Annotated in this window: 48 protein-coding genes (2 of these 48 cut by a window edge); 26 read left to right on the forward strand and 22 right to left on the reverse strand. The window is 65.3% G+C overall.

Translation table 11 applies throughout. The annotated features are described in order from the left end of the window. From LZC94_41720 to budA, 6 genes are all read right to left on the reverse strand, one after another. Nucleotides 1-1,188, reverse strand: the 5' portion of a protein-coding gene (locus LZC94_41720; GenBank protein WXB14332.1) for an HlyD family efflux transporter periplasmic adaptor subunit. It extends 165 nt beyond the left edge of the window; the window shows 1,188 of its 1,353 coding nt (coding positions 1-1,188); its start codon is at nucleotides 1,186-1,188; its stop codon lies beyond the left edge, outside the window. Next, nucleotides 1,185-2,705 carry a TolC family protein gene (locus tag LZC94_41725; protein ID WXB14333.1) on the reverse strand — a complete coding sequence of 507 codons (1,521 nt, stop codon included), beginning with the start codon at nucleotides 2,703-2,705 and terminating at the stop codon, nucleotides 1,185-1,187. The genes LZC94_41720 and LZC94_41725 overlap by 4 nt, the downstream gene beginning before the upstream one ends. Beyond that, entirely contained in the window at nucleotides 2,698-4,476 is a 1,779-nt protein-coding gene (locus tag LZC94_41730) for an ABC transporter permease (protein WXB14334.1), read from the reverse strand. The genes LZC94_41725 and LZC94_41730 overlap by 8 nt, the downstream gene beginning before the upstream one ends. Next, entirely contained in the window at nucleotides 4,476-5,216 is a 741-nt protein-coding gene (locus LZC94_41735) for an ABC transporter permease (protein ID WXB14335.1), read from the reverse strand. Before LZC94_41735 ends, LZC94_41730 begins: the two co-directional genes overlap by 1 nt. 2 nt (nucleotides 5,217-5,218) lie before the next feature. Further along, nucleotides 5,219-7,714 carry an ABC transporter permease gene (locus LZC94_41740; protein ID WXB14336.1) on the reverse strand — a complete coding sequence of 832 codons (2,496 nt, stop codon included), beginning with the start codon at nucleotides 7,712-7,714 and terminating at the stop codon, nucleotides 5,219-5,221. A 196-nt stretch (nucleotides 7,715-7,910) separates the two neighbouring features. Continuing rightward, the gene (budA, locus tag LZC94_41745) at nucleotides 7,911-8,684 is read right to left on the reverse strand and encodes an acetolactate decarboxylase (protein ID WXB14337.1); all 774 of its coding nucleotides are present in this window, start codon (nucleotides 8,682-8,684) and stop codon (nucleotides 7,911-7,913) included. 78 nt (nucleotides 8,685-8,762) lie between these two features. Here budA and LZC94_41750 point away from each other — a divergent pair, with 78 nt between their 5' ends. From LZC94_41750 to LZC94_41800, 11 genes are all read left to right on the forward strand, one after another. After that, nucleotides 8,763-9,632: a LysR substrate-binding domain-containing protein gene (locus tag LZC94_41750; protein WXB14338.1), complete on the forward strand. Its 870-nt coding sequence runs from the start codon at nucleotides 8,763-8,765 to the stop codon at nucleotides 9,630-9,632. A gap of 65 nt (nucleotides 9,633-9,697) precedes the next feature. Then, nucleotides 9,698-11,497, forward strand: a complete 1,800-nt coding sequence (locus tag LZC94_41755; protein ID WXB14339.1) for a fumarate reductase/succinate dehydrogenase flavoprotein subunit — start codon at nucleotides 9,698-9,700, stop codon at nucleotides 11,495-11,497. After that, nucleotides 11,494-11,778 (forward strand): ferredoxin family protein, encoded by a 285-nt coding sequence (locus tag LZC94_41760; GenBank protein ID WXB14340.1) that lies wholly within the window; start codon nucleotides 11,494-11,496, stop codon nucleotides 11,776-11,778. Before LZC94_41755 ends, LZC94_41760 begins: the two co-directional genes overlap by 4 nt. Nucleotides 11,779-11,798: 20 nt before the next feature. Next, nucleotides 11,799-12,764 (forward strand): HEAT repeat domain-containing protein, encoded by a 966-nt coding sequence (locus LZC94_41765; protein ID WXB14341.1) that lies wholly within the window; start codon nucleotides 11,799-11,801, stop codon nucleotides 12,762-12,764. Between the two features lie 21 nt (nucleotides 12,765-12,785). Then, on the forward strand, nucleotides 12,786-14,324 hold the full coding sequence (locus LZC94_41770; GenBank protein ID WXB14342.1) for an ABC transporter substrate-binding protein: 1,539 nt from the start codon (nucleotides 12,786-12,788) through the stop codon (nucleotides 14,322-14,324). Further along, on the forward strand, nucleotides 14,321-15,112 hold the full coding sequence (locus LZC94_41775; protein ID WXB14343.1) for an ABC transporter permease: 792 nt from the start codon (nucleotides 14,321-14,323) through the stop codon (nucleotides 15,110-15,112). Before LZC94_41770 ends, LZC94_41775 begins: the two co-directional genes overlap by 4 nt. After that, the gene (locus LZC94_41780; protein WXB14344.1) at nucleotides 15,109-15,939 is read left to right on the forward strand and encodes an ABC transporter ATP-binding protein; all 831 of its coding nucleotides are present in this window, start codon (nucleotides 15,109-15,111) and stop codon (nucleotides 15,937-15,939) included. The genes LZC94_41775 and LZC94_41780 overlap by 4 nt, the downstream gene beginning before the upstream one ends. Nucleotides 15,940-16,526: 587 nt before the next feature. After that, nucleotides 16,527-18,977, forward strand: a complete 2,451-nt coding sequence (locus LZC94_41785) for a M4 family metallopeptidase (GenBank protein ID WXB14345.1) — start codon at nucleotides 16,527-16,529, stop codon at nucleotides 18,975-18,977. Between the two features lie 693 nt (nucleotides 18,978-19,670). After that, nucleotides 19,671-21,401 carry a M4 family metallopeptidase gene (locus LZC94_41790; GenBank protein WXB14346.1) on the forward strand — a complete coding sequence of 577 codons (1,731 nt, stop codon included), beginning with the start codon at nucleotides 19,671-19,673 and terminating at the stop codon, nucleotides 21,399-21,401. A gap of 147 nt (nucleotides 21,402-21,548) precedes the next feature. Beyond that, nucleotides 21,549-23,048: an Ig-like domain-containing protein gene (locus LZC94_41795; GenBank protein WXB14347.1), complete on the forward strand. Its 1,500-nt coding sequence runs from the start codon at nucleotides 21,549-21,551 to the stop codon at nucleotides 23,046-23,048. Nucleotides 23,049-23,050: 2 nt separating this feature from the next. Then, nucleotides 23,051-23,908 (forward strand): GNAT family N-acetyltransferase, encoded by an 858-nt coding sequence (locus tag LZC94_41800; GenBank protein WXB14348.1) that lies wholly within the window; start codon nucleotides 23,051-23,053, stop codon nucleotides 23,906-23,908. On the opposite strand, the gene LZC94_41805 is transcribed toward LZC94_41800, so the two are convergent. The 3 genes from LZC94_41805 to LZC94_41815 form a co-directional block, all read right to left on the reverse strand. Then, entirely contained in the window at nucleotides 23,895-24,854 is a 960-nt protein-coding gene (locus LZC94_41805; GenBank protein ID WXB14349.1) for a hypothetical protein, read from the reverse strand. The genes LZC94_41800 and LZC94_41805 overlap by 14 nt on opposite strands. Before the next feature lie 517 nt (nucleotides 24,855-25,371). After that, nucleotides 25,372-25,551: a TIGR04563 family protein gene (locus LZC94_41810; GenBank protein ID WXB14350.1), complete on the reverse strand. Its 180-nt coding sequence runs from the start codon at nucleotides 25,549-25,551 to the stop codon at nucleotides 25,372-25,374. A gap of 46 nt (nucleotides 25,552-25,597) precedes the next feature. After that, on the reverse strand, nucleotides 25,598-27,430 hold the full coding sequence (locus tag LZC94_41815; GenBank protein ID WXB14351.1) for a PAS domain-containing protein: 1,833 nt from the start codon (nucleotides 27,428-27,430) through the stop codon (nucleotides 25,598-25,600). A 204-nt stretch (nucleotides 27,431-27,634) separates the two neighbouring features. Between LZC94_41815 and LZC94_41820 the strand changes: the two genes are divergently transcribed. Further along, complete coding sequence (locus LZC94_41820) at nucleotides 27,635-28,264, forward strand: sigma-70 family RNA polymerase sigma factor (GenBank protein WXB14352.1); 630 nt, start codon at nucleotides 27,635-27,637, stop codon at nucleotides 28,262-28,264. Next, nucleotides 28,261-28,590: a hypothetical protein gene (locus tag LZC94_41825; GenBank protein ID WXB14353.1), complete on the forward strand. Its 330-nt coding sequence runs from the start codon at nucleotides 28,261-28,263 to the stop codon at nucleotides 28,588-28,590. The genes LZC94_41820 and LZC94_41825 overlap by 4 nt, the downstream gene beginning before the upstream one ends. Before the next feature lie 97 nt (nucleotides 28,591-28,687). Here LZC94_41825 and LZC94_41830 read toward each other — a convergent pair whose 3' ends face one another. From LZC94_41830 to LZC94_41850, 5 genes are all read right to left on the reverse strand, one after another. Then, nucleotides 28,688-29,461 carry a Stp1/IreP family PP2C-type Ser/Thr phosphatase gene (locus LZC94_41830; protein WXB14354.1) on the reverse strand — a complete coding sequence of 258 codons (774 nt, stop codon included), beginning with the start codon at nucleotides 29,459-29,461 and terminating at the stop codon, nucleotides 28,688-28,690. Nucleotides 29,462-29,659: 198 nt separating this feature from the next. Next, complete coding sequence (locus tag LZC94_41835) at nucleotides 29,660-30,292, reverse strand: hypothetical protein (GenBank protein WXB14355.1); 633 nt, start codon at nucleotides 30,290-30,292, stop codon at nucleotides 29,660-29,662. Between the two features lie 245 nt (nucleotides 30,293-30,537). Then, complete coding sequence (locus tag LZC94_41840; GenBank protein WXB14356.1) at nucleotides 30,538-31,098, reverse strand: hypothetical protein; 561 nt, start codon at nucleotides 31,096-31,098, stop codon at nucleotides 30,538-30,540. Between the two features lie 47 nt (nucleotides 31,099-31,145). Then, nucleotides 31,146-31,949 carry a PDZ domain-containing protein gene (locus tag LZC94_41845; GenBank protein ID WXB14357.1) on the reverse strand — a complete coding sequence of 268 codons (804 nt, stop codon included), beginning with the start codon at nucleotides 31,947-31,949 and terminating at the stop codon, nucleotides 31,146-31,148. 462 nt (nucleotides 31,950-32,411) lie between these two features. Then, on the reverse strand, nucleotides 32,412-33,284 hold the full coding sequence (locus LZC94_41850; GenBank protein WXB14358.1) for a DUF975 family protein: 873 nt from the start codon (nucleotides 33,282-33,284) through the stop codon (nucleotides 32,412-32,414). 92 nt (nucleotides 33,285-33,376) lie between these two features. Between LZC94_41850 and gluQRS the strand changes: the two genes are divergently transcribed. Then, on the forward strand, nucleotides 33,377-34,288 hold the full coding sequence (gene gluQRS / locus LZC94_41855) for a tRNA glutamyl-Q(34) synthetase GluQRS (protein WXB14359.1): 912 nt from the start codon (nucleotides 33,377-33,379) through the stop codon (nucleotides 34,286-34,288). Between the two features lie 17 nt (nucleotides 34,289-34,305). Here the strand turns inward: gluQRS and LZC94_41860 are convergent, their stop codons facing one another. Genes LZC94_41860 through gpmI form a run of 4 tightly spaced genes read right to left on the reverse strand, consistent with a single transcriptional unit; the run spans nucleotide 34,306 to nucleotide 39,544 of the window. Continuing rightward, nucleotides 34,306-35,481 carry a serine/threonine protein kinase gene (locus LZC94_41860; GenBank protein WXB14360.1) on the reverse strand — a complete coding sequence of 392 codons (1,176 nt, stop codon included), beginning with the start codon at nucleotides 35,479-35,481 and terminating at the stop codon, nucleotides 34,306-34,308. A gap of 15 nt (nucleotides 35,482-35,496) precedes the next feature. Next, nucleotides 35,497-36,540 carry a LysM peptidoglycan-binding domain-containing protein gene (locus LZC94_41865; GenBank protein ID WXB14361.1) on the reverse strand — a complete coding sequence of 348 codons (1,044 nt, stop codon included), beginning with the start codon at nucleotides 36,538-36,540 and terminating at the stop codon, nucleotides 35,497-35,499. After that, on the reverse strand, nucleotides 36,537-37,994 hold the full coding sequence (locus LZC94_41870; GenBank protein WXB14362.1) for a serine/threonine protein kinase: 1,458 nt from the start codon (nucleotides 37,992-37,994) through the stop codon (nucleotides 36,537-36,539). The genes LZC94_41865 and LZC94_41870 overlap by 4 nt, the downstream gene beginning before the upstream one ends. Beyond that, entirely contained in the window at nucleotides 37,991-39,544 is a 1,554-nt protein-coding gene (gene gpmI / locus LZC94_41875) for a 2,3-bisphosphoglycerate-independent phosphoglycerate mutase (protein ID WXB14363.1), read from the reverse strand. The genes LZC94_41870 and gpmI overlap by 4 nt, the downstream gene beginning before the upstream one ends. Before the next feature lie 148 nt (nucleotides 39,545-39,692). Between gpmI and LZC94_41880 the strand changes: the two genes are divergently transcribed. The 3 genes from LZC94_41880 to LZC94_41890 all read left to right on the forward strand — a co-directional run bounded on the left by LZC94_41880 (nucleotide 39,693) and on the right by LZC94_41890 (nucleotide 43,356). Continuing rightward, nucleotides 39,693-40,394, forward strand: a complete 702-nt coding sequence (locus LZC94_41880) for a ribonuclease HI (GenBank protein ID WXB14364.1) — start codon at nucleotides 39,693-39,695, stop codon at nucleotides 40,392-40,394. A 49-nt stretch (nucleotides 40,395-40,443) separates the two neighbouring features. Beyond that, nucleotides 40,444-41,247 carry an SDR family oxidoreductase gene (locus LZC94_41885; GenBank protein ID WXB14365.1) on the forward strand — a complete coding sequence of 268 codons (804 nt, stop codon included), beginning with the start codon at nucleotides 40,444-40,446 and terminating at the stop codon, nucleotides 41,245-41,247. Between the two features lie 81 nt (nucleotides 41,248-41,328). Continuing rightward, entirely contained in the window at nucleotides 41,329-43,356 is a 2,028-nt protein-coding gene (locus LZC94_41890; protein ID WXB14366.1) for a tetratricopeptide repeat protein, read from the forward strand. Nucleotides 43,357-43,464: 108 nt separating this feature from the next. On the opposite strand, the gene LZC94_41895 is transcribed toward LZC94_41890, so the two are convergent. Further along, nucleotides 43,465-44,232, reverse strand: a complete 768-nt coding sequence (locus tag LZC94_41895; protein ID WXB14367.1) for a glutathione S-transferase — start codon at nucleotides 44,230-44,232, stop codon at nucleotides 43,465-43,467. Between the two features lie 566 nt (nucleotides 44,233-44,798). Between LZC94_41895 and LZC94_41900 the strand changes: the two genes are divergently transcribed. The 8 genes from LZC94_41900 (at nucleotide 44,799) to LZC94_41935 (ending at nucleotide 54,389) form a co-directional block, all read left to right on the forward strand. Next, nucleotides 44,799-45,821, forward strand: coding sequence for a hypothetical protein (locus LZC94_41900; protein WXB14368.1), 1,023 nt, complete (start codon nucleotides 44,799-44,801; stop codon nucleotides 45,819-45,821). Nucleotides 45,822-46,012: 191 nt separating this feature from the next. Next, the gene (locus LZC94_41905; GenBank protein WXB14369.1) at nucleotides 46,013-46,825 is read left to right on the forward strand and encodes a class I SAM-dependent methyltransferase; all 813 of its coding nucleotides are present in this window, start codon (nucleotides 46,013-46,015) and stop codon (nucleotides 46,823-46,825) included. Nucleotides 46,826-47,092: 267 nt separating this feature from the next. Beyond that, nucleotides 47,093-48,115 (forward strand): glycosyltransferase family 2 protein, encoded by a 1,023-nt coding sequence (locus LZC94_41910; GenBank protein WXB14370.1) that lies wholly within the window; start codon nucleotides 47,093-47,095, stop codon nucleotides 48,113-48,115. Then, nucleotides 48,112-49,224, forward strand: a complete 1,113-nt coding sequence (locus LZC94_41915) for a UDP-N-acetylglucosamine 2-epimerase (GenBank protein ID WXB14371.1) — start codon at nucleotides 48,112-48,114, stop codon at nucleotides 49,222-49,224. The genes LZC94_41910 and LZC94_41915 overlap by 4 nt, the downstream gene beginning before the upstream one ends. Before the next feature lie 249 nt (nucleotides 49,225-49,473). Continuing rightward, complete coding sequence (locus LZC94_41920) at nucleotides 49,474-50,532, forward strand: glycosyltransferase (GenBank protein ID WXB14372.1); 1,059 nt, start codon at nucleotides 49,474-49,476, stop codon at nucleotides 50,530-50,532. Beyond that, on the forward strand, nucleotides 50,529-52,355 hold the full coding sequence (locus LZC94_41925) for a hypothetical protein (GenBank protein ID WXB14373.1): 1,827 nt from the start codon (nucleotides 50,529-50,531) through the stop codon (nucleotides 52,353-52,355). The genes LZC94_41920 and LZC94_41925 overlap by 4 nt, the downstream gene beginning before the upstream one ends. A 112-nt stretch (nucleotides 52,356-52,467) precedes the next feature. Next, a complete protein-coding gene (locus LZC94_41930) occupies nucleotides 52,468-53,661 on the forward strand; it encodes a hypothetical protein (GenBank protein WXB14374.1) in 1,194 nt (397 codons plus the stop codon). A gap of 11 nt (nucleotides 53,662-53,672) precedes the next feature. Beyond that, a complete protein-coding gene (locus LZC94_41935) occupies nucleotides 53,673-54,389 on the forward strand; it encodes a methyltransferase domain-containing protein (GenBank protein WXB14375.1) in 717 nt (238 codons plus the stop codon). A 145-nt stretch (nucleotides 54,390-54,534) separates the two neighbouring features. Here the strand turns inward: LZC94_41935 and LZC94_41940 are convergent, their stop codons facing one another. From LZC94_41940 to LZC94_41950, 3 genes are all read right to left on the reverse strand, one after another. Then, nucleotides 54,535-55,254 carry a hypothetical protein gene (locus tag LZC94_41940; protein WXB14376.1) on the reverse strand — a complete coding sequence of 240 codons (720 nt, stop codon included), beginning with the start codon at nucleotides 55,252-55,254 and terminating at the stop codon, nucleotides 54,535-54,537. A gap of 315 nt (nucleotides 55,255-55,569) precedes the next feature. Further along, nucleotides 55,570-56,415, reverse strand: coding sequence for a hypothetical protein (locus tag LZC94_41945; GenBank protein ID WXB14377.1), 846 nt, complete (start codon nucleotides 56,413-56,415; stop codon nucleotides 55,570-55,572). A gap of 99 nt (nucleotides 56,416-56,514) precedes the next feature. Next, complete coding sequence (locus LZC94_41950; GenBank protein WXB14378.1) at nucleotides 56,515-57,483, reverse strand: hypothetical protein; 969 nt, start codon at nucleotides 57,481-57,483, stop codon at nucleotides 56,515-56,517. Nucleotides 57,484-57,646: 163 nt separating this feature from the next. Here LZC94_41950 and rfbA point away from each other — a divergent pair, with 163 nt between their 5' ends. Further along, nucleotides 57,647-57,671, forward strand: partial view of a glucose-1-phosphate thymidylyltransferase RfbA gene (rfbA, locus tag LZC94_41955; GenBank protein ID WXB14379.1) — the 5' portion only. It continues 890 nt past the right edge of the window; only the first 25 of its 915 coding nucleotides appear in the window; the start codon lies at nucleotides 57,647-57,649; the stop codon falls past the right edge of the window.

The raw sequence follows: 57,671 nt of genomic DNA on the forward strand, positions 1-57,671 counted from the left end.
GATGCTGCCTTGCGGCGTGGCCATCGGCGGGCGGTCGATGTAGAGGACGTCGGTCAGCCGCTCGATGACGATGCGCCCGTCGACGCTCAAGTCCGGGCGCGCGCCCGGCGGGAGCGCCCCATCGAAGGTGACGTCGACCTTGACGGTGCCGTTCTGAACGGCGCCATCCATGCGCGTGACCTTGCCGTCGACGATCCCGTTGTGCGTATCGACGGAGACCGTTTGCCCCATCTGCACGTCCTTGGCCTGCGTTTCGGCCACGCGCAGCTCCGCTTTCAGCTTCTCCGGCTGCGCGACCTTGCCGAGCACCACGCCTTGGGTCACCCACTGCCCGACCTGCACCGGTACGTCGGCCAGCACGCCGGCGACGCCCGCGCGCACCGAGAGCTCCTCGAGCTGGCGCCTGCGGAACGCGGCGATCGAGCCGAGTCGTTCGACCTGCGCCTTTTGCACCGTGAGCTGCGCGCTGGCTTCTTTTTCGATGGCACCCAGGCGCTTGACCTCGAGCTCGACCCGTCCATCGAGCGACTCGGCGCGGCCTTGCGATTGCGCCATTTCGAGCTTCGAGAGAAAGCCCCGCCGCGCGAGCTCACCGTCGGCCTCGGCCCGGCGCGTGCTCTCGACGGCGTCGGCGCGAAGGCCCACCATTTGGGCCTCCTGGGCGAGGTGCTGGTTGCGCAAGCGCGCCTCCAGGTTCACGAGCTCCGCCTCGGCCGCCGTCTTCTGCCGGTCGGCCTCCAGGGACTGCAAGACCAGATCCGGATTGTCGAGCACGACCACCACCGTCTCGGGCCCCACGGTGGCCCCGGAGCGGGCGCGCACCTCGAGCACGCGCGCAGGCGTGGTGGCGGTGAGCCAGCGGACTTGCTCGGGGACCAGGCTGCCGACGCCTTGCACCTCGCGCACCATGGCGCCCTGTTTCACCGTATCGATCCACACGGTGGCGCGGTCGACGGTGGGGAGCGCGCGGTGCATCCGGGAGAGGCCGAAGGTGGTGGCGAGGACCGCGGCGATCGCACCCGCGGCGAGGTAGAAGCGCTTTCGCGAGCGCGGCTTTTTCCGGGGCACGTCGGTTCCGGTGGCGGGCGGGCCGCCCGGCGGAAGGTGCGACGTGTGGGGCGCGCCCGCGGGTGATGCCGGCGTTCCAGGTGAAGGCGGCGTTCGTAGGGGTGTGACGGAGGGGTTCATGGAGTGCTCCGAGACGCGGTGCGCAGGGCGATGCCATGGCGGGGCAAGATGTCGGCGGTGAGCGCGTCGACGGTCGCCATGGCCTTGGCGTTGTCGATCGCGGCGCGCAGGAGGCGAAGGCGCACGTCGGTGACCGCTTGCTGCCGCCTCAGCACGTCGAAGTTGGTTGAGCGGTTCGCTTGAAAGCGCGCTTTTTCGCCCGCCAAGTCGAGATCGGCCGCCGAGGCGGCGCGCGCCAGCACCTCGGTCCGGCGGTGGGTCGCGTCGAGCGCCGCGAGCGCGTTGGTGACGTCGTTCGCGACCCGCGTGCGCGCTTCCTCGGCCAACAGGTGCGCCTTGTGGGCGCGCTCCATGGCCGCGTCGCGCGCGCCGCGCTGCCCGCGGCGCTCCACGGGCTCTTGAAAGACGATGCCCGCTTGCACCGTGTAGCCGCCGAAATTCCCGAGGTTCGACAGCGCCTTGGACGGGTCGTTGCCGACCCCGAGCGCACCGCCCGACGCGTAGACGTCGAGCATCGGCAAGAGCGCGCTCTCGGCCACGTCGATGTCGATGGTCGCCGCCCGCGCCTGCGCCTCGAGGGCGAGGACTTCGGCGTTCTGCGCGAGGGCGCGCGCGAGCACGTCGCCTCGCAGCGAGGCGAGCACGGTGGGTTCGTCGGAGGGGTAAACGAGCGGGCGCTCCGTGGGGTATCCAAGGAGCCTCGCGAGCTCGGCGCTGCGCTGGGCCAGCACACGCTCGGCGTCGATCGCCTCCTCTTCGCGGAGGGCCACGCTCACCTCGACCTCGGCCGAGCCCGAGGGCGACTGCTTGCCCACGTCGATCTGCGCCATCACCGCGCGAAGCTGCTCGCGGGTGGCGTCGCGCGCCTCCCGCCGCAAGGCCAAGGCGCCCGTCGCGTAGCGGAGCTCCCAGTACGCATGCGCCACATCGCGAAGGAGCGCCGACGCGCCCGCGACGAGCTTTCGCGTCGTGATCCCGCGATCCGCGTTCGCCTGCCGCGCCTTGGCGCGCGCCACGTCGTAGCCGCGCCCGCGCAAGAGCGGCTGCGTGAGCCCGAGCTGCACGCTGGGCGTGTACACGTCCGCCGGCACGATGCGCATGGGATCCGCGTCCGACGAGACACCCCGGCGCACGTACGGCGCATCGAGCTTCAACGCGACGCTCCCCCCCGTCGAGAACGGCCGCGTGAGCGACGCCGCCACCCCCACGCGATCATAAGGCGAGAGCACCGACGCCCCCGTCACGTTATCCGTACGCGAACGGCTCCACGTCGCCGAGGCATCGACCACGAAATCGTCGAGCCCGCGCGCCTCGAGCACCCGCGCGTCCGCCACCGATACATCCACGAAGCTCGCCGCCAACGCCGGGTTCTGCGCCACCGCAACCCGCATCGCCCCCACCAACGTCAACCCATCCCCCGTCACGGGCCGGCCCCCTTCGGCTCCCTGCGCACGCGCCCGTGCCGTCACCGACAGCCCCAGAACCCCCGCCAGCACCACAACGCCCCACTTATTCATGTCGCATCGCCGCCATCGGATGAACGCGCGTCGCACGCCGCGCGGGGATGTAGCTCGCCAGGGCGGCGACGCCGCCCGTAACCACGATGACGAGCGCGTACGTCGCCGGATCGAGCCCGCTCACCTCGAAGAGCAGACGATTGAACCAATGTCCGAGCGCCACCGTCACACCTCCCGCCGCCACCAGCCCGACCGCGATGCCCATCACCGCCAGCCGCATCCCCTCCAGCACGAGCATCCGTTGAAGCCGCCCGGCATCCGCCCCCAAGGCCATCCGAATCGAGAGCTCTTTGGTCCGCTGCTCGACCGAATACGACATCACGCCGTAGATGCCGATGGCCGCCATCAAGAGCGCCACCCCAGCAAAAAACGAAAGGAGCGTCGTCAGAAAGCGCGGCTTGGCGATCGCGTCGTAAACCACACGATCCATCGTCTCCAAGTGCGCGATCGGCAGCCCTCCGTCGCGCGAGGCGACGTACGCCCGCACCGACGCGAGCAGCGAACGCGGATCCCCCTCCGCCCGGAGCACCAGGTAGAGCGCGCGCGGCACGAAGGTCTCGCCGGCCACCTGACGATGCCACCCTGGCGTCTGGCGGATGGGCAGATACAGCTCGGTACCGGCCTTGTTGTCCAAGCCGGCCTGCTTCACGTCGGCCACGATGCCGATGATGGTCTGCTCGGCGGGAGACTCCCCCATCGGGGCCTGCCTCGTCGCGCGGATACGCTTTCCAATCGGATCTTCGTCGGGCCAATACTCGCGCGCCATCGCCTCGTTGATGATCGCGACCTTGGGCGACGTCTCCGTGTCGGTGGCGTCGAAGAGGCGCCCGCGAACGAGGGCGACGCGCATGGTGGAGAAATACTCGTCGCCCGTGAGCTGCCAGTAGTCGACGTTCCACTCCTTTTGGGTCGGCGGTGGAGGCACGCGTCCCACGATGTCGAAGCTGTTCGAGTTGATGGGGCGCATGGGGGGCAGCCCCTCCACGAGGGTCGCGCCCTGCACGCCCGGCAAGGCCCGCGCGCCCTCGAGCAGCCGATTCCAGAACGCCATGACGTCGGCGTCGGTGGGGTAAGCCTTCTTCGGCAGCGCCAGGTTCAAGGTCACCAGACCCCGCGGATCGAACCCGAGCTCGGTCTTTTGAATGTGCACGAAGCTCCGAATCATCAACCCCGCCCCCGTGACGAGGACGATGGCCAGCGCCACCTGGACGAGGATCAGCGCGCGCCGAAACAGCTGCTTTCCCCGGCTGCTGGTGGTGCGCTGCCCGGCCGCACGGAGCGTCCCCCCGAGGTCGCCGCTCGCATGAAAGATGGGGGTCAGACCGAGCACCAGGCTCGTCCCCATGGCCACGGCCACCGCGTACGCCAGCACCGTCGTGTCGAGCTGAATCTCGCTCGCCCGAGGGATGCCCTCGGGGAGAAGGGCCATCACCGCGTCGAGCCCCCACATCGCGCAGAGGATCCCGCTCCCCGCGCCGAGCACCCCCAGCACGAGGCTCTCCGTCAAAAATTGGCGAGCCATACGCCCGCGGCTCGCCCCCAGCGCCACCCGCACGGCGATCTCGGAGCTCCGAACCTCTGCGCGCGCCAGGAGCAAGTTCGAGATGTTCGCGCACGCGATCAGCAGCACGAACACCACCGCCACCTGCAACGTGAGCAACGCCAAGCGCACCGAGCCGACCACCTCTTCGTGGAGCGGGCGATACGCGACCGGGTGCAGATCGGGTGTGATCGTGTGCATCCCTTGGTACGCGGCCGCCCAAGCCGGCATCAATGACGCCATCTCTGCCTGCGCAGCCTCGATCCCCACCCCTCCCGAAGGCGCCCAATCGCTCGAAACCAATGGTTCCCGCGCCCCATCTTGGAGCTATCGATCCCCGCCGGCACCCAGATTTGCGCCCGCTCGGGGAAATCGAAATCGCGCGGCATCACCCCGACCACGGTGGCCGGCATGGCGTTGACCTTCACCGTGCGCCCCACGATGTTCGGATCCCCCCCGAAGACCGTCTTGAAGACGTCGTACCCCAGCACCACCACGCGCGTACCGCCATAGCCGTACATGGCGGCGCTCGGATCGCCGGGCACGTCCTCGCTCGCGTCGAAGAATCGCCCCAGCATCGGCGCGACGCCGACCGTCGGCAGCAAGCTCGCGGTCGCGAACGTCGTTCGCACGGCCACCGGCTTGTCGCCACCCGTCAAGTTCGCGTCCTCCGTGAACCACGCGCCCGCCGATTCCAGGGCGTGGGCGTCCTTCGCGATATCGATGTACTCGTGCCAGGAGAAGCCCCAATAACCGGGGAATTGCCCCGGGTACTGCGAGGCGACCTGAACCAATCTCCCCGGCTCGGCGAACGGCAGCGGTCGAAGGAGGATCGCATGGACGATGCTGAACACCACGGTGTTCGCGGCCACGGCGAGCCCCAGGGTCACGATGGCCACGGCCGTGAAGCCGGGGTTCTTCAGCAAGAGGCGAATGGCAAAACGAATGTCTCGAAGCATCGATGTCGTCATCCTCACTCGTTGCGCATGGCAATCATCGGGTGAACACGGGTCGCGCGGCGCGCTGGGAGCCAGCACGCGAGCGCCGCCACGAGCGCGGTGCTCACCACCACCAGCGCGTAGGTCGCCGGGTCGAGCACGCCCACGTCGAAGAGCAGCGCGGAGAGCCAATTTCGGAGCCCGAGGCTCACGACGAAGGCGCACGCGAGGCCCAGCACCACGCCGGCCGCCGCCAGCCGGAGGCCCTCGAGCACCAGCATCTTCTGAAGGCGCCCCGCGTCGGCGCCGAGGGCCATCCGGATCGACAGCTCCCGGGTGCGCTGCTCGATCGAATACGACATGACGCCGAAGATACCGATGGCCGCCATCACCAGCGCGATGCCCGCGAACACCGTGAAGAGGAGCGCGACGAAGCGCGGCTTGGCCACGGCGTCGTAGAGCACGTCGTCCATCGTGTTGAGCCGGGCGACCGCCAGGCCCTCGTCCAGCGAGGCCACGTGCGCACGCAGCGCGCCGAACAGCGCGCGCGGATCGTTCTGCGCGCGGATGACGAGGTACATACTCTCGGGCATCAGGCTCCAATCGCGCGAGCCATCGCCGTATCGCTCCAGCTGCCGAAGGGGGAAGTAGAGCTCGGGGGTCGCGGGCGCGTCGAGGCCCTGCTGCTTCACGTCGCCCACCACGCCGATGATCGTCTGCTCGACCGCCGGCTCCCCCGGGCGCGCGACCCGGTAGCCGATGATGCGCTGCCCGACCGGATCTTCACCGGGCCAAAACTTGGTGGCCATGGCCTGGTTGATGAGCACGACGGCCGGCGCGTTCGGACCGTCGGACGGGGTGAAGACGCGCCCGCGCACGACGGGGATCCCCATGGTCGAAAAGAAATCGTCCCCCGCGTACTGCCAGTTGTCGACGTTGCTCACCATCCCCGGCGTCTCCGGCCGCCCCACGATGCGAAAGCCGTTGTAGGCCGCGCGGTGGCGCGGCATCAGCTCGCGCATGAGCGTCGCCGATTGGACGCCGGGCAGGTTCGCGGCGCCGTCGCGCAGGCGGAGCCAGAAGTCGAGCATCTTCGCCTCGGTGTCGTACGTCTTGTCCGGCAGTTGAAGCTGCAAGGAGACGACGTTGCGCGGATCGAACCCGAGCTCCACCTGCTGCAGCCGCACGAAGCTCCGAACCATGAGCCCCGCGCCCAGCACGAGGACGCACGCCAAAGACACCTCCAAGACGATGAGCGCGCGGCGGAAGAGCTGCTTGTTTCGCCCGCCCGTGGTCCGCTGCCCGGCCGCGCGCAAGGTCCCCGCGAGCTCCCCGTGCGCATGGATGATGGGGGCGAGCCCGAACACCAGGCTCGTCCCCATCGAGACGAGCACGGCGAAGGCGAGCACGGTGGGGTCCAAGTGGATCTCGCTCGTGCGCGGCACACCGTCGGGGAGGAAGGCCATGGCCGCGTCGATGCCCCACATCGCGAGCAAAATGCCGGTCCCCGCGCCGAGGCAGCCCAGGACGAGGCTCTCCGTCAAGAACTGCCGCACCATGCGCGGCCGGCTCGCGCCGAGGGCGGTCCGCACGGCGATCTCACCGCTGCGTGCCTCCGCGCGCGCCAAGAGCAGGTTCGAAATGTTGGCGCAGGCGATGAGGAGCACGAACATCACCGCCGCTTGCAAGGTCCACAGCGCGACGCGCACGCTCGCCACCTTGTCCGGGTGCAGCGCGCGCAGCACCAGCGGGTGATCGCGCGGATCGATGACGTCTTCCGTGGCGGGCGAGCGCCCTTCCGACCAAGCCGGCATGAGCAGCGCGAGCTCCGCCTCGGCCTGCGCGATGCTCACCTCGGCCTTCAAGCGCGCCACCACGTGCAAGCGATGGCTGCCATACCGCCGATCGCGCGCGAGCTCCTCCGGGTCGATGCGCAAGGGGAGCCACACGTCGACCCACTCGGGGAAATCCACGGCCTTGGGCATCACGCCGACCACGGTGACCGGCACCGCGTTGACATAGACCGTCTTGCCGACCACGCTGGGATCGGCGCCAAAGAGGCTCTCGTACAGCCGATACGCGAGGACCACCACCCGCGGATCGCCGGGCGTGTCCTCGCTGGGGTCGAAGAACCGACCGAGGAGCGGCGCGACGCCCATGGTGGGCAAGAAGCTCGCGGTGACGAGCGCGGCGTTCACCGCCACCGGGTGATCCCCACCGGACAAGTTGGTGGCGTGGAGGTCCATGTTCCACGCGCCCACCGACTCGTACGACTTCGAATCCCTCGCCAGATCGACGTACTCCGGCGCCGAGACCGGGAACTGATACCGCTCGCGCATGGGGGCCTGCGTGTAGACACGCACGAGCCGCTCGGGGTGCGGGTACGGCAACGGGCGAATGAGGATGGCGTCGACGATGCTGAAGACCACCGTGTTCGCGGCCACCGCCAAGCCGAGCGTGGTGATGGCGACGATCGTGAAGCCGAGGTTCTTCACGAGGAGTCGGAGCGCGAAGCGGACGTCCTGAAGCATGGGGTAGCCCCACGCCTAAGCAAAGGATGGGCCGGGCCGATTTGCGGCACCAAATATGCGAATTATTTCACCATTTATCTGCCGTCCCGGATTCGGCATGTTCGATTTTGGGACGGCGAATCCCGGAAGGGAGACGCCTTCTCCGAGACCTCCGCGCGGACGGTCCCCCCAACCCTCCTGGAGGGCAGGCGTCTCGCTATCGTTCGGTTTCGAGATCGCGCTCGTAGAATTCGCCCGCGCGGGGCTGGTCGACGGTGAAGGCGGGGAGCTCTTGGATGGATACGTCGACGTCGTCGATGACGTAGGAGCGAACGTGTCCGCCGGCCTTGCGGTCGTCGCTCAGGTAGTGGAAGTGGTAGCCGACCCGGTCGAAGCGCTTCATGTAGGCGGGGCAACGAAACCCCACCAAGGTCCCCTCGGTGCCGGCGTGGTCGCGGTAGCGGTACTCGCGCAGCACGTCTTCCAGCGGGCGATACGGCTTTTCCTGCTTGTCGCCGTTGCCGGCCTCCACGTGCGCGAAGCGGCCGCGGATCCGCACCGCGTAGATGCGGTGCCCGGGGTCGAGCTGCGCGTCGAGCGTCTTTTCGAACTGCTCGCTCGTGAGCGGCCCCTCGAAGGTGATCGTCCTTTGCGGGCGGAAGAACGTCATCATCGCGTAGGGGGTCGTCTCGGTCGGGCCGAGCTCGATCATGGTGCCATCGGCCCGCGAGCGCCAGAAGGTGCCCTTCAGTGCGACAAGCTCCCCGTCGTTGCCATCGGTGGCGCCCAAGCCGAAATCACCGTGCTCGGCGAGCCGCTCCATGGGGATGACGCCGTCGTAAACGCCGGCGAGGTACGCCCCTCGAAAGGAGGCGTGGTAGAGGACGGCATTCGAGCGCGCGCCGCGCGTGCATCCCTCGCCGGCCACGATGGCGGAGCCGGCAGCGAGCAGCGAAACAACGGCGCCCATCCAGAGGATCCCTTTCGTCATGGGCCGTACCTAGGTGCCGCCCACAGTTTCGAAAATTGAAAGATTTGCGACAAACCAATTCGATCTCATAATGAATCGATGGTTCCGACCTACGACAGCGAATTGCTTCGCACCTTCGTCGCGGTGGCCGATGCGGGCGCCTTCGGCAAGGCCGGGGCGCGCCTGCACCTCACGCAGTCGACCATCAGCCAGCAAATGAAGCGGCTCGAAGAACAAGTCCAGCAGCCCCTCTTCGCCCCGAAAGGCCGGTGCCGCGTGCTCACCGAGTCGGGCGAGCTCTTGCTCGGCTACGCTCGGAGGATCCTCGAGCTCCACGAGTCGGCCGCCATCGCCATGAAGCGCGGCGCCGTGAGCGAGGTGGTGCGGGTGGGCGTGGTGCAGGATTTCGCCGGCACCCGGTTTCCGCAAGCGCTCCGCACGTTCGCGCGCCGCCACCCCATGGTGCGGGTCGAGGCGCGGGTGGCGGGAAGCCGCGAGCTCTCGGAGCTGGTCGACGAGGGGGTGCTCGACATCGCCATCCTCTTCGACGAGCCACGAACCCGTCGCGGCACCGCCATTCGCCGCACCAACCTCGCCTGGCTCGCGTCCCGCGACTTCGTCCCCCCCAAGCCCGGCGAGCCTTGGCCCCTCTTGCTCGACGAGGGCCCCTGCTCGTTTCGCGACCGGGCCATCGGCGCCTTGGACGAGCGGCGGATCCCGTGGCGCGTGGTCTATACGAGCCCCAGCCTCGCCGGCATCCAAGCCGCGGCGCAAGCGGGCATCGGTGTCTCCGTGCGCATCGCCGAAGACACCATCAACGGCCTGCGCATCCTCGGCCGCCGCGAGGGGCTCCCGCCGCTGGGCGGCGCCGTTTTGAAGCTGATCGCCCGCGCGGAAACGTTGTCACGACCGGCCGAAGAACTCGCCGCGTCGCTGCGAACCTCGTCCGCGCTGCGCGCCGTCGGCTGACTTGACCTACACCGCCGTTCGTTATAAGAGACAGCATCTCTATTTTAACGAACACGGAGCGGTGCATGGAGGTGAACGTCACCAAGGCCGATATCGTCGTGGTCGGAGGAGGCAGCGCCGGCTGCACGGCCGCCATCCATGCGCAGCAAAGCCTCCCGCGCGGTCGCGTGGTTCTGCTCGAAAAGGCGCACATCAAGCGGAGCGGCGCCATCGCCATCGGCATGGATGGCTTGAACAACGCCATCATCCCCGGCTTTGCGACCCCCGAGCAGTACGTCAAAGAAATTACGATGGCCAACGATGGAATCGTCAATCAAAAGGCGATCCTCGAGTACGCCGTCAACAGCTACCCCATGCTCGAGCAGCTCGATCGCTGGGGGGTCAAATTCCAGAAGACCGAGTCGGGCGCCTTCGACGTGAAGAAGGTGCACCACCAGGGCTCGTACGTGCTGCCCATGCCGGAGGGCTACGATCTGAAGAAGATCCTCACGCGCTTGGTCCTGCGCGCCGGGGTCAAGGTCGTCAACCGGGTGATGGCCACCCGTCTCTTGACGGACGGCGGCCGCATCGCCGGCGTGATGGGCTTCGACGTGCGCGAGGGCCGCTTCGAGGTGATCTCCGCCAAAGCGGTCATCCTCTGCTGCGGGGCATCGGGCCGATTGGGGCTGCCAGCCTCCGGATATTTGTATGGCACCTACGAAAACCCCGCCAACGCAGGCGACGGATATTCCTTGGCATATCATGCAGGTGCGGAGCTGACCGGCATCGAGTGCTTTCAGATCAATCCGCTCATCAAAGATTACAATGGCCCCGCGTGCGCTTATGTCACGGGCCCATTGGGCGGCCACACCGTCAACGCCCGCGGCCATCGCTTCATCCAGAGCGATTACTGGAGCGGCCAAATGATGATGGAGTTCTACAAAGAGCTCCACTCCCCCAGCGGCCCCGTCTACCTCAAATTGACCCACCTGGCCCCCGAGACGTTGACGGAGATCGAGCGCGTTCTGCATCGCACCGAGCGCCCGAGCCGCGGTCGCTTCCACGAAGGGCGCGGCCACGCTTACGGCGGCGATCTGGTGGAGATGCACATCTCGGAGATCGGGCTATGCAGCGGCCATAGCGCCTCCGGCGTCTGGGTCGACGAGCGCGGCGAGACCACCGTCGAGGGGCTCTTCGCCGCCGGCGATATGGCGTGCGTACCGCACAATTACCTCTTGGGCGCCATGACGTACGGGCGCATCTGCGCCGATCATGCGCTCGCGCGGGTGCAGAACACGGACGAGCCGCGCATCGACGAGGACGCGGTGGCCGCCGAAAAGGCGCGCGTCTTCGCGCCGCTGGCGCGGCCCAACGGCATTCCGCACCACCAATACGAATACAAAGTACGCCGGCTGGTGAACGACTACCTGCAGCCGCCGAAGACGGGGACGCGCATGGAGCTCGGGCTCTCCTATTTTCGGAGGGCCGAAGAGGAGCTCGCCGAGGTGGGCGCGAGCACCCCGCACGATCTCATGCGCGTGGCCGAGTGCGGGTTCATCCGCGATTGCGCCGAAATGGCGGCCGTCGCGTCCCTGCACCGCACCGAGAGCCGCTGGGGGCTCTACCACCACCGGCTCGATTACCCGGAGCTCGACAATGCGCGCTGGTTCTTGCACGTCAATGTTCGCAAAGACGAGGACGGCCGCATGCGCGTCCTCGAGCGACCGGTGGCGCCGTACGTGGTCCCCATGAGCGACGAGGAGCTGCGGGGCTACCATGGCCTTCGCGTCACCGAACCGTCAGAGCCGTCAGCCCCGGCAGCTTCCTCGGGACCTTCCGAACCCCTGGAACCCCAGCCGCGCGCGCGAGAGGCCATCCCGGTATGAAAACGATTGAAAACCGTGAGCACGTCAAGGCGGAGCAGGCGCGGGTCGTCGGGAATGCGCACACGACGTTGCGCTTCGACGTGCCGGTGGTGGTCGACTTGGGCAAGTGCATCAAAGGGTGCCGCATTTGCATCGACTCGTGTCCCGTCGATTGCCTGGCGGTCGATCCGAACACGGGAAAGGCGCACATGAAGAACGACGAGTGCTGGTACTGCCTCGCGTGCGAGCTCGACTGCCCCAAGGACGCCATCACCGTCAAAATCCCATTTCTCTTGCGCTGATCGCGCACCCACGGCCCACCATGGATATCCCGGTCGAAAACTTCCTCGCACGATTGACCGATCCGGAGCCGAGCGTCCGCCAGCTCGCGCTCATCGAGATCGAGGAGATCGCCGCCGCCACCGCCAGCGACGAGGTGCTCGAGGCGCTGGTCGCGCGGGTGCGCGACGACGATCCCACGGTGCGCTCGCTCGCCATCGCGCGGCTCGAGGACCTCGGCGATCCGCGCGCCGTGCCGGCCATCGTGGCGGCGCTCGAGGACGGCGACGAAAAGGTGCGCGAGGCCGCCCTCACGTCCTTGCGCGAATTTCGCACGGAGGCCAGCGCCACGGCGCTCTTGCCGGGCATCGAGCACCCGAACCCCGAGGTGCGCGAGGCCGTGATCCTCGCCCTGCGCGATCACCGCGATCCGCGCGCCACCAAGCCCCTGGTGCGCGCCACCCGCGACGAGACGGCGCGCGTGCGGCGCGAGGCGGTGATCACCTTGGCGTATTTGCGGAGCCCCGAGTCGGTGTCCGCCTTGCGCGAGCGCCTCCGCGACGCGGACCCCGGCGTGCGACGGGTGGCGGTGGGCGCCCTCGACTTCTTCAATGCGCCGGTGCTCGTGCCGGATTTCATCGACACGCTCGGCGACGACGATTGGCAAGTGCGCCGCGAGGCCGCCATCGTCCTCGGGCGCTCCAAGGTCACCCAGGCCATCCCCCCGCTGCTCTCCGCCCTCGAGGATCCGTACTGGCAGGTCCGAAAAGAAGCGGTGTCGAGCCTCGGAAAGCTCGGCGCCGTCGCCGCGACCGAGGCGCTCGTTCACCTGCTGGACGACCTCACGTCCGACATCCGCAAAGCCGCCGCCCAAGCCCTCGGCGAGCTGGGCGCAGCCTCCGCACACCCGGCGCTCGAGCGCCTCGCCAAAGGCGATCCCGACGCCGAAGTCCGCAAAGCGGCCCGACATGCGCGCGACGCCATCGCCTCCGCGCGCGCCGTTCACTAGCTCGTCCCCTCGGAGTTCCCCATGCCCCCGCCCATCCCGACGAAGCTCCCATCGCGCGTTCTCCCGAGCACCGCCGCAGTTGGCACGTTCGGCACCTTTGGTCCGTCGGGCGCGCTCCGCGTGCTCTGCGCGATCCTCGTCCTCGTGACCTTCGGTGCGTGCAAACGCAGCGGCGGCAGCGCCGAAGGCGGCGGCTCGAACGAGGCGCCCCAGCAGTCCATCCGCATCTCCTTCGGGGTGCAGGACAGCACCATCAGTTGTGCGACCGGCGGGATCCTGGTCCGCGAGCTCGGCCTGCTCGACAAATACCTCCCAAAAACGGGCCGCTACGCCAATACCCGCTACCAAATCGAGTGGAAGAGCTTCACCTCGGGCCCGCCCATCACCACCGACATGGTCGCGGGCAAAATCGATATCGGCTTGATGGGCGACTTTCCCTCGGTCGCCAACGCCGATGCCTTCAAGGCAGCGGGCAAGCGCAGCGTGTACACGGCCGTCATCGCGGGGAGCGTGGACGGCGGCGGCAACGCCATCCTCGTCCCCGCCGATTCGCCGGTGGAGAGCTTGAGCGACTTGAAAGGGAAGCAAATCTCGGTTCCCTTTGGATCGTCCGCGCACGGCACCCTTTTGCGCGCCGTCCGCGAGCTGGGCTGGGATCCGGAGAAGGACATCACCTTGGTCTCGCAGTCCCCCGAGGTGGGCGGCACCTCGCTCCGAACCCATAAAATCGACGCCCACGCGGATTTCGTCCCCTACACGGAGCTCTTTCCCTTCCGAAAATACGCGCGAAAGATCTACGACGGCTCCAGCGCCCACGTGCCGACGTCGGTCGGCGTGGTCATCACCTCCGACTTTGCGGAGCGCCACCCCGAGATCGTGGTCGCCTATTTGAGGGCCACCTTCGAGGCCGACCGCCTCTTCACGGACGATCCCGAAAAATACAGTGAGCTCGTGCAAAAAGTGTCCGGGGTCGAGGCCGAAGTCGTTTACATGTTTCAGGGCCCCGCCGGGATTCAGCGCCGCGATTATTCGCTCAAACCCGAGTTCCGCAAAGGGCTGGAGACGGCCGTCGCCACCTTTGCGCAGCTGAAAAAGACAGTCAGCGTCGACGTCAACACCTTCGTGGACGACCGCTACGTCCGGCAAGCCGCCAAAGAGTCGGGCCTCGACTACGACGCGCACCTGGCCGATTACGCGCCCCTCCCCATCACGGCCCCTGACGCGGCCACCGGCCGCCCCATTACGGATCCCAAGCTCGCCGCGCAAATTTGGGTCAAGGACGAGCCCAAGGTCCGCGCCTACGCCACCATCGGCGCCGCCTTCACCGCCCTCTCCGAGCTCGCCAGCAGCGGAAAGACCGCGCGCGCCACCTATGTCCACGACCGCAACACGGGATTGAAGCTGCTCGCCGACTTTGCCTACTACGTGCGCGGCGAGGGCTCGGAGATCGCCGCGTTCCTCCTCAAAAAAGACGCTGAAACCTGGTCGCGCGCCCACAAAGGCGCGGCCCCCGCGCGCTTCGACGACGTGCGCGGCAAATCCGTGGCGGTCGCCAAATGATCGCGGCAACGAAACCCGTGCGGCCCATCGTGCGGGTCGGCTCGGTCCTGGTCGCGATCCTCCTCTGGCAGCTCGCCTCGATGAACCGCGTGGACACGTGGCTCATCAACTTCGGGAATTTGCCGGCCCCCACCGACGTGGCGCGCGCCGCTGCCTCCTTTTTGCAGTCGCCCAAGGTGGTACACCACGTTCGAAACAGCATCTTCCGCGTCTTCACCGGCTTTGGCGTGGCCACGGTGGTGGGCATCACCCTGGGCGTGGCCATCGGCCGCTCCAAGCGCATCGAGGACGTGATCCTCCCCTCCATCGAGACGTTGCGGCCCATCCCCGCGGTGGCATGGATCCCGCTGGCCATCCTGATGTTCCCGACCACCGAGGGGAGCATCCTCTTCATCACCTTCATCGGCGCGCTGTTTCCCATCGTGCTGAACACGATTCACGGCATCGAAGCCCTCGATTCGCGCTTGATCCTCGCCTCCCGCAGCCTGGGCGCCCGCCGGTGGAGCGTGCTGCGCGAGGTGGTGCTCCCGGGGGCGCTGCCCAGCATCGTCACGGGCCTGCGCCTCGGCATGGGCGCGGCGTGGCTTTGTTTGGTCACCGCGGAGATGATCGCGGGCCAATACGGCATTGGGTACTACACCTGGGAGTCGTACAACTTGCAGCGCTATCCCGATATCGTGGTCGGCATGGTGTTCATCGGCGTCTTCGGGATGCTGAGCAGCGCGCTCATCAACCGGCTCGGTCAGTGGCTCATGCCCTGGTACCGACCCGCAAAGGCCGAAACATGAGCGCCGCCACCGCAGGGAGCGTGGAGTTCAAGGGCGCCACCTTGTCGTTCGTCGACGGCGGGCGCCGGGTCGAGGCCGTGCGCAACCTCACGCTCCGCATCGACGCGGGCGAGTTCTTTTGCGTGGTGGGCCCCTCGGGCTGCGGAAAGTCCACCTTGCTCAAATCGATCGCCGGCTACCACCGGCCCGAGAAGGGCGAGATCCTCGTCGATGGGCAGGTCCGCACGGAGCCCGGCCCCGATCGCGGCATGGTGGCACAGCAGCACACCCTCTTTCCCTGGCGCACCGCCTTGGACAACGTGTGCTTCGGCCCCAAGATGCGCGGCGTCGGCGCCGCCGAGCGCCGGGAGGCGGGGCGGCGGATGCTGGCGGAAATGGGGCTGGCCGGCTTCGAAGATTGCTATCCCGCGCAGCTCTCCGGCGGCATGCAGCAGCGGGTGGAGATCGCCCGCGCCCTCATCAACGAGCCCAAGGTGCTGCTCCTCGACGAGCCATTCAGCGCCCTCGACGCCGAGACCCGGCGGGTGATGCAGGAGCTCGTGCTCTCCATCTGGCAGGCGCGCCGGGTGACCGTGGTCTTCGTCACCCACGACATCGACGAGGCGCTTTTTCTGGCCGATCGCGTGCTGGTCCTCAGCCGCCGCCCCAGCGAAGTGCGCGCCGAGCTCCCCGTGGCCTACGAGCGGCCGCGCACCCTGGACATCCTCGCGTCCGCGGACTTCGTGGCCATCAAGCGAAGGTGCCTCGAGCTGGTTCGCGAGGGCTCGGCGCTGGGCGGCTCGGAATTGCAATCATCGCGTATTGGCGAAAAATTCGCCCTTGGATAAACGAACTTCGAAATGCAATTCCGGAATCGAGCCCTCGATCCGGAGTGCGTTCTGGACGAAGTCATTTTCACAACATCACCATCAACAATCCGACCCGTTGGTCGTTATTTTCAAATCAGCTTCCCTTCCGTTCGGACCATGGCTCCGTTACCAAAAATACAGTTTGGGTAATTTCGTTACCATTTGCACATCGACTCCCTTTGGCCCCCGATGCGCTGCGCCAAAGGGAGTTTTTGCATTTTCCGCCGTAAAACGAAGAAAAGCGGGGATAGCGTTCTGGTCGGCCCACAATGGAATTCATCGTTCCGTCAATTCATATCTTGACGCACCAAAGACCCGAGTGCTACGCCGGTACTTTCTTATTGTTAGAGTATTGACGGGTCTTAGCGTTCGGTGAGGTGGGTCGCGCAGATGTCATGACATGGGGAGAAGGAGCCCCATGCCATCGCCGACGAAGGGTCATAGGAAGACGGAACGACCGGCTCCTACCGACCCGAGTCGGCAGCTTTCGCACGCCCACTATTCGCCAATCGAGGATGTCTGCAAACGCATGCGCGACCACGCGCATATGCGGAAGGGGTGCTCCATTGATTCGAAAGATTCATCCATTCATTCGCGGCCTTGGTCTCCTGGGAATCGTCGCGATCGCGACTGCTTGCCAAACTTCGGAAGGTTACTCCGACGCGGAAGGCGAGGGAAAAGCCCTCCCTCGCTCCGGTCAGGATATTCAATCGGCGCTCACGGCCTTGCCGAGCGCCCAGGTCGTCGACGTGGATTCGAGCGGCGTTCCCACCTTCGTAACGGGGAATCTCGGTCGGACGCAGTCGGCGTCGCTGTCCGCGGGTGATGTACGGAACGTACTGGCCGAAATCGCGCCGGTCTTCCGCGCCGACCCGGCGCAACTCGTGCTTCGCAACGCCCACGTCGACGATATCGGCGATACGCACTACATCTTCACCCAGCAAAAGAACGGGCGCGCCGTGTTTGGCGGCGATTTCGCCCTGCACTCGCGCAACGGCGTGGCCTATGCCGCCAACGGCACGGTGCGCGACGATGTCGAAGCACCAACCGAGACGAAGATCTCCCTCGATGCGGCCATCGCGACGGCCAAGAGCGGCTACCCGACCCTGACCGAGCTGGCGGCCAGCTCGAAGGGCGACACCATTTACCTTCGTTCGGACTCGAAACTGGACCTCGTTTATGCCATCGAGGTCACGGGCGTGAAAGACGATCAGACCCCGGTGCGCGACACCGTCCTCGTCAACGCCATCGACGGTCGGGTGCTCCTGACGGCCCCGCACATCCACACGGCAAAAAATCGTGAGCTGCACGACGGGCAGACGCTCGTGACCCTCCCCGGCCCGCTCGTTCGCATCGAGGGCGCGTCCCCGGTGGCCGACGAGATCGTGAACAACAATTACGATCGCCTCGGCACCACCTATGACGGATACTTCGAGCTATTCGGCCGCGACTCCTTCGACAACGCGGGGGCGAAGCTCATTAGCACCGTCCACCACAAGGTCAACTACGTGAACGCGTTCTGGAACGGAACGCAGATGGTCTACGGCGACGGCGACGGCGTCAACGCCTCCAACCTCGCCAACGGCCTCGATGTCACGGCGCACGAGCTCACGCACGCCGTCACCGAGAAGACCTCGAACTTGACATACTCGGGTGAGTCGGGCGGCTTGAACGAGTCGATGTCCGACATCTTCGGAAATGTCATCGAGTGGTACCGCGACGGCAAGGTGGTGAGCGACAACACGTGGAAGGTCGGCGAAGACATCTGGACGCCCAACACCCCAGGCGACGCCCTTCGCTACATGAACGATCCGAAGAAGGACAACGTCTCGATCGACTGGTACCCGGATTACAGCGGTCAGGACGTTCACTACAGCTCCGGCATTTCCAACTTGGCCTTCTACTTGCTGGCACAAGGTGGCAAGCACCCGCGCGGCAAGTCGACCAACTTGGTCACCGGCATCGGCATCGAGAAGGCCGCGCGCATCTTCTTCCGCGCCAACACCACGGGCATCTTCCAAGCGTCGACCAAGTTCGCGCAGGCGAAGACGGGCACCGAGCTCGCGGCGCAGCAGCTTGGCTACACGACGGCGGAGATCAACTCGGTCTCCGAAGCATGGAAGGCCGTCGGCGTGGGTATCCCGCGTCCGATCCCGCCCTCCAGCCCCCTCACCAACGGGGTGCCGGTCGAGAACTTGAGCGGCGCGACGGGGTCCAAGATCTATTACACGCTCGAGGTCCCCGCAGGTCAAAATCTCCGATTCGAGATCAGCGGCGGAACGGGCGACGCGGATCTCTACGTCAAGTACGGAGAGCCGGCCGACACGAACTTCTACGATTGCCGGCCGTTCCTCACCGGGAACAATGAGTTCTGCAACATCCCCAACGCACAACCCGGCAAGTACTGGGTGCTGATCAATGGCTATGCAGCTTACACCGGTGTAAAGCTTCTAGCCACCTACGCGCCCCCCCCTCCGCCCGGCCGTCTCGTGATCAACGAGGTCGAATACGACGAGGTCGGTGACGACACGCAAGAATTCGTCGAGATCTACAACGCGGGTGGTCTGCCCGTGAACCTCAGCGGTTATTCGCTCTATTTGGTCAATGGTATCGACGATACCTCGTACTCGATCGTCGACTTGTCCGGCGCCGCTTCGCTCAATCCGGGGCAATACCTCGTCGTGGGTAGCCGCGGCGTTACGGTCCCGACCGGGGTCAAGAAGATCAACTTCCAGGGCCTGCGCGATCAAATCCAGAACGGCGCGCCGGACGGCCTCGCCCTCGTGAACGGAACCACGGTGGTCGATGCGCTCTCCTACGAGGGTGTCATCACGACTGCCCAGCTGCCGGGCATCGAAGGCACGGTCAACCTCGTCGAGGGCGCGCGCACCACGGCCTCCGACAGCAACACGGTGGTCCGCTCGCTCAGCCGTCTGCCGAACGGTGTCGACACCAACAACGCCGCAAGCGACTGGAAGGCCACGCCGAACGTGACGCCGGGCGCCGCGAACAATTAAACGAAACTAAACGAAGCACCCCGCGAAACATTTTTTCCGCGGGATGTTCGTGAAACCGTTTAGAAACACACTCGAACTCCCTTTCGTGACGCCTCGCGGCGCATGAAGGGGAGTTTGGCTTTTGTGGCGCGCGATTCAACTGGTGATTCACGATCCGGGCCGGGTCCAGAATCTTCTAGCCAGATGAGATCCATGCGTGGCCACGCAATGATTTTAATGATTCATAACTTCTTCACTTGACTCATTTGAACGGCACCTGTTACGCCGTCACTCCACTTAACGCGAAACGCGATTTGCTTAATCGCAGTCAACTTGCGTATCGGCGCTGGTGAAGGACAATGACGGTACATGTCATGGTAGTTTTCAGCCCTACCGATTCGTCAATAGCCCACTGACGAACCGACCTACCGCTCTGGCCTTTCACCCCGAGACACACATTGGACAGCGTACACACCACCAGTACGCAAAAACCGGAACGGAAACGGAAGGGGTGTTCCCATGCGTAGTCTCAAGCTTCATCGGATGTTTCGCCTTCTCGGGATCGTTGGCGTTGCAACACTTGCAGCTGCATGCTCCTCGGCGGGAGGCGATAGCGGGTCGGTAGGGAGTGGGCAAATTGGTGAGAAAGACGGGCAAGTAACCGAAGAGGTCCAATCGGCCCTCAATGCGCTCCCGGCCGCAACGGTCGTCAATGTGAGTGCATCGCGAGTTCCGGAGTTCATCACCGGAAATCTCGGTTCAGCTCAAGCGAAGAGCCTCTCGGAGGCGGACGTGCAGAGCGTCCTCGCCGCCATCGCGCCCGTGTTCCGCACGACCGCGAACAAGCTCCAATTCCGCGGAGCCCAGACGGACGATCTCGGCGACACGCACTACCGCTTCACGCAATTGAAGAATGGGCGTGAGGTCATCGGCGGCGATCTCATCGTGCACGTGCGCAATGGCGTCGTGTACGCGGCCAACGGCAACGTGCGCGACGACATCGCGGCGGCGCCGGACGCCAAGATCACGGCCACCCAGGCGCTCGCGCAGGCCCGAGGCGTGTCGATCGCCGCGGTCAATGACCTGGGCGTCAACGCCGCGCCGGAGCTCTTCTACTTCCGCCATGACGACGACCGGCTCGATCTCGTCTACAGCACCGAGGTCACGGGCACGCAGGCCGATGGAACCCCCGTCCGCGACACGGTCCTCGTCAACGCGGTCGATGGCTCGGTCTCCGCGCGCATTCCGCACATCCACACGGCTCGGAACCGCGAGGTGCACAACCTCAATCACGGCACCAGCCTCCCGGGCCCGGTCGCGCGCATCGAGGGCGGAGCGCAAAACTCGGATACGATCGTCAATCAGAACTACGATCACCTGGGCACGGTCTACGACGTCTACAAGAACGACTTCGGTCGCGACTCGTTCGACGGCGTCGGCGGCAAGCTGATTAGCTCCGTGCACTACAGCAACAACTACGTCAACGCCTTCTGGAACGGCACCCAGATGGTGTACGGCGACGGCGACGGCGTCCAAGCCTCGAACCTCGCCGCCTCGCTCGACGTCACGGGCCACGAGCTGACCCACGCCGTCACCGAGCGCACCTCGAACCTGACCTACTCGGGTCAGTCGGGCGGCTTGAACGAGGCCACCTCGGACATCTTCGGCGCCTACATCGAGTGGGTGCGCGACGGCCGCGGAACCCCGAAGAACGAGACGACGTGGACGGTCGGCGACGATGTCTGGACCCCCAGCACCCCCGGCGACGGCCTCCGCTACTTGTACGATCCGAAGAAGGACGGCCGCTCCATCGACTGGGGTCCGGACTTCGCGAACCAGGACGTGCACTACACGTCGGGCGTGCCCAACTTGGCGTTCTTCCTCTTGTCGGTCGGCGGCAAACACCCGCGCGGCAGGTCGACGGTCGAGGTGCCCGGCATTGGCATCGAGAAGGCCGCCAAGATCTTCTTCCGCGCCAACACGACGATCTGGACTGCGAGCACGACCTACGCGGCCGCGAGGACCGGCACCGAGCAGGCCGCGACGCAGCTCGGCTACACGCAGGCGGAAATCGATGCAGTCGGCAAGGCGTGGGAGGCCGTGGGCGTTGGTGGAACCACCCTGCCGCCCGCCATCGCGCTCGTGAACAACACGCCGGTCACGGGCCTGAGCGGCGCGACGGGCACTCAGAAGCTCTACAAGCTCGACGTGACGGCCGGCGCAACCAGCCTGAAGTTCACCACGAGCGGCGGAACCGGCGACGCCGATCTTTACGTGAAATTCGGCTCGCCTCCCACCACGACCAGCCGCGACTACGCGTCGGAGGGCTCGACGAACACCGAGAACATCAGCGTGCCCACCGCCAGGACGGGCACCTACTACGTGTTGGTCCACAGCTACCGGACCTACTCGGGCCTTACGCTCAAGGGCTCCTACACGCCGTGAAGCACAACAGTTCCTTCTAGGGGCGAGAGCTTCGCGAAGGACTGAGACGCCTTAATCCTCGGTCGGTGTCGAAGAGACGCCGACCGAGGATTCGGTTTTTCCGACATGCGACAGGATTGGCAAAGTGCACTAAAAATCGCACGCAGCATGATGAACGCGTGCGTTGGGGTATCGGTGCTCGGGGCGACTGCGCTGCTGGTCTTCGCCGTCGTCACGTCATCCTGTGGATCGGACGATGCGCCTGCGGGCCCGCGTGATGGTGGTCCGGATGGCATCGTCGTTCAACCTCCCGATACGGTCCCGCCGGAAATTCGCTTTCGGATGCCTGCCGACGCCGAGGAGCAAGTTTGGGTTCGCAACCCCATTCGTGCCGTGTTCTCGGAGCCGGTCAAGCTTGGCAAGGATCCGATAACGCTGTTGGCAAATGGCATTCCCATTCCGGCGAGCGCATCGCTTTCCGACGATGCAAACGTATTGACGATCGTTCCCAAATCGGAGCTCCCGGTTCCGGCCACGGTCTCCGTGAGCTTTGGGGATATCGAGGACCTGCATGGCAACGCGCTGGTCAAACGCCCCTGGAGCTGGAAAGCACCGCTCTGGGTTCGAGTGGGGGACCCGCTCAAGAACGACGGCTTCAAATCCCCACCGCTGGCCGCGGGGCCAGGAGAGCGGATCAGCGTGCTCATGGGTGTTCCGGGCAGAGAAGGAGACCTCGATCCGCCGCTGTCCCTATGGTCCAGCGAACGAACGACCAGCCCGTGGAGGCAGTCTCCCGCGGACGGAATCGGGGCGAGCTCCGAGCCACCGACGCTTCTCATCGATAAAGACGGCGTCCGCCTCATGTCTCACGTCACCTCCGACGGGGCCGTTATCGTCAAACGGTACACGGAGGGTCGAGGGTGGAGCGACATTGGAGGTGATTTTCGCTCGGTCCAAAGCGGCTCCACGGCGCTCGCGGTGGACGCGGACGGCATCTTGTTCTTGGCCTACGACGAGAGCCTCGCGGACGACGAAACGAACGTCGTGGTCCGGACTCTCCCGCGGGGGGCCACGTCTTGGTCATCGCTCGGCAAGTCGGTCAACGATTCCTCCACGGAGAAGGGCGCTCGTCTTCGGTCCCTCACGATCGACAAAAACGGCAAGGTCTATGTGGCATTTCGAAGCAAGACCTTGGACGGGCACGTTCGGTCCTGGTCCGGAACAGCATGGATCCCCGTCGGTATGCCGTTGAATGGCGGAGGGGAGAGCGCGCTGGAGACGAGCATCGCGACGAACGATGACGCCACGCTGTTTGCTCTCGTGAGCTTTAGCGATCGCAACCTGGCAAGGTGGTGGACTCGAATCCTGCGATTCGACGGTAACAATTGGACCAACCACGGCCCCGACATCACCAGGGGCGCGCAGGTCGGCTCACTTTTTTTCGCTCCGATGCGAGGCAATCGTCTGTTCGCGTATATGAGCGTCAACCCGGAGCTTGCACCGATCGAGGTGAACAGCAGCGGATGGGTATCGATACGGCCCCCAGCGGCTGCCACGTCGCCCGATGGGCGTTTGGCCGCCGGCGGCGCTACCATCGATCCCGAAGGTGTTCCCGTCATCGGATGGGCAGACAACGGCATTCTGAGCGTGGCGCGGCTGAATCGGTAGACATGGTGGACCCCGCGGCCCTGCAACGCATCGCCTCCCGCGGATGGCCCGCCGTCGAAACCGAACCCCTCGGTCCTTGGCTCCTGCGCGCCGCGGGCGGCTTCACCCGGCGCGCCAATTCGGCGCTCGCGACCGAGCCGCCCGATCGCCCCCTCGACGAAGCGCTCGCGCACGTGACGCAATGGTACCTCGCCCGCGGCTTGCCCGCCTACGTGCAGCTCGTGCAAGGCACGGCGCTCGACGCGGAGCTCGAACGGCGCGGATGGCTCCCGGAGGCGCCGGTGCACGTTCAAATCGCCAAGCTCGATGCGCTTCGGCGCGCGCTCGGCGAAGGTCACGATCACGACGAGACGCCGGGCGCGCTCGGCGAAGATCCCCATCGCGACGAGAGCCCGCGCAGCGAGAGCCCGCGCGACGAGAGCCCGCGCGATGACGTCGCGATCTCCGACCTACCCGATGCACCATGGATCGCCCGCTACCACAAAGCGTGCAATCTACACGCAAATGCGCTCCACGTCCTACGCGGAGGCCCGCACGTAGCCTTCGCGACCCTCCGCGGCGGCGATCCCGCGCGCGCGCGAGCCATCGGCCGATGCGTGATCGTCGACGGATGGGCGGGATTCTCCGCCATCGAGGTCGACCCCGCACACCGCCGGCGAGGACTCGCCACCACGGTGATGCGCGCCCTCACACGCTGGGCAGCGCGCGCCGGCGCCACCGATGCGTATTTGCAAGTCGAGACGGACAACGCGCCCGCCATCGCGCTCTACGCACGACTGGGCTTCGTCACCCACCACGATTACCATTACCGCCGCGCGCCCGCGCGCCATGAACGACGGCGCCCGATCACGAGCTCTTGAGCCGCGCGTGGGCGCCTAGGAAGCGCAAGCTGGTGACGGCGTAGCGGATGGCTTCGCGCACTTCGTCGGCGGAGATGGGCTTTTTGAGGACGGGGACGTCGAGGCGGGTGAGGCCGTGGTGCGCGATGCCGGTGACGAAGATGAAGCGGAAACGCCAGCTGGGGTCGAAGGCGCGCAGGCTGCGGTAAAGCTCGAGACCGCGCTCGCCGCGCAAAAGCTCGGAGACGATGACGTCGGGCGGAGCTTCGCTCTGGGCGATGCGGAGCGCCTGTTGGAGCGATACGACGTATTCGGCCTCCATGTCGTCGACCACGACCGATTTGCGATAGAACGAGTGCGAGGCGGGATCGTCGTCGACGAAGAGCACGCGACAGCGCAAGCTCGGTGCTTTGCGTCCCATGAGCGAGGCGGAAGGATCGAAGGTGCCGCTGGTGCGCACGGTTCCACTCGCGCGCGTGCGCTGCCCATTGAGCCAGGCCGTGACCTCGCGAACGAGGTGGGTCAAATCTTGGCTCTTCTGGATGTAGCCGTCGGCGCCGCACGCGAGGACCTTGAGGCGGAGCGTCTGCGGAGGGAGGTTCGAGTGAAGGAGAACGATCGTCTCCGGCCGCGTGTCGGCCCGTGAGAGGATCTTGGCGAGAGCATCGGCCGTGAGACCTCCGCTGCCGGCCCCGCTGCCCGCGTGCCCCGAAGCTCCATCGGCGGCTGCGCCGTTGCCGTTGGCCGCGCTGCCATTGCCCGGCCAACCGGAGCCGGAAGCTTGTACTTGCATATTGACGTCCAGCAAGACCAAGTCGGGCTTCACTCGAAGGACGGCGGATACCGATCCTTGACGCCCGTGCCGGGTGAGGACCCGACAGCCCACGGTGCTCAATGCTCCACGGATTTGCTCGAGATCCGAATCGCTGTCGCCGATGACCAAGACGGTTTGCCCTGCGCCATTCAACGTGCCACCTCCGCCCTCTCCTTCCGCTGCGCCTCACATGAAAGGGCAAGCGCGACACGCAATGAAAGAGAGAGAGCCCCCTCTTCGCTTTACTTGAAAGAAATCGACCCCAATGACGACTCGTGGAGCGTGCCCGTTCCAACGCGAGGCACTCCGAAGGAATACAGTGCGCACGCGATGGCGCATCGCAACCTCTGCGGCGACATTCTTTCACACGAAGATGCCGAAAAGCTGCAGCGCATGCCCTTCGTAGAAGGTGCCCCCCGCCTCGCGCAATGTTTCGCTACGCCGTCCACTGACCCGCCCCAGTATCTTGGACGTGCCAGTCCGGACTCACCTTGGGATGATTTCTCGATGCGCGCGCACGCCCGCCCTCGTCGATGAGATGCGGTCGTAAAGGTGAAGAAGTGACGAAACAAAAGGCATGAGATGCCTACGGCTCACTCACCCTTCGTAGACTCCGATGCAGCATGCTGCGCGCCGGGTCGCCCCGTGCAGCGCGCTGCACTCCGTCCAACTACGGCTCAGTCGAACCGGGCATCTTCTTCACTTCTTCGCGCGCCACCTTCCACGCGCGCTGCACCACCCATGAGAGGGAGCGCTGGAGCCGCGTCGCCTCCTGTTGGATTTCGACGAGCATCGACTCTGGGAAGTACAAGCTTTGCTTTCGCTTCTCGGATTTCGATTCGGTGGACATGACTCGGTCTACTTTAGTACGGCGCGGCCGAAGATCCTACCCTTCATCATGCTCCGCTCGGCAAGGTGAAGAAAAAGATCGTGCCGGACGGGCCCGTCTCGGCCCAGAAGCGCCCACCATGTGCCGCAACGATTGCCTTGGCGATCGCGACGCTTAAACCGATCGCGTGACCATCGCGATCACGCTGGCGCGTATTGCCCGCGAGGAGCCGATCGAGGTGCTCGCGCGGGATGGATTGCCCTTCGTCGCCGACGCCAATCTTGACCTCACCTTGCGCGGCCTCGAGATGCAATGTCAGGCGCCCGCCCCGCGGTGTGACGCGCACGGCGTAGGCAATGAGCCGCGAGAGTACGTGCACGATGCGCCGGCGATCGCAGAGCACCGAGAGGCGCGGGGCCGCGCCGCGCATGAGGGTGAGCGCCTTTTCGCTGATGGCCGAGCGATTCATCTCGATCGCCTCCAGGACGATGGCCGAGGGATCGTGCTGTTTGGTGTCGAAGGCCACGGTGCCGGCTTCGAGCTGCGCCAAGTCGATGAAGCTCTGGAGGAAGGCGAGCATCCGTTCGGATGTGCGCCACACGTTCTCGAGGCGCTGGCGATCGACGTGGGACTCGGGGTGAATGGTCTTCAGAAGAATGCCCACATCGTTGATGACCGACGCGAGAGGGTTCTTCAGATCGTGCGAGAGGACGTCGAGCAGATCCTCCTTCATGCGCACCGATCGCTCGGAGTCGCGATAGAGCCACGCGTTCTCGATGGCCAAGCTCGCCCGGCGCGCCAGCTCCTCGGCAAACTCGCGATCGTGGAAGCCGTAGCGCCGGTTCGAGGTGGTGGACCCCATCGAGATCGCCCCCACCACCGAGCCGCGCGCAAAAAGCGGGGCATGGATGAGCGAGCGAAGCTCCAGGCGGCGGTACATGGCGAATAGCTCGTCGTCGGATTCACTCCAATCACGGGAGGCCACCCGCGACGCAAAAACTTCCGACAGCTCGGTCGTGAGCTCGCTCTCGCCGGTGGCCATGACCCGACCCGGGCCGATGGGATCATCGGAACGCGGCGGACGTCCGTTGGACAACTGCCACGCTATGGCGGCCTTGGCGGGGTCTACGTGCGCAAGCTCGACCCGATGGATGTCGGCCAGCGACTCACCCACGAGATCGACGGCGAAGAAGTCGGCGACCTCGGGCACGGCAATCTTTGCGAGGCTCGCCAAGGTGGCCTCGTAGTCGAGCGATGTGGCCAGGACGCTGCTCGCCTCGGAGAGAAACCGGATCTGCACCTCGACCCGCTTGCTCTCGGTGACGTCGACGACCGCCGCCGCCATGCGGATGGGTGTGCCGCGCGCATCCCACTCGGCCTGGCCCCGCGCGCTGCACGTGCGGTAATCGCCCTGCGGACCGCGCACGCGAAAGCTCACGAAAAACGGGGAGCGGCGGTCGAGGTGTGCTTGCAGGGCGGCCGATACGCGCGGGCGGTCTTCGGGGTGAAGGCGCGCCATGAATGCATCGAGGCTCCCGCGAAACGAATCCCGCGATACGCCGAGGATGGCGAGCATGCGGTCGCTGTACTCGACCGTGCCGGCGCGGATGTCCCAAAACCATAGACCGTCTTCGGCCGCCTCGGCGAGCAGGCGATGGCCCGCCATGCTCTCGTGAAGCGCGCCCTGCGCCACTTTCGCCTCGTCGGTCAGGCGCTGGACCTTGGCCCGAAGCTCGTCGACCTCTCGCTCCAGATCCTGTACGCGCTCGGAGGAGGGCGGTGACACACTCGCCCGCTCCTGGCTCTCATCCGCGGCGGTCACCTCACCGGCACCCTCCTCGTGCTTCCCGTGCTCCTCGGATGCCGATGTTGCATCGTTCTTTGCGCTCGAATTGAACATGGGGTGTGAGGGCTCCGCGCACGCGCGCGTCGATTGTCATCTCGGGAGATGACCGCAAGGCCGCGCCCGTCGCGAAAGTGGGCGGAACTTCGGCGTTCGTGGTGTGTCCAAACGAGGGATTCATCATGGCACGGTCACCTGCGCCGCGCCTCTTGGAGTTTGCTTGGAACGGGACGACTCATGCACGATGGGCGCTAGACCAACGTGGCGCTAGCGGACGATACGGAGTTCAAGCTGATCGAGCGGCTCGTCCGGCGCGACGAGCATGCGTTCAGTGAGCTGGTGCAGCTCTACGAAGGGCGGGTCTTCTCGCTGGTGCTGCGGTTCCTGGGGAACCGGGCCGAGGCCGAAGAGCTCTCGCAGGAGGTCTTCGTTCAAGTCTTCAAAGCCATTGGAAGCTTTCGCGGAGACAGCAAACTTTCGACTTGGATATACCGAATTGCGATCAACTTATGTAAGAACCGGTCCAAGTACCTGAAGCTCCGGCGAGCTCACGAGGCCGCCGTGGTCGGGCCGACGGAGCTCCGGGCTTCGCGCGGCTGGGAGGACGGCGATGGGGCGTCCCCGGCCGCGGGCGCCCACGCGGGCCAGTCGCCGCGCCCGGACGAGATGCTGGCCGGCAAGCAGCTCGAGCAAATCGTGCAGCGGTCGATCCTGCGGCTGGAACCGAGCTTTCGCGAGTGCCTCATCTTGCGGGACGTCGAGGAGCTCAGCTACGAGGAGGTCGAGCAGATCACCAATCTGCCGGCCGGCACCGTGAAGAGCCGCATCTTCCGCGCGCGTGCCATGCTTAAAGAGATGGTCGAGCGCGAGCTCGGGGAGAAAATTCGATGACCGACGACCCGACGCCCAAGCCGGATGCCGCGTCCGCGCCGGAGTCCCACGACTCCGTGTCCGACGCCGCTCTCGACGAGCAAGAGCGCAGCATGCGTTCGCTCTTCGCGAGCATGTCATCCATGTCTGCACCCGACGCACCCCGCCCGCCCCTTCTCCTCCCCGGGGTGCAGCGAAAGCTCCGCGAGCGCTCCCGCGGAAAATTCTTCGGCGACGGCTGGAGCACGTCGCCCTCCCGCGCCAGCTATGGCGTGGTCGCGCTCATCATGCTGCTCATCATCGCCATCGCCTACTTCGCCCTAGGCCCCACCGGCCTCTCCGGCTAACCACCGTCCCGGCCAACCACCGTTTGCCACGCAGGGACGCTCGACCGCACCCCGCCGGCTACGGCCTCCCGCAGGAGAACCTCTCGTTAGCGACCGATCAAGCCACCCAGCGGGCAAGAATGACCGTAATGTTGTCCGGCCCGCCATTCTCGTTGGCCCGGGCAATCAACCGGGCCGCCGCCGACTCCAGATCCGGGGCGTTGACGACCAGATCGAGCATCTCCGGATCGCTCAAGGGCCCGGACAGACCGTCGGAGCACAGAAGGTACGTATCGTTGGCGCGCGGCGTCTCGAAGCGGGTGTCGACCTTGACGGTGTCCTTCATCCCAAGGGCGCGTACGATGACGTTTTTGTGCGGAAAGTTGGCGATTTCCTCGGGCGTGAGGCGCTTCATCTTGATGTAGTCGTTGAGCAGCGAGTGGTCCTCGGTGAGCTGCTCGATCTTGCCGTCGCGAATGCGGTAGCCGCGCGAGTCGCCGACGTGGGCGATGTACACGCCGTCTTCCACCGCGAACATGGTGACGATGGTGGTCCCCATCCCGCGCTTGCCCGCGTCGCGTTGCGCCGTCTCGTAGATGCGGAGGTTCGCCAGCTTGATGCCCGTTATCAGCCGGTTCTCCTCGTAGCCTTTGGACCGGTCCATCTTGTAGGGCCACGTCCTCTCGGGATCTTGCGCGGTCGCCAGGAAGAACTCCTTCATGGCGTCGACCGCCATCTGGCTGGCCACCTCGCCCGAGGCATGTCCGCCCATGCCATCGGCTACGATGTACAGACCACTTTCCTCGATGATGGAGAAGTTGTCCTCATTGTGGTTTCGCTTCTTGCCAACATCCGTCTTACCGGCAAGTTCGATCCGGAGCGGTCTGGGCACCACCTCACCCACCCCTACGTTGCGCGTTACCACCCGGGAAGAGTGGCAAGGCGCGGGCAGAGGTGTCAAGGACCTCGCGCACTTGCAGCGCACAATGGCTGGCCGCCCGGGGGTCGGGCACTGAAAAGAAGAACACCCCGAACCGGCCCCCCCATCCGGTCCGAGGTGTGATAGAGGGCCGCCCCACGAGCGGGCGGGTCAATTGCACACGGAGCCCGCGTCGTTCGCCGGCAACCCGCCGCAAGACCGGAAAATGTGCCCCTTGCAGGTCTGTACGACGCAATGTCCCGCGTCCACCCCGCCGTCCTCGAGGACGCAGTCCGAGTCGGTCTTGCACGCGATGCGTCCCGGCACGAGCGCCTGAAGGCAGCCTCGCACGGTCGAGCACGAGCTGTTCACACGGCCGCCTCCGCCCCCTCCGCCGTTCACCGGCTGGTTGCAGCAGATCATCGCCCCCGCGTCCTGGGCGCAGTCATTGGTCTCGTCGCACGCCACGCGGCGCGGCGCCTGACAGGCGGGCGGGTTCTCGCAGGCGGCGCCTGCGTCCGGGTTGTTCCCGGGCAGGCAGCAGACCTGGGCAGGGACGTTGCAGCGCGTGGTGCCGCACGACACCTGTCCCGGATCGTAAGGCGACGATGTATCGGGACCGGCATCGCGACCGCCGCTGCCGCTGTCTCTCGGGCCGGGCCCCGAGTCCCGCCCGGTCGTCCCATCGGTCGAGGCATCGTCACCGGGCGGTAAGGTCGCATCGTCGCCGCTGCACGCGATGAACGAGGCGCCGGTGGCGAGGAGTGCGACGCCCAATGCAACCGCAAGGCGCGTGGTGTTCATGGAAGCCTCCCTGGCGAAGAAAGATCGTGCGCTCGCGAAGAACGGGTCTCCGCAAGGTCGCGGGCCGGGCGCCACCTCGTATCGATATCGAGGCAGCGCCGACCGAACGAACGATTCGTTTCAACGCCAGTGTAGCTCGATTCCGTGGCTCGAGCGAGGTTTCCCGCGCATATCGGGTGGGCTAACGCCTCATCCTTGGGAGCTCGAGCTCGGAGGCTATCTCATTTCAAATTTCGACCGATGCGCTAATTGCAACCCGGGATACCCCCGCAGGATGAAACGGAGAGACCGTTGCAGTTTTGCGTCGTGCACTTGACGCCCGTATCGCACTCCTTATCCGTCTTGCACAACTGGTACTTGTTATCGGTACGCTTGCAATTTGCGCTCGGCTTGCAAGCGACGAGCGGGGTGCTCACGGTGATGTCCACGCAGCAAACCTCACCGGTGTTGCAATCGGGCTGCTCGTCGCAATGAATTTCGATGGCCCCGTTGCACGCGGGCCCCGCGGGGGGGTTCGCGTTGCACGCTTGCTGCCCATTCGATTGAACACAGCAGTTGTGATCTGCGGAGCTGCAGACCGCGCCGTTGCACTTGATGCTCTTCGGATCGGACGGTCCCGCCTCGAGCGGGCCCGCGTCGGGTGGAGGGTTGGTACCCGTGTCCGTGTTGGTGCTGCTGTCCGTCGACCCGTCTTTGCCGGCCGGCGGTGGATTGTTGGATGAATCGCTGCTGCTGCACGCGACGAATCCAGCGCTCGATACGAGAATGCCAATTCCCAAAGCTGCCGCTAGGCGCACCATATTCATGATGTCTCCTTCCCTCCCCCATCGTGAAGCAAGCCTTCGCAGCGACTCTACGGAGGCGCGCGAAGGACGACCGAGACTTCTTTGAATTTTTCCGACTCCAGCACGAGGAGCTTTACCGTTTCGCCCACCGAGTGCTTACTAATGCGATCGGCGAGTTTCTCCGGCGTGTCAACTGGATTACCGTCCACGGCGACGATGAGATGCGCGAGCGCCTGATCGGTATTCGTTTTGAGACCCGCTTTTGCCGCGGGGCTGGCCGGAGCAATGGCCATGACCCTCACGCCACGGGTGTTGCCCATGGCATCGGGCGCGCCCACGATGCCGAGCCACGGTGAAGGTGACACGGCGTTCATGGGGGTCTTCATGAGGAAATCGCGAATCGCTGCAACCGGTGCACCATAGATGCTCGAAATGCAGATGGGCGCCTCGACCGGTTTGCATGCGCGGACGAGAATTCCGACGACCCCACCCGAGGCGTCGACCACCGGGGCGCCGGCGACGAGCGAGGCGCGGGCCTCGAGCTCCAGCGCCTCGGACAAGGTGCCACCATCTTTGGCCCGCGCATCGACACGCCCCTTCATGCGCCCCGATACCGGCGACGTGCGCCCGCCAGAGAGGAAGATTCGGAGCTCGCTGGTCGACGGATCCGCTTCGCTCGCGGTGAGGCCGTCGGTCCATTTTCCCGACAGCGGGATCAGGAGCGCGAGATCCCAAAGCGCGTCCTTGTGGCCCAAACGGGTGCGCACCGAGTGGCCGTCGGCGTAGCGCACGTCGACCTGCTCGGCGGCGCGAAGACAGCTCAGTGACGTGAGGATGCGACCGTCACCCCCGAGTACGGTGCCGATGCCCAAGGTGCGACCACCTTGCTCCACGGTGACAATCCCGCGACGGGCGTCGGCCCCCTCGCCCGCACCCGCCTTGGCCGGCGCAGGCTTCGCCGCGGGTGCACCCTGCGCGCCAACAGAACCTCCAGGAGCTGCCGGTGCAGCGGGCGCCGTTTGCCCCGCGGGCGGCGGCGATGGAGGTGGGGTTTGATCGCCGCCGGGCGGCAAGGTGGGGAGCGCGCGCGCGGTTCCTGCGAGCGCCGCAAGCAAAACGAAAGCAGTAAGCACCGGACGAGCGCCGGCGATATATGAAGAGGCGCGATTCATCGCAGCAAACATGATAGCGCGCGCGAACGAGCGCGCCCATCGTCCGTGCGAAAAGAGCGCGTGAGCCGGCCATGCGGCGACGCGCAATGCCGTTGAGTCGGTCGCAACCAGGGGAGATCACGCGACGTTGCGACAGACCGTCGCGAGCCGGGTCACACGCGGTCAACCATAGGGGCCGGGCGGGCGGTATCCAGGTCCGGGTCCGGGTCCGTAGCCTGCTCCGGGCCCGGGTCCGGGGCCATAGCCGGGTCCAGGTCCATAGCCGGGTCCAGGCCCATAGCCGGGGTAGCTCGGCTGCGAATAGACGCTCATGGCCACGCCGCGACCGGAGATCCGAACGTAAACGATGGCGTTGGCGACCATGACGACGGGGATGGCCACGAAGTAGCCGATGCAGCAGGCGATGACCCCAACCAGGCAGATGCCGGCGGACGCGAGGCCCAGAAGGAACAGGCCTCCCTTATGACCTTTGGTGGCCTCCCAGCTCGCCTTCATGGCGGCGATCGGCCCCAGCCCGACATCGATGACGTAGTACGACGCAAGGCTCAGACCGAGGTAGAGGATGACGCCGGGCACCAAAAGCAGCAGAAATCCGAGCCCGACGACCAGCCCCGTGAGGAGCCGCTGCCCGAGCAGGGGCAGGTACCGGTTGCCGCCCGAGAACAGCATGGCGAAATCGGCCTCTTGACCGCGCGCCACGGCCAAGGAGATGCGGGTCAGCCCCAGCACGAAGAACGTGCCGATGACGGTGCCGACCAGCTGCGATACGCCGTAGACGATCCAGTACTGCAGCGAGTTGGACTCGACGGCCTTCGTGGCGACCAACACGGCGGGCAGCCCCGCGGGCACAGCGGAGACGAAGCCGGTGATGAGGAGGGCCCCGATGAGAACGAGCCAGGAGCGCTTGAAGCCCTCCCACGCGAGCTCGAGGGTTTCGCCCACCGCCCAAGGTTGCGGGCTGTTGGTGACGACGGGACCACCGGGACCGCCACCCGGCATGGCAGCTTGCGGAGCTTGATACGGATTGTAATTCACACGCCTTCTCCTGAGTGGTACCGAAACACACCTTGGTTCGTTCGTCGATCCCAATCCCCTCGGGAAGCGCACGACCGGCGTCCGAACGAATCGTGACACGATTCGCCCCCTCGCCCACGGGGGACTTGCACCTCGGCGGGGCCTATGTGGCGCTGGCCTCGTGGTGGATGGCGCGGCGCCAGGGCGGCGCGTTGGTGCTGCGGGTGGAGGACATCGACGCGCCGCGGGTGGTGCCCGGATCGGCGGAGCGAATTCTCGAGGACCTGCGCTGGCTTGGACTGGATTGGGACCAAGGTCCCCTGGTGCAGTCGGAGCGGTTGCCGCGCTATGCGCGCGCGCTGGAGACGCTCCAGTCCCAGGGGCTCGTGTACCCGTGCGACTGCTCGCGGGCCGATATCGCGCGGGTGGCGAGCGCGCCGCACCTCGGCGAGGAGACGGTGTATCCGGGCATCTGCCGCGAGCTCGACCCCGCGCGCCCCATGAAGCGACCGCCCGCGATGCGGCTTCGGGTGCCCGATGCTCGGGTGTCCATCCACGATGCGCTGGCGGGCGAGCTCTCGCAAAACCTGGCGCGCGATATCGGCGATTTCGTGCTTCACCGCGGCGATGGTATCTACGCGTACCAGCTGGTCGTCGTCGTGGACGATCTGGAAATGGGGATCACGGACGTGGTGCGCGGCATCGATCTGCTGGCGTCGACGCCGCGGCAGATCCATCTGGCGCAGCTGCTCGGCGCCGCGCCCCCTCGGTACCATCACGTGCCGCTGGTGCTGGACACCGACGGGCAGCGGCTGGCCAAGCGCACCGCAGGCGCCCACCTTCGCGGGCTGCGCGAGGCCGGGGTTTCACCGGAGGAGGTGCTGGGCGAGCTCGCGTTCGGGCTGGGCCTCACGGCGTCGCCGGAGGCGTGCTCGCGGGACGAGGTGCTCCGCTCGAGCGCCGAGCAGCTCGCGCCCCACACCTTGCGCATTCCAGCGCGGTGGTCGGCGCGTCGCTCGGGGTGAGCGCATCCGCCGCGCGCTCACGGCGTGCGCTGCGAGAGCCAGACGCCAAAGGCGATGCTCAGCACGATGGCGAGCGCCCAGACGAGGGCCCATCGGGTTCGTTCGACGCGGGGTGAAGGCGGCTCGGTGCGCGGGGCGCTTGGAACGGACGAGGTGCGCGGCGATGGCGACGCGCCCGTAGACGACGAGGCGCTGCGAGAGGGCGGAGCGCTGGGCGAAGACGGTGTGCTGCGAACGTGGGGCAGCGGGACGGTGGCCTCGCGTGGAAGGCCGGGGGCGACGCCGTCGACATCGGACGGCGCGTGACGGGCGTGCTCGAGGGCGCGCGCCAAGTCCGAGGCGCTCGCGTAGCGTTCGTCGGCGGATTTGGCGAGGGCGGAGTAGACGATGGAGGCGAGCGCCGGCGGGATGCCCGACGCTTCGCGATCGAGCGGCGGCGGGTCCATGGTCATGTGGGCGGTGAGCACGTTGAGCGGGCTGGAGCCGCGGAACGGCACTTTTCCCGTGAGGAGCTCGTAGAGGATGACGCCCAGCGCGTAGATGTCGCAGCGCTCGTCCAGCTCGTCGCCGCGCGCTTGCTCCGGCGCCATGTACTCGGGGGTGCCAAAGACCATGTTGTGCGAGGTGAGCGCCGTGGTGCCGGTCCCGCCGGGGCCGGTGATGATCTTCGCCATGCCGAAATCGACCACGAAGGCGTGCTCCCCATCGCGCAGGAGCACATTGGCGGGCTTCAAATCGCGATGGATCACGCCCTGCCGGTGGGCATCGCTCAACGCCGAGCAAATTTGAAGTGCGATATCGATGACGCGCGCGCCGGACGCGGGCCCCTCGGTCGCCATCCATTGCTCGAGCGAAGGTCCCTGCACCTTGGGGATGGCCATATACAAAAGGCTCGCCGACGTCACCGGATCGGCGATCTCGCCAAAGTCGAGGATCGGACAAAGATGCTCGCCGCGCAGCCGGCGGAGAATGGCCGCCTCGCGCGTGAAGCGACCGCGAATCTGCTTGTCGCCCAAGAGGTGCGGGTGAATGACCTTGAGCGCGATGCGCTCGCCCGCGGGCTCCGCCTCCGGACGCGCGTCGTACACGATCCCGGTCGCGCCCTCGCCCAGCACGCCGCAGATCACGAATCGTTCGCCCAGGACGTGCCCCGCCTCGAGCGGACGACGGGTGCGCGAGGTGGACGCATCCATGGCGCGCAGCGCAGCCTAGTGGTCCCGCGACCCGTCGCGCGGTGCGCGCGGCGCTGCGGGGGCGGAGGATCCCGAGGCCCCCGACGATGCCGCCGACGCGGCCGGCGCCGATGACGCGGGCGAAGGCGCCGGCGCGGGGCACGCGCTCCGAACCTTGGGCGAGACGAACGCCGGATCCCACTTGGCCGCCGGATCGTTCTGACGAAAGGCGGCGCACGCTCCTGCCGCGGCGCCCGGCGCATCGAGCGCCACGTACGCGTCGAGCAGCCCGCGGTGCACGGACGCGAGCTGCACCTTCGTGAGCTCGCCGTTGCCGAGCAGGCGATTGCCGCGGATCACCACCTCGACATAGCGGCCCGCGCGAAGATCGGCGAGCAGCACCGGCAGCTCGGCGTCGGCGCGGCGCTGGGCGTCGAGGGCCCGGCCTTCGGCGCCGTGACCTTGCTCCAAACCGGAGTGCGACTCGCGCTTGCCCTCCTCCGTCAAGGCCAAGTCGAGCAGCGGGATGAGCACCACATCGCCGCGCTTGAGCGGCAACGCGCCGGTGGCCGAGGCCTTTCGGCCGTTGTACGCCTCGAGCTCCCACGCGCGGTTCGCGTCGTTCATGTAGCGATGCGCGAGCTGGTCCATGCGATCGCCGTCGGCGGCGATCACCGTGAGCACGTATGGGATTTGAATCTCCTGCCCCTCGACCGGCGGGATCCACGCCACGCCATGATTGAGCCGCGCGAGCACGTCGGCGCGCTTGCCATCGCCCAGCCACTCGAGCGCCAAGGTGATCCACGTCTCGGCCGCGTTCACGCGATGGTAGCCGGGCGCCGGGATCTCCAGGCGCATCCCCGGCACCGGCGCGCTCCCGCCCTGCACATCGAGAAAATTCGCGCCCGCCAGCACCGATTCCAACTTCGGATTTCCATAGACGCGCGTGGCGATGGCCGCCAAGGTCTCGCCCGGCCTCACCACGTGCGGAAAGGCACCGGCCGGTGCGCTCGTCCCCATCACGGCCGCAAAGGCCGCGGCGCCCGCCGCCAATAGGTGCACATTACACATGTTCGTCACGGGGACGCATCCTTGCTGGCTGCGCCCGCAGCGCCCCCGGCCGCCGCGCCCAAGGCGGCACCCGCGGCGCCGGGGAGCCCGGGCTTTGCCGAAGGTGAGTCCGCGAGCGCGCTCAGATCCATGGTGACGTCGAGGAGCGCCGTTTCGCCGGGCGCGATGGTGACGGGTCGCTTCTGCATCGGTGCGTTCGGATGCACCAAGGTGACATAATGCGTCCCGGGCGAAAGTGGAATCGGACGCGCGAAGGGGGTCGTGTCGATGCGCTGCCCATCCACGAACACCTCCGCCCACGGTGTGACGACGACCCGCAGCTGGCCCATATTTTCGGGGAGGAGCTCCAATGCGCGATCGCCCGACCCATTGTCGTGCGTGCCCAGACGCGAGAGCTGCAGAGCGCCACCGGCCGCCACGATGAGAAAGCCAATCACGCCGAAGCCGATGAGCGCACGGCGCAGAGGCGGGCGTCGCTCCTCGAGGACGTGCGCCAAGGTCACGTCGTCGGCCTCGGACTCCTTCAAGAGCCGCACCTTCACCAGCGCGCTGGTCAAGAGCTTGCTCCGCGGACCGCGCACCCGGTCGCGCACGAAGTCGTCGAGCAGATCGACCACCGCGTGCGCGGTGGCATAGCGATCGGCCGGGAGCTTCTCGAGCGACCGCATCACCACCGTCTCGAGCGCGCGCGGAACGTCGGGCGCGCGCACGCGCAAAGGCACCGCCGGATCGCGGCGAAGGCGCTGCGCGGCGCCGCGACGGCCTTCGTCGCCCCGCTCGAACGGGCGGGTGCCGGTGAGCATCTCGTAGAGCACCACGCCCAGCGAAAAGACGTCGCTTCGCGCGTCGACGAACTCGCCGAGCACCTGCTCCGGCGACATGTACGCGGGCGTTCCGAACGCCTCGTTCTCCTCCGAGCGCGAGGGCGGCAACGCCGTGCGCGCCAGCGGCTCGTCGGCCGTGGGGAGGTGCTCGCGCTGCGCGATCCCGAAGTCGACGATCTTCACCTCGCCGCGCTTGGAGAGGAGCACGTTCGACGGCTTGATGTCGCGGTGCACGATGCCGCGCTCGTGCGCGTGCGCCAGACCGCGCGCGATCTCCGCCCCCACGTGCGCCACCGTCTCCAGCGCCACGCGCCCCTTGCCGGCGCGCGAAATGAGCTCCGCCAGGCTGAAGCCCTCGATGTACTCGAGCACCAGGTACATCTTCTCCGACGTCTTCACGAAGTCGTGGCACAAGACGATGTTCGGGTGGCCGAGCTCCCCGAGCAGCCGCGCCTCGCGCTCCAGGTGCGCCGCGAAGGGCGAGGCCGGCGAGATGGTCGGCTTGAGCGCCTTGATGGCGACGGTTCGTTCGAGCGAAGGCTGGGCGGCCTTGTACACGGTCGAGACCGCGCCGACGCCCAGCTCCTCCAGGACGCGATAGCTGCCGAACAGGGGGAAGTCTTGACCGCGCTCGCTCACCCCGCCGCCCCGGGCGGCCCGTCTCCGTTGCCGCGCAAGGACACGCCCGTCATGGCCGAAGGCTGCGCGATGCCCAGGAGCTCGAGCATCGTGGGCGCCACGTCGCAAATGCGGCCGCCCTCGCGCAGGCGCGCGCCGCGATCGCGATCGTTCACATAGAGCAGCGGCACCGGGTTCAGCGTGTGGGCCGTGTGGGGCTCGCCCGTCGCGGGATCCTTCATCAGCTCACAGTTTCCATGGTCGGCGGTGATGAGCACCGCGCCGCCGCGCGCCCTGGCCGCATCGACGATGCGCCCCACGCCCGCGTCCACCGTCTCGACGGCGCGGATGGCCGCGTCCAAAAATCCGGTGTGCCCGACCATGTCCGGGTTGGCGAAGTTCACCAGGATGAAGTCGTACTTATCGCTCTGAATGGCCTTCTCCACCGTCTCGGCCACCCCCGCCGCGCTCATCTCGGGCTTGTGATCGTAGGTGGGCACGTCCTTAGGCGAAGGGATCATCGCCCGCTCCTCGCCTTGGAAGGGCTCTTCGCGTCCGCCATTGAAGAAATAGGTGACGTGCGCATACTTCTCCGTCTCGGCGCATCGGAACTGCGTGAGCCCCGCCCGCGCGAGGACCTCGGGGAAAATGTCCGGGTACGTCTCCTTGGGGAACGCGATCGGCAGCCCCAGCTTCGAGTCGTAGGTGGTCATGCAGGCGTAGTGCGTGAACGGCTGCGCGCCGCGCTCGAACTCGCGGAAGTCGGCGGTGGCCAAGGCGCGGGTCAGCTCGCGGGCGCGATCGGGTCGAAAATTGAAGTGGAGGCCCACATCGCCAGGACGCACACCCACGTAGTCGCCGATCACGATCGGCTCGACGAACTCGTCGGTTTTCTTGGCCGCGTACGACGCCTGCACACCCTCGTGGGCCGAGGCAAAGCGCGGGGCGTCGCCCGAAACGATGGCCCGGTACGCGCGCTCCACGCGGTCCCAGCGGTTGTCGCGATCCATCGCCCAGTAGCGTCCCGACACGGTACCGATGATGCCGCGCCGCGCGCCGCCCGCGCCGGCGAGCTTTTCCTCGATCTGGGCGAGATAGGTCGGCGCGGTTCCCGGTTGCACATCACGCCCGTCGAGAAACGCGTGGACGACGACGGAAACATCGGAAGCTTCCGCGAGATCGATGAGCGCCTTGAGATGTTCGAGCGAACTGTGTACTCCGCCATCGGAGACCAATCCGAACAGATGCAGCCGACCTCCCTGCTCCCGCGCGCCACGAACCTGCTCGAGAAGCGATCGAATGACGGCGTTGTCGCCCAGCGATTTCTCGTAGACCGAGCGATCGATGCGGGAGATGTCCATCATGGCGATGCGGCCGGCGCCGAAGTTCAGGTGCCCCACTTCGCTGTTGCCCATCTGTCCGGGTGGAAGCCCAACGTCGGGCCCGCTCGTTCCGATGAGCCCGTGCGGATAGTCGCGGTAGAGCGCGTCGAGCACAGGCGTTTTGGCCAGACGAACGGCGTTGTCGTCGCGCTCTTGGCGCTCACCAAAGCCGTCGAGAATGACCAGCACGAGCGGACGCGGGCGCGCCTGCGACGAGGTCGGGTCGGAAGGAGACGAGGACGAGGATGATTCCGACGCAGAACCAGCGAAACCAGATGCTACGCTTTTCGAGGGGGTGGTCATGGTAATGGCGAAAAAAAGGATGGCACACTAGACCATGCCCTGGGTAGAGGTTGCCTTTCGCGGGCAGAAGGTCCTGGCGCGCACCAAAGATGACGGTGCGTTGGATGTTCAACAAGGGCGCGTCGAAATTCGGTATCGTCCGACCGATGCGCGCGCCTACCGCGCGTCGCTCGGAAACATCACGCGCATCGAGGGAGCCGCGCTCCAGCCCGACGACACGTGCGTTTCGGGCGCCTTCGTTCCGCTGCGCACCCCCAGCGCGCCGTCGATCAAAGCGGCAGCGGCCGTGGTCCCGACGGCCACCGGCGACGGCCGCACCTGGATCGCCTACACCGACGGCGCCTGTTCCGGAAACCCGGGTCCCGCGGGCGCCGGCATCGTGCTCATCACGCCCGATGGAAAGACCACCGAGAGCTCCGAGTGGCTGGGGGAAGCCACGAACAACATCGCCGAGCTCACCGCCATTTTGCGCGCGCTGGAGGCGATCCCCAAGAACGCCACCGACGCGGTCATCCACACGGACAGCCAATACGCGATTGGCGTGCTCACCAAGGGCTGGCGCCCCAAGGCCAATCAGCAACTCATCGCCGACATCAAGCGCGAGCTCGCCGAGCACAAAGGCGTGCGCTTCGTTTACGTGCCCGGCCACGCCGGCGTGCCCATGAACGAACGCGCCGACTCCCTCGCCCGCGAAGCGATCCGCACGGGCAGCACCCGCCGCCTCGCGCCTCATTAGGCGGTTTTAGCCGGTCGCATCATCCCAGCGCCGGTGTACTCTGGACCTCATGGGAAACATCTTTCGAGCCAGCCTTTTCGATGGCCACACGGCCATCGTGACCGGGGGCGGCAGCGGGATCGGCCTTGCCATCGCGACCCAGCTCGGCGAGCTCGGCGCGAGAGTCGCCATCCTGGGCCGCAAAGCCGAGCGGCTCGAGACCGCCAAAGCGACCTTGGTGCAGCGCGGAATCCAGGTGCACACCGCCGTGTGCGACATCCGCGAGCCCGAGCAAGTCGCCACCTTCGTCGATGGCGTCGCGCACGCGCTGGGCCCGGCAACGATCCTGGTCAACAACGCCGGCGGTCAGTTTCCCACCACGGCCGAGCAGGTCACCGCGCGCGGATGGGAGGCCGTGGTGCGCAATAACCTCAACGGCACCTTCTTCATGACCCAAGCGGTCGCGACGAAGCACATGATCCCCGCGCGGCGCGGCCGGATCCTGAACATCATCGCCAACGTGCGGCGCGGCTTCCCCGGCATGGTCCACACGGGCGCCGCGCGCGCGGGCGTCGAAAATCTCACCAAGACGCTCGCCGTGGAGTGGGCGCAGTACAACGTCCAAGTCAACGCCATCGCGCCCGGCGTGATCAAATCGAGCGGCACCGATCAGTATCCGCCCGAGCTTCTCGAGGTGAGCCGCAAGCAGACCCCCGCGAAGCGCCTCGGCACCCCCGAAGAAGTCGCGCACCTCGCGACGTACCTGACGAGCGATGCCGCCTCGTTCGTCACCGGCGAGACGTGGTACATCGATGGCGGGGCCAATCTCTGGGGTGACAATTGGCCCATCCCGGATCCCGATCCGGCGATGTAATTCCAACCAGCAGAACAGCGGAATCGAGCAGGTATTAGGGCAGCGACAATGGAGGAACTGCGAACGGATCCTCGGCGAGACATGGAAGGTCACTCCGACGTTCCCGTCCCTCCGAACATCCCTCACCCGCCGCTCCCGACCATCGACATCGAGGAAGCTCCGCCCAGCACCTTTCTCGGCACCTGGCGCGGCTGGCTGCGCGACTATTTCCTCAACGAGGAGCCCACGGTCGGCGCAGCCATGGTGCCGTTCTGTTTTCTCTCCATCGTTCTTTTCACGCGCCACCCGCTCAAGACGAATTTCATCTTCGACGAGCAAGAAGCCATACTGGCCAATCCATACGTCCGGAGCGTCGCCGAACCCGCCTCCAAGCTTCATTGGCTCGACGCCTTCCACCGCGATTTCTGGGGCCTCCCGCACGATCGCAGCATCGGCTCCTACCGCCCCATCCCCGACTTGATCTGGCGCGCCCTCTGGGGCCTCGGCGCGCGCGATCAAACTCCATTTTTGCATCACTGGGTCAACGTCGTCCTGCACGCGCTGAACGCGGCGCTCCTCACGGTCATCGTGTCCAAGGTCACCAAGGACCGCGCGATGGGCTGGGTCGCCGGCCTCCTGTTCGTGACATGCGCCGTCCTCACCGAGGCCGTGAGCGGCGTGGTGGGCATCGCCGACGTGCTGGGCGCATTGGGCGTGCTCTTAGCCGCAGGCGCCCTCACCCTGTCGGCGTATTGGATGGTCCCGGCGGTCTTCCTCGCGACCCTCTTCGGGTTGTTCTCGAAGGAGAGCGCCCTTTGCGCGGTGCCCTTGGTGCCCTTTGCCGCGCTGATGCTCTCGCGCTACCTGCACCCGACCCGCCCGCGCGCGGTGGGCCGCGCGGTGCTGGCGGGCCTGGCGACGATCGGAGCGTTCGTATTTTACGTGGAGGCGCGCCGCCGTCTCTTTCCGGCTCCGCTGGCGCCCGAGATCAGCGCCGCGGCCAACGCGCACAAGCCATTTCTAGCGCGAACCTTCGCCGCCTTGTTACGGTGGTACGCGCAGCCGATCCTCCCGCGCGATCCGCTGAACAATCCGCTCATCGACGCGCAGCCCCTTTACCGCATCGCCGCCGGATTGCGCATTTACGCGCGCGGGCTCTTTCAAATCATTTATCCATCGACCTTGTCGGGCGACTACTCGGCGCCGCAAGAGCCGATCCCAACGAAGTTGATATTTCCGGAGAGCATCGCGGGCGCGGCGGGCATGGTCGCGCCGTTGGTGCTGGGCCCCGTGCTCGGGATCGTGGCGTGGCGCCGCGCGCGAAGGTGGCGCAGCGGCGAAGGCTATTTCGCCTCGCCGCACATCGCGTTGGTGCTCGGGCAAAAGTCGGGGCTGCTCGCGCTTTTGGGCGTATCCATCGTCTGGGTCGTCGTCTCGTATTTCCCCGTATCGAACATTCCCATTCTGCTGCCCACCGTCCGAGCCGAGCGCTTCTGGTATTTCCCGGCCCTGGGGACGAGCATCGTCTTGGCGGCCATCTTCGTCGCGCTGGGGCGCCGGCTGCGCGCGATGCACCTCGGCGGGCTGGTCACCGTGCTTCTCATCGTCTTCGTGGGCTTTCAAGCCTACGCAGCGCGCACCCACGCCAACGACTACACCGACGATCTCGTCTTCTGGGACGCCACCCGCCACGCGGTGCCGCGAAGTGCCAAGGCTCATCTCAACTACTCCGTGATGCAAGGCGCCCGCGGCCACCTCGAAGAGCGTCGCGTGGCCAACGCGGTCGCGCTGGACCTTGCCCCCACGTGGCCCATGGCCAACGTCTATTTGGGAGACACCCTCTGCCGCATGCATCGGGCCGAGGAGGGGTGGCCGTACTACAAACGAGGATTCCAGCTCGCGCCGAACGACCAAAACTTGATCGCGCTGGCGGTCCAATGTTTGTGGGATGAAAAGAAGCTCCAAACCGAATCGCTCGTGCGCACCGAGCTGGAGGAACTTGCGCAGGCGTTCCCCGGAACGTGGCTCGCGTATCTGGCGCGCGACACCATCGACAATGGCGATTCGCACGATGGCGTCGATCCGCAGTATCGGCCTCGGGGGTACAATCAGGGGCCGAAGGAGGAGTGACGCCGGCACGACGAGGCGTTGCGCGCAGATGCGCGACGCGAGGTCCGCGCGGGGGCGCTACGCGTTGCGCGCAAATGCGTGACGCGAGGTCCGGGCGCGGGGGCGGCGTCAATTCGGCTTTGCGTAGCGATGGCGGTCGTAAATCGTATCGCGCCATTTTACGAGATCGTCGTATTCACGCACGAGCGAGCGCTCCGTCCACACCTCGCGCAGCGCCGACGCGAGGCGAAGGAACCGATCCTCCACCGGGAGCACACCTTGAACCAAGGTGGCCATGGCGATATCGGCATACGTAAAGCGCCCGAGGATATACGGAGCGTCGGGCCTTCGCGTCACGAGCACGTCACGCAGCCGATCGAGCGCGCCGCGCAGTTGCATCACATGGGTCGCCCCTTCATCGGACCGCGCCTGGTACTTGCGTTGAAGCTGCCGGATCGTCAAACGCGCGACCGGCCGCAACGCGGGCCGGAGCCACTTGGGAACGAAGCTCGGCGCCGACGCGTCGAGCGCACCGCCGCTCTCGAGCATCTTCGCAAACACACGGGCGCGCACCCCGCCCATCCCCGCGTCGGCGACTTGGTTCCACTGGCGAATCTCCGCCTCGAGCCCGGCGGGCATCAACTTGTCACGCGTCCCCTCGCGATCCGCATAAAGTGCGATGTCCCACGACTCACAGTGCGCGTTTCCGTCCACCACGAGCACGGGCACCGTCACCCGCTCCTTCTGTCGCCCCGAGAGCTTCCGCAACCGGCGCTCCCCGACGATCGGCATATGGTCGACGGCGTCGTACTCGAGCCCATGGTGATCGAGCGCCCACCGCGCCCGCTCGGACCATGGTGACGGATGAAGGACGATGAGCTGCCGCGACCGTTTCATGGGCGGATGGTCGTCTTCTGGGGTGCGGGTTGGCAACGGAATTTTCGCGGGCGGCGCGGATTGGCCGGCAGCACCCGGCGACACTTTGCAACGCGCGTGGGGTGCGGTAAGGAGAGCGGTGGTTGCACCTTACTCGAGGTCGCTCGCTTGCTTAGCAGGTTGAAAAACATGAGACTTCGCCGGTCGGCGATTGCCGTGTGCAGCGTTCACGTCTGCAATCCTTCGGCGACGCGGGCTGCTCCGACGCAAACCCCGAATCCAAAGGCACGGCTGACGCTGGAAAAGGCGCACCTGACGTACGAAGGGCCCATGGTCCGAGGCTCCAACCTGGCTCCGTCCGGACGGGTGCGCCTTTACCTCCTGAGCAATCGGCCGATGCAGGCACGAAAATTTCTATTTATATGTTGCGACGCGGGCGCAATGAGCCGGAAATTGCATCAGCATGCGAAACGTTGCTTCCGGCTGCGCTCCCAGGCGATGTGGCATCGTCGCATACCGCACCGGCCGGGAAGAGTCGAATCGCAACTTTACTCCGGGTCGGTCGACTGCTTTATGGAGTGCCCATAATGAGGCTTCGCCACACCGTCGTCACCGCCAGTAGTCTTCTCGCCTTCGTAGCCCTCGTTGGGGACGCCGGATGCTCCGACTCCAACTCCGGCTCCGAAGGCACGCGTGACGCCGGAGAGGACGCTCCGCCCGTCATCATCCCCCTACCTGACGGCGCGCCTCTGCCCCCGCCGGACGGCTCGACATATCCTTGTGACCTCGGTAAGCCATTCGGCGCCCCGGCGCTCGTCCCAAAGGTGAACACTCCGGGCACGGAATTCGGAACGCTCTCGCACGATGAGCTGACCATCTATACTTCGGTCAAAGGTGTAGACTGGTTCCACATTTACTCGGCGACACGCCTGACTCCAAAGGACGACTTTGGCGTATTTCGGCGCGTCCCCAATGTCAACAACGGCACGACCAACGGCGACTACGAACCGCACGTCAGCGCAGATGGCTTGGAGCTTTACCTCTCGTCGGATCGAGGAGGCTCCGGGTCGACCGGACAATCCGATCTGTTCGTTGCAACACGAACCACTACCCTGACCGATTTTGGCTCCGCCGTCCCCGTGGCCAACGTGAACACGGAAAAGCTCGAGCGCGCCCCTGCGCTCGTCTCGGACAAGAGCGCGTTGTATTTCGCATCGGACGGATATGGGGGGCCGAGTGGAGGCCTGATCGTCAAGGCGATTCGCTCGGGTGGCGCGTACACGTCGCCTCAAACCGTTCCGTTGGGCACGACCACCGGAGATGGATCACCCGTGCCATCGGGAGATGATCGCATTCTATTCTTCGGCTCGGGCCGGAACGGCGCACGAGGGGGCAGTGATATATGGTTCGCAACACGCGCAAAAGCTTCCGACGTTTTCGACGATCCAACGAACGCACGTGACGTGGCAGCTCTGAACGGCGCATGGAACGATCGCCCAACTTGGCTCAGTCCGGACGGATGCCGGCTCTACCTCGAGAGCGATCGCCCCGTGCCGGCAGACGCCGGCTTGAGCGAATGGAACCTCTACGTGGCTACCCGGCCACGGTAATTGCGAGCAGAGGCACGCGTTTTCCGCAACCCGCGCGCACACGATCGGGCGTTGCACGTGCTCGCGGCCCCCTCACCCGCCCGCGGAGCGTGCTCCCTTGGCTCGAGGTTGTTGGGCGAATTTATCGCGATGGCAACCGTCGGAACCTGAGGCTTGATTGCCGTGTCGGAACTTGACAGCATGCCGGCCAAATGAGCTCCCCCAAGTCGAACTCTATCGATCGCGTAACGACGGCGTGGAAAGAGCACTGGGAAAAGTCCGACGTCCGTCCGGACGCCTCATGGAAGGGCTCGCTTCTCCGCCGCTACGTGGCCAGGTTCGGGGGATTTTCCAGCAATCGATACATCCTTCACAATGTACTTCTCAAGCACTTGAACGACGTGCGCGGAAAGAGCGTGTTGGACGCGGGGGCGGGGACCGGGCTCAACTCGCTCCCCCTCTCGTTGAGGGGGGCGGATGTCACTCTCCTCGACATTGCGCCGCGCGCTCTCGAGATTGCAAGCACCTATTACGCAGAGCTCGGACTGACGGCGCGCTGCGTCCCCGGTTCGATTTTCGAGATGCCCTTTCCGGATCGTTCGTTCGACATCGTCTGGAACACGGGCGTGATTGAACACTTCGAGCCGGTCGATCGCCGACGAGCTCTCCACGAGATGCTTCGCGTGATGAAGCCTTCGGGGGTACTGCTGACCGTAAATCCGAACGCCAATGCTCGTATCTATCGCTTCGCGAAAGAGCGAGCCGAACGATCGGGAACTTGGGACGTCGGCGTAGAGTACCCGATCGCCGGCCTCGCACCCGATGTCGATCATCAGAAATACGAACTTTTGGAAGAAGAGGCAGGCTTCCTGATGCAACTACACTTTCTGAAATATCTCCTCCCAAAAGCACTACGCTTTCCATACGTCGCCCTCCACGAAGGCGTCCAGTCGCTGGTGAATAACCTGAATCGCTATCCTGGCTATTTGAGAGTTTCGGTCATCCGCCAACGGGCGCCAGGTTGAGCACCATCCAGGAAGGCCATCCACGAACGGAGGAGGAGATGGCGCGCTGGCGCGTGTGTCGCAGCTGGTACTGCATCGCTCGGGGCGCGGTCGACCTTCCGGCATCACGCAACGATCACGCCGCGTGACGAGAGGTTCGCTCGGGCAGGCTTCGTCGGGGATGGGCTGCGGCCAAGGTCAGCCTACCTGGTGCTCCAAAGACTTGCGTCGCCAGAGCCCGCGAAAACAGATAGGAAGTTGACGGAAGCGGTACTAGGTTGGCCCTCGATGAGCGTTCTGTCGACGGACCGGGCGCCAACCCCACTCATCAGCGTTGTCGTACCGGTCTACAATGAAGGGAATAACCTGGAAGCCCTCCATGCTCGCCTGGAATCGGTGGCTGCTAGCATGGAAAATGCAGCATGGGAGTACCTTTTCGTTAACGACGGCAGCACGGACCACTCGCTTCTCACCCTTCAGAGCCTGGCGAGGAAGCATCAGAATGTGAAGGTCATCGACATGTCGCGCAACTTTGGGAAGGAGCTCGCCCTCACGGCTGGCGTGGCCTACTCCAAAGGGCACGCCATCGTGTGCATCGATGCCGACCTTCAGCACCCTCCGGAGGTCATCACCCAGCTCGTGGCTGCTTGGCGAAAAGGCGCCGAAGTCGTCGTCGCCGTGCGTCGTTCGACAGAACAAAAGGCGATTTTACGCCGCCTGAGTTCACGCGTTTTCAATTCTATCTCGACCCGCCTCTCCGAAACCAAGTCGGTCGCGGGCGGAACCGATTTCCGCCTTCTCGATAGGCGCGTACGCGACGCGTTGCTTCTCTTGGGGGAACGTCGTCGCCTCTTTCGTGGCCTCGTGGACTGGCTTGGTTTCGAGCGTGCATACATCGAATTCGATGCCGCAGAACGATGGCAGGGACGACCGACGTACTCGTTCTCCAAATTATGGGACCTCGCCATCGACGGCATCCTCGCTCACTCGTCACTTCCGTTGCGGATATTGCTGTATCTGGGCGTGCTCATCACCTTCGCGAGTGGGATTTCACTGGTCTGGATGCAAGTGTCCTATGATCTCGTCTCGCCGAGATTCCTCTACACACCGCTGGCCCGCGCCGTCGTCTTCAACACGCTCCTCAACGGCATAGTGCTGACGGCATTGGGCATTCTGGGACTGTACGTTTCGAGAATCCACACGGAAGTCCTGGGTCGCCCGCTCTACACCGTGCGAGCCACGCTAAACCTGGAGCAGCAGCCTCCGACTCCCCCCGCACTCAAACATCCGTTGGATGGCTTTCCAAGATGAGCAACGGCCTCCTTTACTTCTTCGTTGGCACGACCGCCGAGCTCATCAAGCTCGTTCCCGTGATCGCGCAGGCGCGCGCACGAAATCTCCCCTTTCGCATCATTGCCTCGGGACAGAACGACATCGCGAGCTCCGAGCTATGGGCCCTCGCTGGCGTGCCAGGTCCGGATGAAACGCTTCATACGGGTTCGATTCATCAATCGGCAGCAGGGCTCGCGTCATGGCTCGCCCGTACGGCCATCACGGGCCTCGCCCAGCTGCGGAGGACATTTCGGCGCGACGGCGCCAGCCGTGTCGCCGTCATCGTCCATGGAGATACGGTTTCGACGCTCCTAGGTGCGACGCTGGCAAAAGCGCTCGGCGCCCAGGTCTTTCACGTGGAAGCAGGACTGCGCTCGTTCAACTACGTACAGCCCTTCCCCGAGGAGATCTGCCGCGTTCTCGTAGGACGGATGGCCAACGTTGCCTTCTGCCCGAATCAGTGGGCGGCGGATCATCTGACTTCGCATCGAGGGCTTCGAACGATCGTCACGGGAGAGAATACACTCCTCGACAGTCTGAAGCTGGCGCTGGCCACGCGACCTCCGGAGGAGACGTTCGATTTCCTTCCCGAGAATTTTTTTCTTCTCGTCCTTCACCGGCAGGAAAACCTCTTCTCGAAGGCGCTGGTCACCCATGTCATCGATGCCGCGGAACGGGTGGCGCAGGGCATCCGCTGCGTATTCGTGCTGCACAAGCTCACCGAGGTCGCGCTCCGTCGATTCGGGTTGCTCGAGCGCGTCCGTCAGTCGGATCGCTTCGTTCTGGTTCCGCGCCTTTCGTACGTTACGTTCACCCAGACGTTGGCGCGTGCTCGCTTCGTGATAACGGACGGTGGTAGCAATCAGGAAGAATCGTACTATCTCGGTAAGCCGTGCCTGCTGCTGCGGAAAACGACGGAGCGCATCGAGGGATTGAACGAGAACGTCGTGCTATCGCCGGACCCGGCCTCGGCCATCGCCAGCTTCGCCGCGCGCCACGAAGAGCATGCGCGACCCGTGGTTTCGCTCGAGAAGAGCCCGAGTGAGATCATCGTCGACACGCTCGAGGAGTGGCTACGACACGGGTGAGTCATCCGAGCCGTCCCCGGGACGAACCGTGCGCCGCCCCATCGACCCCTCCTGGAACACACCGCGCGGGAACCAGGACGGAAACCGGTAGGAACTTGCCGGCAGCGGGACTAGGTTCTCGCTCCACGCGTTGGAGACTCTCGTGCCAGCTTCGTTCGCTTATCCGCCCATTCTCGCTGAATCCGACCCCGGGCGTGCCCTGATGGCGCGCAGAGATGTTTCGACCGGGAGAGCATCGAGGACGCGGTCATGATCCAGCAAAAGTCCGTCGACGGCGGCCTCACCATCGTCATCCCCACGTACAACATGGCGACCTTCCTGCCGGGCTTGTGGCAGAGCCTCGCCCGAAGTGGCATCACCGAGATCGCAGACGAAGTCCTCTTCGTCAACGACGGCTCGACCGACGACACGAAAGATGCACTGGCGCGTCTGGCCGGGAGCGCTGATCCTCCAACCGATAAGGTGAAGGTCCTGAATCTGCCGAGCAACGTGGGCAGATTCCGCGCGCGTCTGGCTGGCGCCCGGAGCGCAAAGTCACCGCGCATCCTTTTTCTGGACACACGCCTCGACCTTCCGAATGACCTCGGCTCCTCCGTCGCTCGGGTCGCGCGCGAATACCCCGCAGTCGTCGGGACCGTTGATATCGACGTGAGTCGCAATGTGTATTGTCTCTATTGGGATCGGTCGCACAGGTTCATCTTTCGGCGCCACTACGCCGCCGCGGTGCGTCCCATCACGCTCAGGCCGGACAATTTCGACCAGTACCTCAAAGGAACCACGGTCTTTCTCTGTTCGAAGCAGCATTTTCTCGATGTCTGCGAGCGGCTCGACTCCCAAATCGTGCTCAACGACGATACTCTTCTCATGCGCTCCATGGTGGATTCGACCCCCATCGTCATATCGCCGGACGTGCGCGTAGGCTGGGTTCCGCGCGAGACCACGTGGGCCTTTCTCGCGCGCCTATGGGAGCGCGGCCCGAGCTTCGTCGAGTACCATGTCTTCGACCGGCGCAGCAAATTCTTCTATGTCGTGATGCTGGCCCTCGTTGCACTGGTCCTCCTCGCGCTCCTCCTCGCCGTACGGCCGATTGTGGGGCTCGAGATCATCTTTGGCTGCGTGCTCGCCGTAGCACTATCGACCTCGCTGTTTGCCAAATCGCCTGCGGAATTCGTCAAGCTCCTTCCTCTGCACGTTGCCGTCGTGTTCGTGTTTGGCACCGGTGTTCTCAGAGGACTAGCCGTAAACAGCGTGCGCGCGATTCGGGGCACCCTTCCGCATTCGAAATCCGACGAGGAACTGCGAAAATGAACCCGCTCTTCGCCAAGATGGATCTCCTCTTCTCGCGCGCGAGGCAGCGGCTCCCGAGATGGTCTCCCGACGTCCTCGCGTGCCTCGTCATCGTGGCTATCGGTTACGTCTACCTTGCGCCGGCGTCGCATGATCTTTTCGATCCCAGATCCGACAGGATGATCGGCGACGACACGGATCTCATCGGGTTGTCCTGGCAATATCGCGTTATCGTCGACACCCTCTTACACGCACCATCACGACTCCTTTATGGTGCCATTTATACGGAGAACGTGAACGCCCCCCTGGGCGCGCCGCTCTGGATGCCTTGGATCGAGCGCATCCTCGTGCCCATACTCACGCCCATCACCAACGACGCCAATCTTCCCACGGCCGTGGCGTGGGCATTGATGGCGATCAACGGCGCTTCGGCGTACGTGTTCGGGCGCATCGTGAAGTGGCCGCGGCTCGTGTGCTTGGCGGCTGGGATCTGCTTCGCGTACAACAATTTCACGCGCGCCCGCGCCAATGTACATACGGCGCTCATCGGAGCGTTCGGCATCGCGCTGATTTTCATCGCTCTCGAGCTTCTGAGCAATCGAGATTTCATGACGCCCGAGCGAAAACGCCGCAGCATGACGTGGGCGTCGCTCGCGCTGCTCGCGGCGTGCTTTTCGGCCCATTACTATTTGATCATTTTCATCGTACTGAGCCCCTTTTTCTTCCTCTACTTTCTGCTGCGGGGCCGCAGCTCCAGGTTGCCACTTCTGCGATCGCTCGGACGTCTCGTCGTGTGCTCGCTGCCGGCGGTCGTCTTTCTGGGCTGGAATTTCATGATGCCCGTACCATCGGAGTACAAAAGCAGCATGGGTGCGCCGGAGATCCGCCCCGAGAATGCGAGTTACCTGCGCGGCTTCGGGTCACACCCAATCGACTATTTGGGGTTCGACGTAAAGCTCGGCTCGAACGATTGGCTGAAACCACGAGTCAAGTTCTCGGAAGCCATCCAGAAAGATCTCGCCGGAAGCAATTTGCACGAGCGGAGCAATGGCATCCGCTGGTCCCTTCTCGCCGTTCTGGCCGCCGCCACCGTCGCATACGTTTGGCCGAAGTTGCCGCGCGCGTCCGAGAGGCGAAGCAATCAGCTTCGAGGCTTATTTCTTTTGTTGGCGATCGCCTGCTTCTTGTTCTCGCTGTCGCCGCAAGGACTGAAATCGTTCGACGAAGAATTAGGGCCATCGCTCTTCATTTTCAAGCTCATTCCCGTCTTTCGCGTTCCATCGCGTTTCGGAATCCTCGCGCAGTTCAGCGTCATCGTCGTGGCTGGAGAGTTCTTGGCCAGCTCGATGCGTCGATGGACCCCTAGAAGACCGATGCTCAATGGAGCCGTCGGCTTGCTCTGCGTGGCCGGAGCGGTCATCGATTATGCTCCGCTGAATCCGGTCATGACGGCGGGCTTCGCCCCCATACGGCAGGAATTGGTACCCCCATCGGGTGAATGCGGAATGGGCATCTCCCTCCCGTATACGATATACGCATACTGGCTCTATCAGCAGACACGCGGGACGAACTGCCGCCTCATGATCCCTTCGTCGGACATGCGCAGCGAAGCAGCGCTCCAGACCTTCAACGGACAAAGGCAGTGGGGGCCCGCCAAGGCCAAGGAGTTCGCATCGTTCGCTCGATGCACGGGTATGGATTGGGTCGTTTTTACCTCCGAGATCGGTGTCCCCGCTCGAGAGGCTATCTGTAAGGATCTCGGATGGACGTTCGTTGCCGCAGACGAGTGCCGTTCTCCGGGGATCGCCCCACGAAAGAAGCGCGTGCTCGAATGCGTACCCTGAGCCATGCACTCCCGAGCGAGCTTCGTTCGCCTGCTGCCGTGGAGAGTCGCGCGGAGAGCGGTGCCGAGGCGCAGGGGCTCGTCCACGTGAGGCCACGTCCGTGATGCGTGGAGTGACCGCTTTGCGTGGTGGTACCGCGCTCATCGTCGCAAATTGCCTGGGGCTCTTCTTCAACTACATTCATCAGGCGCAAGCCGCCGCGCTCCTGCCGGCAGAATCGTTCGGACGGTTCAATGTATGGCTGGGGCTCGTCGGCATCGGAAGCTCGTTGGCCTTTCTTGCGCAGTTCGCTGCCAACTTCTTCATCTTTCCCGAGCGAGCTTTCGCCTACTGGCGTGTTGGCTCGATGGCGCTAGCAATTGCGCTCGCGGGCGTACACCTTGCGGTCCCTGGGGCTCCCCGTCCTGGCGTTTTGGCCGTGGAGTCCATCGTTTTGGGGGTGCTTCTCAACACGACGACGGGGCAGTATCAAGCGCGTCTCCGCTTCGGACCGATGGCATTTGCCGCGGTCACCCTTTTCGGCACTCGTGCTCTCCTGCCGAACATCGTCTCGCGTCCCGACGAGCAGACATTTTATGTCGCCACGCCCATCGCATTCATCGTGACCTTGAGCGCACTCATGATTTTCAGGGGCGGGAGTAAGGACGTCGCTCCCGCGCGGTCCTCGACTGCAGATGCTCCCACGGTCCGCAGAAGATTGGGGGCGGCCCTCGTCCTAGCACTATGCGCGTCCGTGTTTCCGAACCTCGACGTCCTCGGGGTGGCGTGGATCGCGCCACCGGAGACCGCGGGCCGCTTCGCACAAGTGGTCCTCTTTACGCGCATCCCGTACTTGCTCGGCGCATTACTGCTTCAAATAACGCTCCCCTACCACGTGCAGGGGGTCGATGGCGCGAGGCATGGATCGAGCGCGACATTCATCCACCGGCTCGAGTTGATCGTGATGGCCGGCGCCGCGGCGTGTGCGCCGCTCAATGCGCTCGCCGTGCCTTGGATCGCTCGGCGCCTGCTCGGGATCGATCTCGAGGGACAATCGTGGTTGATCTTGATCTCCAGCGCCAGTTTCGCGGCGCTCCTCGTCCTCTTTCGTGGCATTCAGCTCTCGTGTTCCCGAAGCAGGCTCCGCCTCCCGATCGCCTCCCTGGTGTTCGTGCTCGTTTTTTTGCTTTCGGCGCGCGCTTCGAGCCACGGCAACGCAATGACCTACTTGCTCGTCGCGGTCACGGCGTATGCGAGTGCGGCCATCGGTGTCCACGTCTTCACCCGAAAGCGGCCACCGTTGGCCCCGTCGGAAGACTTCCAGTAAGGTGCGATCCCGTGCGAAACATTCTCCAAGAACGACCGGCGCAAGATCCCCGTGGGACCTCCCGATTTGCCACGCATTTCGTCGACGATGCGGATCTGCAGAATCGGCGGATTCTCGACATCGGCTGTGGCTACGGAGGGTTCCTCCTGCATGCGGTCCAGCGGGGCGTCGAATCCGCGGCTGGCCTGGAGCCATCCGAGCAGGCCATCGCGACGGCTCGGGCGCACGTTCGTGATTCCAAAGTCGCCCTTCATATCGGGAGCGCAATACGCCTGCCGTTCGAGGACGGAGAGTTCGACACGGTCTCGGCCTGGGAGGTCATCGAGCACATTCCGAAGCAAACCGAGCCCCGAATGTTCGCGGAGGTCTTTCGGATCCTTCGCCCGGGTGGCGCGTTTTATCTTTCGACTCCGCACCGTTCGATTCGAAGCAATGCCCTCGATCCCGCATGGTGGCTCATCGGTCACCGGCACTATTCGGTAGATGCCTTGGAAGCGTTCGGCAGACGAGCAGGGTTCGATCTGATGAAGAGCGACGTTCGCGGAGGGTGGTGGCTGGCGACGCAAATCAATAATATGTATATTTCCAAATGGATATTGCGAAGAAGAACGCTCTTTGCAGATTGGTTCGACTCGCGCGTGGAAGCAGAAATCGCGAGAGGGCCGGGTTTCTACGATTTATTCGCCAAGTTCATCAAACCTCGTGCTGGCGTGGATTCCGTCGTGTAACCCGCTCACGAATGATGCCACTCGGGCGACTTGCGCGTCTTGGCTAGTGGATCCTCCTCGGGAGCAACGTTTGACCCGGGCTTGTCGCGATAGGAGGGATCGCTGGCGCGGCTCGCACATTCGAATCGGATATCGACGAGGCGAATCAGAACCCGTAGCGCGTCCGCATATACGCCTCGATCTGGGACGCACCCGCGTCAGTAACCGTGGCGTGAATGCCAAGCAGCGAGGCGATGTCTCCGTTGATGTACGCGGTGCCACTCGAGCCCCCAATGAATCCGTTCTCGTCGCGAGCACTGACGTCATCCGGAGCGACAGAGAGCGATCCGGCGGCAACGCCGTCGACTCGAAGGTCGAGACGACTCCCCGTGCGCCGGAACATCACGACATGCGGCTTATATCCCTCGTATCCGGCGTCGGCCGATGTGATCCGAACGTTGCGGGCCGTGCCCACCATGAAGCCGCTGCCGGGCGTCGCCGTGACCAGGAGGTGAACCCCCGGAGAAGGCTCTGGCGCAGCCACGCGGGCATAGATGGTACCCGCAAAGTTCCCCGGATCGACGATGCCGCTGTACCGAAGCACCGCGAAGACGGCGAAGTCGTCGCGATTCCAACGGAGAGATGCGGAGTCCAAGACGTTTAGTCGCGTGGTTCCATTGAACGCAATCGCCTGATGGCCACCGCTGAACGCAATCACTCTCGGCCGGAGCGCAACGGTCGTTTGCGTCGCGTGGTTCTTGTTTCCCGACGTATCCGTCCACTCCGACACGGTGCCGTCGGAGAGGACGGTATTGTCTCCGTCCAGCCAGAATGCCGGATGCAACATGGCCGGTGTCCACGGCGGCCGCGCATCCGGCGGTGTCACGATGATCATCCCATCAGGGCCGGCGTCGGGCATCGTCGAGGGAGAACCCTCATTTTGCGAAGAGCAGCCGCCGTACACGGCGGCGCTCGCGAGGAAGCCCACACAAGCAGGCAGAAGATAAGCGTAGCCAAGGTTCACTGCGCCGCTATATCACTCGCTCGTCCGCGCGTGAAGGCTACGCGCATCGACGCTTCTCCTGCGGGGATCGAGCAGCGCCAGGCCGGCGCGCGGCTACATCCACTGACGGGAAACCAGCAAGCCGGCGCCCCTGCGACGAGCCAATGAACGCCGCCTCGCTGCCGATGCAGTCTCACGTCAGAGCTTGTACCGCTCCTTCAAATACGCCTCGACCTTGGCGACGCTCTCATCGGACACCGCTCCGCGGACGCCGAGGAAGGTGGCGATGTCACCTACGAGAAACTCGACGCTCCCCGAGCCACCGATCAAGACATTGCGACCGGTGGCGCTGATATCCACCGGGGTGGCGGTCATCGTGCCGACGGTCAAGCTATCGATGCGAAGATCCAGTTTGCTGCCCTGGCGGCGAATCACGGTCACGTGCACTTTGCCGTCGCTGTACCCGCTGTTCGGTGACTTGAGCATGTCGTTCTCCACGCCCATCCACAGCTGACTCGGAGGCTTGCTTGCGAATAGGCGAAGGCCGGGCCCGCCGCCATCGGGCGCCTTGACATAGATGATCGCTGCGTAGTCCCCCGTGTCTTTGATCCCCGTGAATCGCAGCACCGTAAAGAACGCAAAGTCGTCCTTGCCCCAACGAAGGGACGGTGAGTCCGCGATCGACATCGTCTGGGCCCCCTCGAACGCAACCGCTTGGTGACCACCGCCGAACGCGGTCACTTTCGGACGCAACGTCGCGGTCGGCTGCGTTACATCATTGCTGTATCCCGACGTGTCCGACCACTGCGTAACGCCCTCTCCCACGGTGACGACATTGTCCCCGTCCAGCCAAAGTGCCGGCCGCAGCACCGCCGGTGTCCAGGGTGCGGGCGCGTCGGGTGGCGGGAGGATCACGATATCCGGTCCCGCGTCGCGCGCCTCGGGAGAGATATCGCTCGAGGAGGAGCAGGCGCTCGAAAGGACGGTCGCCACCAAGGCGGAACAAGCACAAACAGGCAGTAAGAAAGCGTGGCGGAACTTCATGGCGCTCACCCATACCACTCGGGCCTTCACCGGTGAAGCTGGGCAAGGCAACGCTGCAAAGCGACCGATGGTTTCTGGTTTTCTGGTTTCACTCGCCCTCTACGGCGCCCGCTCTGCCACGTAGAGCCGCAGCTTCGGCGAGCCCCCGTCTTCGAGCGGGCGATCGGACGACAGATACAAGCGGCAGTTGTCCGGTGAGATCCACGTTGGTGCGTCCTCGGACGCCGAGTTGAGCGAGGCGGCGTTGGTCAAGGAAGCGAACTTCTTCGATGTGTCGGAGCGGGTCGCCATCCAAATATCGGACTTTTGGCTGGGGGTGCGGGTCGATTGGAAGTAGATGGTTCGGCCGTCGGCGCTGATCACGGGGTTGCGGTCGGGGGCGGGATCGCTGAGCTCGGAGGTGTCGGTGAGGGCGCCGAATGTGCCGCCCGTGATGGGGGCGCGGAGGAGGTCGCGGCCGAAACCCGTGCCTTTGTCTTGGGTGAACCAGAGCTCGACGCCGTCGCGCAAATAGGGTTCGAACGATTCTCCGGTGGGTAGACCCGGAATCTCTTCGACCGAGCCGAATGCGAGCGAGGCGCTGTCCCTTCGCGCGCGATAGAGGCGGGAGGTGCCGGGGCTTCCGCCGTCTACGTCGCGGGTGCTGGCGAAGAGCAACGTTTTGTCGTCGGCGCTCACCCATGGGGAGAGATCGGCCTTGGGGCTGCTCACGCCGGGGACGGGGTTGCTCGCGCCGAAGGCGCTGGTGCGGCTGGTGCGGGTGGCGAATTGGAGGTGGGCGCCGTCGTCGAAGTAGAGAACGAGCTCGTTGGCGGTGAGGCGCGCGGAGGAGGCGTCGCGAGCCTCGAAGCCGGGGACCAGGGTTGGGGTGCCGAACGCCTTGGAGGGACTGCACTGGACGCTTCCATCGGGCGGCTGGATGAGAATCGGTGCGTCGGCAGCTGCGTCGTCGTCGGGGGACGCGGGCGAGGAGCCGGACGAGCAGCCTGGGTACGCGAGCACCGCGAGTGCAGCCAGGAGGGATGCGGATGCTGCGGCGAGCGATGCTGGGCGTGGTTTGGTCCTCATGCGAGACTCTTCGACCTGGAGATTGCGGCGGTTGCCTCCTCATTTCGCCGGGGCCGGATTTGCCTGTGGTTGGGCTGCGGGAAGTTGTATTCCAGTGCGATTTCGCGCCTATACTCGATCACGAAACCATGTCGAGCTCGGTACAGACAAACCTGGTGAGAGCATGTCGCAGCTAAAAGGCATCGTCC

This window comes from Sorangiineae bacterium MSr11954 (assembly GCA_037157815.1).
Lineage (GTDB): Bacteria > Myxococcota_A > Polyangia > Polyangiales > Polyangiaceae > Pendulispora > Pendulispora albinea.

Coding starts and splice junctions, on each gene's coding strand:
- LZC94_41725 (WXB14333.1), bottom strand. CDS start 2,705: ATGAATAAGTGGGGCGTTGTGGTGCTGGCGGGGGTTCTGGGGCTGTCG.
- LZC94_41730 (WXB14334.1), bottom strand. CDS start 4,476: ATGCCGGCTTGGGCGGCCGCGTACCAAGGGATGCACACGATCACACCC.
- LZC94_41735 (WXB14335.1), bottom strand. CDS start 5,216: ATGACGACATCGATGCTTCGAGACATTCGTTTTGCCATTCGCCTCTTG.
- LZC94_41740 (WXB14336.1), bottom strand. CDS start 7,714: ATGCTTCAGGACGTCCGCTTCGCGCTCCGACTCCTCGTGAAGAACCTC.
- budA (WXB14337.1), bottom strand. CDS start 8,684: ATGACGAAAGGGATCCTCTGGATGGGCGCCGTTGTTTCGCTGCTCGCT.
- LZC94_41750 (WXB14338.1), top strand. CDS start 8,763: ATGGTTCCGACCTACGACAGCGAATTGCTTCGCACCTTCGTCGCGGTG.
- LZC94_41755 (WXB14339.1), top strand. CDS start 9,698: ATGGAGGTGAACGTCACCAAGGCCGATATCGTCGTGGTCGGAGGAGGC.
- LZC94_41760 (WXB14340.1), top strand. CDS start 11,494: ATGAAAACGATTGAAAACCGTGAGCACGTCAAGGCGGAGCAGGCGCGG.
- LZC94_41765 (WXB14341.1), top strand. CDS start 11,799: ATGGATATCCCGGTCGAAAACTTCCTCGCACGATTGACCGATCCGGAG.
- LZC94_41770 (WXB14342.1), top strand. CDS start 12,786: ATGCCCCCGCCCATCCCGACGAAGCTCCCATCGCGCGTTCTCCCGAGC.
- LZC94_41775 (WXB14343.1), top strand. CDS start 14,321: ATGATCGCGGCAACGAAACCCGTGCGGCCCATCGTGCGGGTCGGCTCG.
- LZC94_41780 (WXB14344.1), top strand. CDS start 15,109: ATGAGCGCCGCCACCGCAGGGAGCGTGGAGTTCAAGGGCGCCACCTTG.
- LZC94_41795 (WXB14347.1), top strand. CDS start 21,549: ATGATGAACGCGTGCGTTGGGGTATCGGTGCTCGGGGCGACTGCGCTG.
- LZC94_41800 (WXB14348.1), top strand. CDS start 23,051: ATGGTGGACCCCGCGGCCCTGCAACGCATCGCCTCCCGCGGATGGCCC.
- LZC94_41810 (WXB14350.1), bottom strand. CDS start 25,551: ATGTCCACCGAATCGAAATCCGAGAAGCGAAAGCAAAGCTTGTACTTC.
- LZC94_41815 (WXB14351.1), bottom strand. CDS start 27,430: ATGTTCAATTCGAGCGCAAAGAACGATGCAACATCGGCATCCGAGGAG.
- LZC94_41825 (WXB14353.1), top strand. CDS start 28,261: ATGACCGACGACCCGACGCCCAAGCCGGATGCCGCGTCCGCGCCGGAG.
- LZC94_41835 (WXB14355.1), bottom strand. CDS start 30,292: ATGAACACCACGCGCCTTGCGGTTGCATTGGGCGTCGCACTCCTCGCC.
- LZC94_41840 (WXB14356.1), bottom strand. CDS start 31,098: ATGAATATGGTGCGCCTAGCGGCAGCTTTGGGAATTGGCATTCTCGTA.
- LZC94_41860 (WXB14360.1), bottom strand. CDS start 35,481: ATGGATGCGTCCACCTCGCGCACCCGTCGTCCGCTCGAGGCGGGGCAC.
- LZC94_41880 (WXB14364.1), top strand. CDS start 39,693: ATGCCCTGGGTAGAGGTTGCCTTTCGCGGGCAGAAGGTCCTGGCGCGC.
- LZC94_41885 (WXB14365.1), top strand. CDS start 40,444: ATGGGAAACATCTTTCGAGCCAGCCTTTTCGATGGCCACACGGCCATC.
- LZC94_41890 (WXB14366.1), top strand. CDS start 41,329: ATGGAAGGTCACTCCGACGTTCCCGTCCCTCCGAACATCCCTCACCCG.
- LZC94_41895 (WXB14367.1), bottom strand. CDS start 44,232: ATGAAACGGTCGCGGCAGCTCATCGTCCTTCATCCGTCACCATGGTCC.
- LZC94_41900 (WXB14368.1), top strand. CDS start 44,799: ATGAGGCTTCGCCACACCGTCGTCACCGCCAGTAGTCTTCTCGCCTTC.
- LZC94_41905 (WXB14369.1), top strand. CDS start 46,013: ATGAGCTCCCCCAAGTCGAACTCTATCGATCGCGTAACGACGGCGTGG.
- LZC94_41910 (WXB14370.1), top strand. CDS start 47,093: ATGAGCGTTCTGTCGACGGACCGGGCGCCAACCCCACTCATCAGCGTT.
- LZC94_41915 (WXB14371.1), top strand. CDS start 48,112: ATGAGCAACGGCCTCCTTTACTTCTTCGTTGGCACGACCGCCGAGCTC.
- LZC94_41920 (WXB14372.1), top strand. CDS start 49,474: ATGATCCAGCAAAAGTCCGTCGACGGCGGCCTCACCATCGTCATCCCC.
- LZC94_41925 (WXB14373.1), top strand. CDS start 50,529: ATGAACCCGCTCTTCGCCAAGATGGATCTCCTCTTCTCGCGCGCGAGG.
- LZC94_41945 (WXB14377.1), bottom strand. CDS start 56,415: ATGAAGTTCCGCCACGCTTTCTTACTGCCTGTTTGTGCTTGTTCCGCC.
- LZC94_41950 (WXB14378.1), bottom strand. CDS start 57,483: ATGAGGACCAAACCACGCCCAGCATCGCTCGCCGCAGCATCCGCATCC.